The sequence below is a fragment of the Streptomyces luomodiensis genome, from assembly GCF_031679605.1.
Lineage (GTDB): Bacteria > Actinomycetota > Actinomycetes > Streptomycetales > Streptomycetaceae > Streptomyces > Streptomyces luomodiensis.
In genome coordinates, this window is record NZ_CP117522.1 from 3,320,289 (window position 1) to 3,376,949 (window position 56,661).

At 71.4% G+C, this 56,661-nt stretch carries 48 protein-coding genes and 1 pseudogene (1 of these 49 cut by a window edge); 24 read left to right on the forward strand and 25 right to left on the reverse strand.

Annotated features, from left to right (window positions below; translation table 11 throughout):
• The 4 genes from pcaDC to PS467_RS14395 all read left to right on the forward strand — a co-directional run.
• Window positions 1-122, forward strand: partial view of a bifunctional 3-oxoadipate enol-lactonase/4-carboxymuconolactone decarboxylase PcaDC gene (pcaDC, locus tag PS467_RS14380; RefSeq protein ID WP_311035617.1) — the 3' portion only. Its footprint begins 1,108 nt before the window's first position; the window shows 122 of its 1,230 coding nt (coding positions 1,109-1,230); the start codon falls outside the window, past its left edge; its stop codon occupies window positions 120-122.
• An 87-nt stretch (window positions 123-209) separates the two neighbouring features.
• Window positions 210-1,478: an ABC transporter substrate-binding protein gene (locus PS467_RS14385; RefSeq protein WP_311035618.1), complete on the forward strand. Its 1,269-nt coding sequence runs from the start codon at window positions 210-212 to the stop codon at window positions 1,476-1,478.
• The gene (locus tag PS467_RS14390) at window positions 1,478-2,404 is read left to right on the forward strand and encodes a carbohydrate ABC transporter permease (protein WP_311035619.1); all 927 of its coding nucleotides are present in this window, start codon (window positions 1,478-1,480) and stop codon (window positions 2,402-2,404) included. Before PS467_RS14385 ends, PS467_RS14390 begins: the two co-directional genes overlap by 1 nt.
• 50 nt (window positions 2,405-2,454) lie before the next feature.
• Window positions 2,455-3,291: a carbohydrate ABC transporter permease gene (locus tag PS467_RS14395; RefSeq protein ID WP_268976950.1), complete on the forward strand. Its 837-nt coding sequence runs from the start codon at window positions 2,455-2,457 to the stop codon at window positions 3,289-3,291.
• A 6-nt stretch (window positions 3,292-3,297) separates the two neighbouring features.
• On the opposite strand, the gene PS467_RS14400 is transcribed toward PS467_RS14395, so the two are convergent.
• On the reverse strand, window positions 3,298-4,017 hold the full coding sequence (locus PS467_RS14400) for a FadR/GntR family transcriptional regulator (protein WP_311035620.1): 720 nt from the start codon (window positions 4,015-4,017) through the stop codon (window positions 3,298-3,300).
• A 203-nt stretch (window positions 4,018-4,220) separates the two neighbouring features.
• Between PS467_RS14400 and PS467_RS14405 the strand changes: the two genes are divergently transcribed.
• Together PS467_RS14405 and PS467_RS14410 are read left to right on the forward strand one after the other, a co-directional pair.
• Window positions 4,221-5,363, forward strand: a complete 1,143-nt coding sequence (locus tag PS467_RS14405; protein ID WP_311035621.1) for an aminotransferase class V-fold PLP-dependent enzyme — start codon at window positions 4,221-4,223, stop codon at window positions 5,361-5,363.
• A 5-nt stretch (window positions 5,364-5,368) separates the two neighbouring features.
• Window positions 5,369-6,916, forward strand: coding sequence for an APC family permease (locus tag PS467_RS14410; RefSeq protein ID WP_311035622.1), 1,548 nt, complete (start codon window positions 5,369-5,371; stop codon window positions 6,914-6,916).
• Here the strand turns inward: PS467_RS14410 and PS467_RS14415 are convergent.
• Window positions 6,902-7,969, reverse strand: a complete 1,068-nt coding sequence (locus tag PS467_RS14415) for an ArsR/SmtB family transcription factor (RefSeq protein ID WP_311039852.1) — start codon at window positions 7,967-7,969, stop codon at window positions 6,902-6,904. The two genes, PS467_RS14410 and PS467_RS14415, sit on opposite strands and share 15 nt — an antisense overlap.
• 414 nt (window positions 7,970-8,383) lie before the next feature.
• Window positions 8,384-11,110 (reverse strand): pyruvate, phosphate dikinase, encoded by a 2,727-nt coding sequence (gene ppdK, locus PS467_RS14420; protein ID WP_311035623.1) that lies wholly within the window; start codon window positions 11,108-11,110, stop codon window positions 8,384-8,386.
• A gap of 493 nt (window positions 11,111-11,603) precedes the next feature.
• On the opposite strand from ppdK, the gene PS467_RS14425 reads away from it, so the two are divergent.
• On the forward strand, window positions 11,604-12,944 hold the full coding sequence (locus tag PS467_RS14425) for an MGH1-like glycoside hydrolase domain-containing protein (protein ID WP_311035624.1): 1,341 nt from the start codon (window positions 11,604-11,606) through the stop codon (window positions 12,942-12,944).
• On the opposite strand, the gene PS467_RS14430 is transcribed toward PS467_RS14425, so the two are convergent.
• From PS467_RS14430 to dusB, 5 genes are all read right to left on the reverse strand, one after another.
• Entirely contained in the window at window positions 12,932-16,918 is a 3,987-nt protein-coding gene (locus tag PS467_RS14430; RefSeq protein WP_311035625.1) for an SAV_2336 N-terminal domain-related protein, read from the reverse strand. The genes PS467_RS14425 and PS467_RS14430 overlap by 13 nt on opposite strands.
• Window positions 16,918-17,877 carry an AAA family ATPase gene (locus PS467_RS14435; RefSeq protein WP_268971900.1) on the reverse strand — a complete coding sequence of 320 codons (960 nt, stop codon included), beginning with the start codon at window positions 17,875-17,877 and terminating at the stop codon, window positions 16,918-16,920. The genes PS467_RS14430 and PS467_RS14435 overlap by 1 nt, the downstream gene beginning before the upstream one ends.
• Before the next feature lie 28 nt (window positions 17,878-17,905).
• Entirely contained in the window at window positions 17,906-20,128 is a 2,223-nt protein-coding gene (locus PS467_RS14440) for a VMAP-C domain-containing protein (RefSeq protein WP_311035626.1), read from the reverse strand.
• Window positions 20,125-21,372: an RBBP9/YdeN family alpha/beta hydrolase gene (locus tag PS467_RS14445; protein WP_311035627.1), complete on the reverse strand. Its 1,248-nt coding sequence runs from the start codon at window positions 21,370-21,372 to the stop codon at window positions 20,125-20,127. Before PS467_RS14445 ends, PS467_RS14440 begins: the two co-directional genes overlap by 4 nt.
• Window positions 21,373-21,483: 111 nt before the next feature.
• Window positions 21,484-22,635 carry a tRNA dihydrouridine synthase DusB gene (gene dusB / locus PS467_RS14450; protein WP_311035628.1) on the reverse strand — a complete coding sequence of 384 codons (1,152 nt, stop codon included), beginning with the start codon at window positions 22,633-22,635 and terminating at the stop codon, window positions 21,484-21,486.
• 153 nt (window positions 22,636-22,788) lie between these two features.
• Here dusB and PS467_RS14455 point away from each other — a divergent pair, with 153 nt between their 5' ends.
• Window positions 22,789-24,279 (forward strand): MFS transporter, encoded by a 1,491-nt coding sequence (locus tag PS467_RS14455; protein ID WP_311035629.1) that lies wholly within the window; start codon window positions 22,789-22,791, stop codon window positions 24,277-24,279.
• 58 nt (window positions 24,280-24,337) lie between these two features.
• Here PS467_RS14455 and PS467_RS14460 read toward each other — a convergent pair whose 3' ends face one another.
• Window positions 24,338-25,267, reverse strand: a complete 930-nt coding sequence (locus PS467_RS14460; RefSeq protein WP_311035630.1) for a helix-turn-helix transcriptional regulator — start codon at window positions 25,265-25,267, stop codon at window positions 24,338-24,340.
• Window positions 25,268-25,408: 141 nt separating this feature from the next.
• Between PS467_RS14460 and PS467_RS14465 the strand changes: the two genes are divergently transcribed.
• Window positions 25,409-26,839, forward strand: a complete 1,431-nt coding sequence (locus tag PS467_RS14465) for an MFS transporter (protein ID WP_311035631.1) — start codon at window positions 25,409-25,411, stop codon at window positions 26,837-26,839.
• A gap of 490 nt (window positions 26,840-27,329) precedes the next feature.
• Here PS467_RS14465 and PS467_RS14470 read toward each other — a convergent pair whose 3' ends face one another.
• Window positions 27,330-27,623, reverse strand: coding sequence for a hypothetical protein (locus PS467_RS14470; protein WP_268971910.1), 294 nt, complete (start codon window positions 27,621-27,623; stop codon window positions 27,330-27,332).
• 137 nt (window positions 27,624-27,760) lie between these two features.
• A complete protein-coding gene (locus PS467_RS14475) occupies window positions 27,761-29,143 on the reverse strand; it encodes a glycine--tRNA ligase (RefSeq protein ID WP_268971911.1) in 1,383 nt (460 codons plus the stop codon).
• A 150-nt stretch (window positions 29,144-29,293) separates the two neighbouring features.
• Between PS467_RS14475 and PS467_RS14480 the strand changes: the two genes are divergently transcribed.
• From PS467_RS14480 to PS467_RS14495, 4 genes are all read left to right on the forward strand, one after another.
• A complete protein-coding gene (locus PS467_RS14480; protein WP_311035632.1) occupies window positions 29,294-30,262 on the forward strand; it encodes a metal ABC transporter substrate-binding protein in 969 nt (322 codons plus the stop codon).
• 11 nt (window positions 30,263-30,273) lie between these two features.
• Entirely contained in the window at window positions 30,274-31,179 is a 906-nt protein-coding gene (locus tag PS467_RS14485; RefSeq protein WP_311035633.1) for a metal ABC transporter ATP-binding protein, read from the forward strand.
• Window position 31,180: 1 nt separating this feature from the next.
• Window positions 31,181-32,053: a metal ABC transporter permease gene (locus PS467_RS14490; RefSeq protein ID WP_311035634.1), complete on the forward strand. Its 873-nt coding sequence runs from the start codon at window positions 31,181-31,183 to the stop codon at window positions 32,051-32,053.
• Between the two features lie 128 nt (window positions 32,054-32,181).
• A complete protein-coding gene (locus tag PS467_RS14495; RefSeq protein WP_268971915.1) occupies window positions 32,182-32,604 on the forward strand; it encodes a Fur family transcriptional regulator in 423 nt (140 codons plus the stop codon).
• 154 nt (window positions 32,605-32,758) lie between these two features.
• Here PS467_RS14495 and PS467_RS14500 read toward each other — a convergent pair whose 3' ends face one another.
• Complete coding sequence (locus tag PS467_RS14500; RefSeq protein WP_311035635.1) at window positions 32,759-33,826, reverse strand: LLM class flavin-dependent oxidoreductase; 1,068 nt, start codon at window positions 33,824-33,826, stop codon at window positions 32,759-32,761.
• Window positions 33,827-34,225: 399 nt separating this feature from the next.
• On the opposite strand from PS467_RS14500, the gene PS467_RS14505 reads away from it, so the two are divergent.
• Genes PS467_RS14505 through PS467_RS14520 form a run of 4 tightly spaced genes read left to right on the forward strand, consistent with a single transcriptional unit; the run spans window position 34,226 to window position 37,989 of the window.
• Window positions 34,226-34,564, forward strand: a complete 339-nt coding sequence (locus PS467_RS14505; RefSeq protein ID WP_268971917.1) for a hypothetical protein — start codon at window positions 34,226-34,228, stop codon at window positions 34,562-34,564.
• Entirely contained in the window at window positions 34,564-36,009 is a 1,446-nt protein-coding gene (locus PS467_RS14510; protein WP_311035636.1) for a hypothetical protein, read from the forward strand. The genes PS467_RS14505 and PS467_RS14510 overlap by 1 nt, the downstream gene beginning before the upstream one ends.
• 12 nt (window positions 36,010-36,021) lie before the next feature.
• Window positions 36,022-36,852 carry a hypothetical protein gene (locus tag PS467_RS14515; protein WP_311035637.1) on the forward strand — a complete coding sequence of 277 codons (831 nt, stop codon included), beginning with the start codon at window positions 36,022-36,024 and terminating at the stop codon, window positions 36,850-36,852.
• Between the two features lie 6 nt (window positions 36,853-36,858).
• Window positions 36,859-37,989: a glycoside hydrolase family 18 protein gene (locus PS467_RS14520; protein ID WP_311035638.1), complete on the forward strand. Its 1,131-nt coding sequence runs from the start codon at window positions 36,859-36,861 to the stop codon at window positions 37,987-37,989.
• A 21-nt stretch (window positions 37,990-38,010) separates the two neighbouring features.
• On the opposite strand, the gene PS467_RS14525 is transcribed toward PS467_RS14520, so the two are convergent.
• The 8 genes from PS467_RS14525 to PS467_RS14560 form a co-directional block, all read right to left on the reverse strand.
• Window positions 38,011-38,355 (reverse strand): hypothetical protein, encoded by a 345-nt coding sequence (locus tag PS467_RS14525; RefSeq protein WP_311035639.1) that lies wholly within the window; start codon window positions 38,353-38,355, stop codon window positions 38,011-38,013.
• 111 nt (window positions 38,356-38,466) lie between these two features.
• Window positions 38,467-42,729, reverse strand: coding sequence for a DUF6531 domain-containing protein (locus tag PS467_RS14530; protein WP_498076481.1), 4,263 nt, complete (start codon window positions 42,727-42,729; stop codon window positions 38,467-38,469).
• A complete protein-coding gene (locus PS467_RS14535; RefSeq protein WP_311035640.1) occupies window positions 42,726-43,109 on the reverse strand; it encodes a hypothetical protein in 384 nt (127 codons plus the stop codon). The genes PS467_RS14530 and PS467_RS14535 overlap by 4 nt, the downstream gene beginning before the upstream one ends.
• 102 nt (window positions 43,110-43,211) lie before the next feature.
• Window positions 43,212-43,556, reverse strand: coding sequence for a MerR family transcriptional regulator (locus PS467_RS14540; protein ID WP_311035641.1), 345 nt, complete (start codon window positions 43,554-43,556; stop codon window positions 43,212-43,214).
• Window positions 43,557-43,803: 247 nt separating this feature from the next.
• On the reverse strand, window positions 43,804-44,643 hold the full coding sequence (locus PS467_RS14545; protein WP_311035642.1) for an isoprenyl transferase: 840 nt from the start codon (window positions 44,641-44,643) through the stop codon (window positions 43,804-43,806).
• A gap of 45 nt (window positions 44,644-44,688) precedes the next feature.
• Window positions 44,689-45,435, reverse strand: a complete 747-nt coding sequence (gene recO, locus PS467_RS14550) for a DNA repair protein RecO (protein ID WP_311035643.1) — start codon at window positions 45,433-45,435, stop codon at window positions 44,689-44,691.
• A 15-nt stretch (window positions 45,436-45,450) separates the two neighbouring features.
• On the reverse strand, window positions 45,451-45,651 hold the full coding sequence (locus tag PS467_RS14555; RefSeq protein ID WP_311035644.1) for a DUF397 domain-containing protein: 201 nt from the start codon (window positions 45,649-45,651) through the stop codon (window positions 45,451-45,453).
• A 10-nt stretch (window positions 45,652-45,661) separates the two neighbouring features.
• Window positions 45,662-46,510, reverse strand: a complete 849-nt coding sequence (locus PS467_RS14560) for a Scr1 family TA system antitoxin-like transcriptional regulator (RefSeq protein WP_311035645.1) — start codon at window positions 46,508-46,510, stop codon at window positions 45,662-45,664.
• Between the two features lie 162 nt (window positions 46,511-46,672).
• On the opposite strand from PS467_RS14560, the gene PS467_RS14565 reads away from it, so the two are divergent.
• The 3 genes from PS467_RS14565 to PS467_RS14575 all read left to right on the forward strand — a co-directional run bounded on the left by PS467_RS14565 (window position 46,673) and on the right by PS467_RS14575 (window position 48,194).
• Window positions 46,673-47,101 carry an ATP-binding protein gene (locus PS467_RS14565; protein ID WP_311035646.1) on the forward strand — a complete coding sequence of 143 codons (429 nt, stop codon included), beginning with the start codon at window positions 46,673-46,675 and terminating at the stop codon, window positions 47,099-47,101.
• A gap of 29 nt (window positions 47,102-47,130) precedes the next feature.
• Window positions 47,131-47,799 (forward strand): class I SAM-dependent methyltransferase, encoded by a 669-nt coding sequence (locus PS467_RS14570; protein WP_311035647.1) that lies wholly within the window; start codon window positions 47,131-47,133, stop codon window positions 47,797-47,799.
• A 191-nt stretch (window positions 47,800-47,990) separates the two neighbouring features.
• Entirely contained in the window at window positions 47,991-48,194 is a 204-nt protein-coding gene (locus tag PS467_RS14575; RefSeq protein ID WP_311035648.1) for a hypothetical protein, read from the forward strand.
• Window positions 48,195-48,305: 111 nt separating this feature from the next.
• Here PS467_RS14575 and PS467_RS42125 read toward each other — a convergent pair.
• Window positions 48,306-48,433 (reverse strand): annotated as a pseudogene (locus PS467_RS42125) (IS701 family transposase); the annotation flags it as partial.
• A 297-nt stretch (window positions 48,434-48,730) separates the two neighbouring features.
• Between PS467_RS42125 and PS467_RS14590 the strand changes: the two are divergent.
• Both PS467_RS14590 and PS467_RS14595 read left to right on the forward strand, forming a co-directional pair.
• Window positions 48,731-49,318 (forward strand): RNA polymerase sigma factor, encoded by a 588-nt coding sequence (locus tag PS467_RS14590; protein WP_311035649.1) that lies wholly within the window; start codon window positions 48,731-48,733, stop codon window positions 49,316-49,318.
• Window positions 49,315-49,914: a hypothetical protein gene (locus PS467_RS14595; protein ID WP_311035650.1), complete on the forward strand. Its 600-nt coding sequence runs from the start codon at window positions 49,315-49,317 to the stop codon at window positions 49,912-49,914. Before PS467_RS14590 ends, PS467_RS14595 begins: the two co-directional genes overlap by 4 nt.
• Before the next feature lie 382 nt (window positions 49,915-50,296).
• Here PS467_RS14595 and PS467_RS14600 read toward each other — a convergent pair whose 3' ends face one another.
• Window positions 50,297-50,866: a TetR/AcrR family transcriptional regulator gene (locus tag PS467_RS14600; RefSeq protein WP_311035651.1), complete on the reverse strand. Its 570-nt coding sequence runs from the start codon at window positions 50,864-50,866 to the stop codon at window positions 50,297-50,299.
• Between the two features lie 83 nt (window positions 50,867-50,949).
• Here PS467_RS14600 and PS467_RS14605 point away from each other — a divergent pair, with 83 nt between their 5' ends.
• Together PS467_RS14605 and PS467_RS14610 are read left to right on the forward strand one after the other, a co-directional pair.
• Complete coding sequence (locus tag PS467_RS14605) at window positions 50,950-51,870, forward strand: NADP-dependent oxidoreductase (RefSeq protein ID WP_311035652.1); 921 nt, start codon at window positions 50,950-50,952, stop codon at window positions 51,868-51,870.
• Between the two features lie 207 nt (window positions 51,871-52,077).
• Window positions 52,078-52,929 carry a phosphotransferase enzyme family protein gene (locus tag PS467_RS14610; RefSeq protein WP_311035653.1) on the forward strand — a complete coding sequence of 284 codons (852 nt, stop codon included), beginning with the start codon at window positions 52,078-52,080 and terminating at the stop codon, window positions 52,927-52,929.
• Between the two features lie 196 nt (window positions 52,930-53,125).
• Here the strand turns inward: PS467_RS14610 and PS467_RS14615 are convergent, their stop codons facing one another.
• Genes PS467_RS14615 through PS467_RS14625 form a run of 3 tightly spaced genes read right to left on the reverse strand, consistent with a single transcriptional unit; the run spans window position 53,126 to window position 56,516 of the window.
• On the reverse strand, window positions 53,126-54,787 hold the full coding sequence (locus PS467_RS14615) for a DUF4189 domain-containing protein (RefSeq protein WP_311035654.1): 1,662 nt from the start codon (window positions 54,785-54,787) through the stop codon (window positions 53,126-53,128).
• The gene (locus tag PS467_RS14620; RefSeq protein ID WP_311035655.1) at window positions 54,784-55,809 is read right to left on the reverse strand and encodes a protein phosphatase 2C domain-containing protein; all 1,026 of its coding nucleotides are present in this window, start codon (window positions 55,807-55,809) and stop codon (window positions 54,784-54,786) included. The genes PS467_RS14615 and PS467_RS14620 overlap by 4 nt, the downstream gene beginning before the upstream one ends.
• Window positions 55,810-55,835: 26 nt before the next feature.
• Window positions 55,836-56,516 carry a vWA domain-containing protein gene (locus PS467_RS14625; RefSeq protein ID WP_311035656.1) on the reverse strand — a complete coding sequence of 227 codons (681 nt, stop codon included), beginning with the start codon at window positions 56,514-56,516 and terminating at the stop codon, window positions 55,836-55,838.
• Between the last annotated feature and the right edge of the window lie 145 nt (window positions 56,517-56,661).

The following is a 56,661-nucleotide window of genomic DNA, read 5'->3' on the forward strand; positions in this document are numbered from 1 at the left end:
TGCCGGCGGCCAACTCGGCGTTCGCCACCGCCCAGCGGGTCTTCGACGAGATCGACGCCGCGTCACCCGCCGACCCGGCGGAAGGTGTCGACTCAGCGTCACATTCCGATACCGACAAGTGACATACCTCCGCAACACCTCTGTCGTAATCCGCCTCCATCGTTGATCGTTGGGTCGTAGGGAGACCGGGAGACGAGGGGGCGTACACGATGTCCATGAGCCGCCGCAGGCTGCTGGGTGCGGGCGGAGGGCTGGCCCTGACCGGGGCGCTGGCCTCCGCCTGCGGAACGAACACCGGACGGGGCGGCGACGACCACGCCGGCCAGCCGGTGATCGAGCAGTGGTACCACCAGTACGGCGAGGCCGGCACCGAACAGGCCGTCCGGCGGTACGCCGACGCGTTCGACGGGGCCAATGTCCAGGTGCAGTGGCGGCCGGGCAACTACGACCAGCAGACCGCCGCCGCGCTGCTGACCGACTCCGGCCCGGACGTCTTCGAAGCCAGCGGGCCGTCCCTGGACCAGATCCAGGGCGGCCAGGTGGTCGACCTCACCGATCTGCTCAGCGAGGCGAAGGACGACTTCAACCCGACCGTGCTGGAGCAGAAGACGTACCAGGGCAAGGTCTGGGGCATTCCGCAGGTCATCGACATGCAGTTGCTCTACTACCGCAAGAGCCTGCTGGCGGACGCCGGGGTGGAGCCCCCGGACACCCTCGACGCGCTCATCGATGCGGCGAAGAAGCTCACCACCAAGAACGTCAAGGGGCTCTTCCTGGGCAATGACGGCGGCCCCGGCGTCCTCGCCGGCACCCCCCTCAACGCCGCCGGGCTCGAACTGATCACCAAGGACGGCGAGATCGGCTTCGACGACCCGGCCGCCGCCCGCACCCTCGGCAAGCTGCACCAGCTCTACGCCGAGAAGTCGCTGCTGCTCGGGGCGCCCTCCGACTGGTCGGACCCGGCCGCCCTCACCCAGGGGCTCACGGCCATGCAGTGGTCCGGGCTGTGGGCGCTGCCGCAGGTGCAGAAGGCGCTGGGGGAGGACTTCGGGGTGCTGCCGTTCCCCAAGGACGGGGCGGACGGCGCACCCGCGGTGCCGGTCGGCGCGTACGGGGCGGCGGTGAGCGCGAAGACCAAGCACAAGGCGGAGGCGAAGGCGTATGTGAAGTGGCTGTGGGTGGACCGGACCGAATACCAGGAGGACTTCGCCCTCCGCTACGGCTTCCACATCCCCGCCCGGATCTCGCTCGCCAAGAAGGCCGCCAAACTGCGGACGGGCGCGGCCGGTGAGGCGGCGCGCTACGCCTTCGACCACGGCCATGTCTCCGAACCGCTGCTGTGGACCGCCGCGGCCAGGACCGCCTACCAGGACGCGCTGAGCCGGATCATCAAGGGCGGCGCCAACCCGGACGGCGAGCTGCGGTCGGTGATCCGCAAGGCCCAGGCCGAGCTGCGGCGCGTGAAGAAGAAGAACTGATGCGGGGCACGTATCGACGCAGGCTCCTGGGCCCGCAGAACCGCCACCTCTGGTTCTGGATCTTCGTCGGCCCGTTCGTGCTGGGCCTGACCCTCTTCACCTATGTGCCGCTGGCCTGGAGCGCGTACCTCAGCTTCTTCGACGCGCACAACACCGTGTCGCCGACGGACTTCGTCGGTCTGGACAACTACACGGCGATGCTGGGCGACGACGCGTTCACCGACAGCCTGGTGACCTTCCTGGTCTTCACGGCGTTGATCGTCCCGGCCACCTATGTGCTCTCGCTCGGGCTCGCGCTGATGGTCAACCGGCTGCGCTGGGCGCAGGCGTTCTTCCGGTCGGTGTTCTTCCTGCCGGTGGCGTGCTCGTATGTGGTGGCGGCGCTGATCTGGAAGATATCGATCTTCAACGGGGTGCGCTTCGGGCTGGCCAACACCGTACTGGACTGGTTCGGCGCCGATCAGATCGCCTGGCTGTCGACCACCGAGCCGCCCTGGTACTGGCTGGTCATCGTGACCGTACGGCTGTGGCTCCAGGCCGGGTTCTACATGGTGCTGTTCCTGGCCGGGCTACAGCGCATCTCGCCGCGGCTGTACGAGGCGGCGGCGGTGGACGGGGCGCGGCCGGGGTGGCAGGTGTTCCGGCACATCACCTTTCCGCAGCTGCGGGCGACCTCGGTCGCGGTGGTGCTGCTGCTGGTGATCAACGCCTTCCAGGCGTTCGACGAGTTCTACAACCTGCTGTCGGATGCGCGCGGCTATCCGCCCTACGCCCGTCCGCCGCTGGTCTACCTCTACTACACGGCGCTGGGGCAGGGGCAGAACCTGGGTCTGGGCAGCGCGGGCGCGGTCATCCTGGCGCTGATCATCGCCGTGGTGACGGTGGTGCAGGCCCGCTGGTTCGGCCTGGGCCGGAAGGAGGACTGATGCGCACGCCCCGGAACCCGCGCACGCGCACCCCTCACCCCTCGCGGGATGTGCGGGACGCCCTGGTCGGGGTGGGGCGCGCGGTGCGACTGGTGCTGCTGATCGCGCTCGCGCTGCTCTTCCTGATCCCGTTCTATCTGCTGGTGCGCAACGGCCTGTCCAGCGAGGCGGACATCACCTCGCCCGGCTGGACGTTCTTCCCGAGCGAGCTGCACTGGTCCAACGTCCGCGAGGTGTTCGACGACCCCAATGTGCCGATGGCGCACGCGCTGCTCAACTCCTCGCTGATCGCGGTCCTCACCACCGTCGGCACCCTGCTGCCGGCCTCGCTCGCCGGATACGGTCTGGCCCGTATCCCGTACGCCTACGCCGATGTGGTCTTCTACTGGATCCTGGGCGCCCTGATGGTCCCGGCGGCGGTGACCTTCGTGCCGAGCTTCGTCCTGGTCTCCACCCTGGGCTGGGTGTCCACCCTGCGCGGTCTGGTGGTGCCCACGCTGTTCAGCGCGGTCGCGGCGTTCATCTTCCGCCAGTACTTCCTGGGCTTCCCCAGGGAGCTGGAGGACGCGGCGCGGGTGGACGGGCTGGGCTACTGGCGCACCTACTGGCGGGTGGTGGTGCCCAACTCCCGGCCGGTGTTCGCGGCGGTGGGCACGATCGTCTTCATCGGCGCCTGGAACTCCTTCCTGTGGCCGCTGGTCATCGGCCAGGACCGGGACGCGTGGACGGTGCAGGTGGCGCTGTCCACGTTCACCACCGCCCAGACCGTCAACATCCATGAGCTGTTCGTGGCGGCGGCGGTGTCGATCCTGCCGCTGCTGGTGGTCTTCCTCGTCCTCCAGCGGTATATCGTCGCGGGCGTCGAGCGCACCGGTATCGACGACTGAGGCGGCTCATCCGGCGGCCGGCCCGCCGTCCGCGGCCGGGCCGCCGTCCGGCAGCGGGTGGTACCGCCGCAGCCAGACCTCGGTCTGGGACAGATGCGCGGTGGCGGCCGCGGCGGCGGCCGCCGGATCGCGTGCGGCGAGTGCGTTGATCAGCGCCTCGTGGCCGAGGTCGCTGACCAGCCGGATGGTGTCGGCCTCGGGGGCGCCGTAGATGCTGTAGTGGCTGCCCCGGGCACGCAGCACATCGGCGAGGGCGGCCAGCGCCTCATTGCCGCTCGCCCGGCACAGGGTGGCGTGGAACTCCCGGTCCAGCGCATGCCGTTCCGCCTCGTCCTCGGACCGGGCCAGCCGCTTCTGCACCTCGCGGAGCCGGGCGACGACCTGCTCGTCGGCGCGGGCCGCGGCCAGCGCGGCGGCCTGGGCCTCCAGCGGGCGGCGGACGTCGAACAGCTCCAGCAGCCCGTCCAGCGGCAGGACGTCCACGGTGGCGGCGAACCCGGCCAGCATCTGCCCGGGGCGCAGCGCCGAGACGAAGGTGCCCGCGCCATGGCGGGACTCCAGCATCCCGAGGGCGGCGAGCGTGCGCACCGCCTCGCGCAGCGATCCGCGTGACACGCCGAGCCGTGCGCAGAGTTCGGGCTCGGCCGGGAGCTGCTGACCGGGGGTCAGCTCACCCTTGGCGATCATGGCGCGCAGCCCGTCCGCCGCCACATCGGTCGCGGCCATCCCGCCACCCCTTCCTCATGGACCGACCGAGTCGTGAGAACCAAGTCGTGAGAACCAAGTCGTTAGACGACTTCAACGCCAACGATCGACTTCGTTACTGCCATTTTACGTCGAGACCCTGTTCAGAACGGTGCCACCCCTCTACGGTTCCCCGAAAGCTCATCGAAGTCATCGGACATCATCGGACAACTCGGGAAGGGCTTATGACCGCCCTGTCACACTGGACGCTCGACCCCTCGGTCGTCCACCTCAACCATGGCTCGTTCGGCGCCGTGCCACGCCCCGTCCAGGAGGACCAGCGGACGCTGCGCGAGGAGATGGAGACCAACCCGGACGCGTGGTTCCGGGAGCTGCCCGAGTGGGTGGGCCGGGCGCGGGCCGCCGTGGCGCGGTTCCTGCGGGTCCCGGCGGACCACACCGCCCTGGTGGCCAACGCCAGCGCCGGAGTGAGCACCGTGCTGGGCTGCCTGGCGCTGCCGCCCGGCGGCGAGGTGCTGCTGACCGACCACGCCTACGGCGCGGTGGCGATGGGCACGGCACGGGCCGCCGCGCGGGCCGGCGCCCGGGTGCGGACGCTGCACATCCCGCTGGAGGCGACCGCCGAGGAGATCGCGGCCGTCTTCGCGGGGGCGCTGAGCGAGGCCACCGCGCTGGTGGTGGTCGACCAGATCACCTCGGCCACCGCCCGGCTCTTCCCGGTCGCGGAGATCACCCGGCTCGCCCACGCCGCCGGGGCGAAGGTCCTGGTCGACGGCGCGCACGCGCCCGGCATGCTGGCCGATCCGGTCGGCCTGGCCGGGGCGGCGGACTTCTGGGTCGGCAATCTGCACAAGTGGTGCTGCGCGCCGCGCGGTACGGCGGCGCTGGTCGCACGCGGGCCCGAGGCCCAGGACCTGTGGCCGCTCACCGACTCCTGGGGCGCCCCGCACCCCTTCCCGCGCCGCTTCGACGAACTGGGCACGACGGACCTCACCGCCTGGCTCGCGGCGCCGCGCTCGCTGGAGTTCATCGAGGAGACGTACGGCTGGGACACCGCCCGCGCGCACATGGCCAAGCTGGCCGAGGTGGCCCAGGGGCTGCTGGCCGACGCCCTGGGCGCGGACCTGACCGCCGTCGGCGGCAGCGAGGCCCCGGCGATGCGGCTGGTCCCGCTGCCCGCCGGGCTCGCCACCGACCACGCCGCCGCCCATGTGCTCCAGCGCCGGATCGCGGCCGACACCGGCTGCGAGACCGCGATCACCTCCTGGGACGGGCGGGGCTTCCTGCGGCTCTCGGCCCATCTCTACAACACCGTCACCGACTACGAGCGACTGGCCGAGCGCCTTCCGGGCTGTCTCGAGGAGTAAGATCCATGCGCACCAAATCCATCGAAGCGACCATCGAGGACGCCGCGAGCCCCGAGACCCGGCTGTCCCGCGCCCTGGGCCCGCTCCAGCTGACCCTCATGGGCATCGGCGTCACCATCGGCGCGGGCATCTTCGTGCTGACCGGCACCGCCGCCGCGAACTACGCGGGGCCGAGCATCGCCGTCTCGTACGCCATCGGCGCGCTCGCCTCGGCCCTGGTGGCGCTGTGCTACATGGAGTTCGCCAGCACCGTCCCGGTGGCGGGCAGCGCCTACACGTTCGCCTACGTCTCGCTGGGGGAGCTGGTGGCCTGGCTCATCGGCTGGGACCTCATCCTGGACATGACGATGGGCGCGGGCGCGGTGGCCAGTGGCTGGTCGCAGTACGTCACCGACTTCCTGGCCACGTTCGGTATCCACATCCCGGCCTCCGTCTCCGGCCCGGACGCGGCCGTCAACGTCCCGGCCGTGCTCGTCATCCTGGTGCTCACCGCCGTCCTGGCCTCCGGGGTGCGCACCACCTCGCGGATCAACACGGCGATGACGGTGGTGAAGCTCGCGGCCATCGTCGTCTTCCTGGCGATCGGGGTGACGCATGTCGACACGGCCAACTGGTCGCCGTTCATCCCGGCGTCCCAGCCGGTGGGCGATGACGGCGACATGTGGCAGCAGCCGCTGCTGGGGTGGGCCGGGCTGGGCGCGGACGCGACGTTCGGCATGGCCGGGATATTGACCGGCGGCGCGATCGTCTTCGGCGCGTACTCCGGCTTCGACATCATGGCCAGCAACGCCGAGGAGGCCAAGCGGCCGCAGCGCACCCTGCCCATCGCGCTGCTGTCCACCGTCGCCGTCTGCGCCGTGCTGTACGTCGCCGTCGCCCTGACCGTGACCGGGATGCAGCACTACACCAAGCTGGACAACGCCGCCCCCATCACCGGTGCCCTCAAGGCGGCGGGCGCGGACTGGGCGGTGCGGATCGTGGGCATCGGCGCGATCTGCGGGCTGACCACGGTGGTGATGATCATGCTGCTGGGGCAGAGCCGGGTGTTCCTCGCGATGAGCCGTGACCGGCTGCTGCCCGAGTGGTTCTCCCATGTCCACCCGGTCACCCGCAGCCCGCGCCGAATCACCTGGACCCTCGGGCTGCTGGTCGCGTTCATGACGGCGGTGCTGCCCATCGGGGACCTCGCCGAACTGGGCAACATCGGCATGCTGACCTCCTTCATCGTCGTCTGCGCCGGCGTGGTCCACCTGCGCCGGTCCCGCCCCGATCTGCGGCGCGGCTTCCGCACCCCGTGGGTGCCGGTCGTCCCGGCCGTCGCGGTGCTGCTGTGTCTGCTGCTGGTGGGCAATCTGCCGCTGATCACCTGGGCCCGGTTCCTGGTCTGGATGGCCGCCGGACTGCTGATCTACCTGTGCTGGGGCCGTCGGCACAGCAAGGTGGCCACCGGCGAACTGGCCTCCGGCGCCACGCCCCGCGAGGCCGGGGAACGGGCAAAAGAGGAGGCCGGGGAGCGGGAAGCCGGGGGCCGGGCGCCCTCATCCGCGTCCTGACAGCCCCCGCCCGCTCGTGGCGACCGCCGGGAGCGGGGCCGGTGCGCCGAAGACGCGCTCCCCCGGCACCCCGCCGCGCAGCAGGGCCGCCCCCAGCGGGGTCAGGGTGTGCAGGACGGCGCCGCCCTGGCGCAGGGTGTGCACCAGGCCCGCCTCGCGCAGCACGCTCGCGTGCTGACTGGCCGAGGCCAGCGATACGCCCACTCTGCGGGCGAGTTCACTGGTCGTACAGCCGCCGCCGACCTCCAGCAGCACCGCCGAGCGGGTCTGTCCGACGAGCTTGCCGAGGGTGCGCGCGGAGCCCGGCGCGACGGCGGGCCGCTGCTCGGGGCGGGGCGCCGGGCCGCGCCGGGTGTGTTCGACGGGGTAGACCAGTACCGGCGTCAGCTCCGGGTTCCGCAAGGTCACCGGCGTGCCCCGGCAGAAGAACGACGGCAGCAGCAGCAACCCGCGCCCGTTCAGCCACAGATCGCGGTCGACCGGATAGTCGACCTCCAGAACGGGCGCCCGCCACCGCATCGTCGGCGGCAGCGAGGCCAGCAGCCCGTCGGCGCCACCGTCCAGCAGGGCGCGGCCCCGGGCCGCCCGGTCGGCCTCGATCCGGGCCTGGATATGCGGCCAGTACGGGGCGACGACGGCCTGGTAGTAGGCGCGCAGCGTGGCGATCAGCCGGTCCAGCGGCTGTCTCTCGCCCTGCGCCAGGTCCCGTATCCACCCCGGGAGCGCACGGGCGCCCGGGAGTCCGGCGAGTTCCGCGTGCAGCCGCTCCCCCGGGACGGCGCGCAGCGCGGACATCGCGGCGTCGCAGCCGAATATCCCTTCGGCGGGGGTCAGGAAGTCCGGGAAATAGCCGCGCGAGGGAATGAGCGGCGCGAGGAGCCGGGCTTCGCCGTTCAGTCGGTTACGCGCCTCCGAACGCCATTTTCCGTATACGCTCTCGGCCCGGTTCTCCCGTAGCCGATGGAAACTCAAAGCGGTTTCCCAGAGCGCGTCCGGGCGGACCGCCATCCGCAGCCGGGCCAGATCGAGTTCACTGAAATGAACACGGAGCACCCAGACCCCCACACGTGACATGCCGACCGCCCCCCGATCACCGTTGAGTATGCACGGTGGCACGGTCAGTGACCACGCCCTTTTGGCCAGATGTGAAACGGGGAGCGGTGCGGTGGCCGGCGGCGGAAAACTGTTCTCCGGGAAAACCGGGGGCCGCCGGTAAACACTTACCGGGGCCGTCCGGAATTCAACAGGCGGTGCTCGGCGCCAGTTTGCTCGTTCCCGTGGGGGGTGACGAGTACGTTACGGCGGCTGGGCACTTGTGTTGCCGCACGTAGCCGATGCGCGCGGCAACGGCTCCCGTGGGGGGAGTGAGAGGGGGCGGCACCTCCGCACAAGGTGCCGCCCCCTTTGAGGTCCGGAGCCGCTGCCGGGGGTTGAGGGTGGGTGGTTCCCGGCGCGGGCTCCGGTGGTCTACCGGCTGTTCACCGCCGCCCGGCCGGCCTCCAGGCGGGCGACGGGGATGCGGAACGGGGAGCAGGAGACGTAGTCCAGGCCCACCTCGTGGAAGAAGTGGACGGACTCCGGGTCGCCGCCGTGCTCACCGCAGACGCCGAGCTTGAGGTCGGGGCGGGTGGCGCGGCCGGCCTGGGCGGCGTCGCGGACCAGGGAGCCGACGCCGTCCTTGTCGATGGTCTCGAACGGGCTGACGCCGAAGATGCCCTTCTCCAGGTAGGCGGTGAAGAAGCTGGCCTCGACGTCGTCGCGGGAGAAGCCCCAGACGGTCTGGGTGAGGTCGTTGGTGCCGAAGGAGAAGAAGTCGGCGGACTCGGCGATCTGGGCGGCGGTCAGCGCGGCGCGCGGCAGCTCGATCATGGTGCCGAGGGTGAGCTTGAGGTCCACCCCGTGGGCCTGCTCGACCTCCGCGATGACCCGCTCGGCCTCCTCGCGGACGATCTCCAGCTCCTGGACCGTGCCGACCAGCGGAATCATGATCTCGGCCCGTGGGTCGCCCTTGGCGCCCCGGCGCTCGGCCGCGGCCTCGGCGATCGCCCGTACCTGCATGGCGAACAGCCCGGGGATGACCAGACCCAGGCGCACCCCGCGCAGGCCCAGCATCGGGTTCTGCTCATGGAGCCGGTGCACGGCCTGGAGCAGCCGCAGATCGTTCTCGTTGTGGTCCTTGCGGGACTCGGCGAGCGCGACGCGCACCGACAGTTCGGTGATGTCGGGCAGGAACTCGTGCAGCGGCGGGTCCAGCAGCCGGACGGTGACCGGCAGTCCGTCCATCGCCTCGAAGAGCTCGACGAAGTCGTCCTTCTGGAGCGGCAGCAGCTCGCCCAGCGCCGTCTCCCGCTCCTCGTCGGTGTGGGCGAGGATCAGCTTCTCGACCATCTCCCGGCGCTCGCCGAGGAACATGTGCTCGGTGCGGCACAGCCCGATGCCCTGGGCACCGAACCGCCGGGCGCGGGAGGCGTCCTCGGCGTTGTCCGCGTTGGCCCGCACCCGCAGCCGGCGCACCCGGTCCGCGTACGCCATGATCCGGTGCACCGCGCCCACCAGCTCGTCGGCGTCGTCGGCGCCCGCGTGCATCCGGCCCTCGAAGTACTCCACGACCGGCGAGGGCACCACCGGGACCTCGCCGAGGTAGACCTTGCCGGAGGAGCCGTCGATCGAGACGACGTCGCCCTCCTCGATCACCAGCTCGTCCTTGCCGTCCCGGCCGGGCGCCGTCATCCGGCGCCGCTTGGTGTCGACTTCGAGCTCCTCGGCGCCGCACACACAGGTCTTGCCCATGCCGCGGGCGACGACGGCGGCGTGTGAGGTCTTGCCGCCGCGCGAGGTCAGGATGCCCTCCGCGGCGATCATGCCGTCGAGGTCGTCGGGGTTGGTCTCCCGGCGGATGAGGATGACCTTCTCACCCGAGCGCGACCACTTGACGGCGGTGTACGAGTCGAAGACGGCCTTGCCGACGGCCGCGCCCGGGGACGCGGCGATGCCCCGGCCGATCTTCCGTACGTCGTCGCCCGCCGCCGCCTCCGTGTCGAAGCGCGGGAACATCAGCTGCGCCAGCTGCGCCCCGTTGACCCGGCGCAGCGCCTCGGCCTCGTCGATCAGCCCCTGGTCGACCAGCTGGGTGGCGATCCGGAAGGCGGCCCCGGCGGTGCGCTTGCCGACCCGGGTCTGGAGCATCCACAGCTTGCCGCGCTCGATGGTGAACTCGATGTCGCACAGGTCCTTGTAGTGCGTCTCGAGGGTTTCCATGATCTGCATCAGCTGGTCGTACGAGCGCTGGTCGATCTGCTCGAGGTCGGCCAGCGGCACCGTGTTGCGGATGCCCGCGACCACGTCCTCGCCCTGGGCGTTCTGGAGGTAGTCGCCGTAGACGCCCTGGTGGCCGCTGGCCGGGTCGCGGGTGAAGGCGACGCCGGTGCCGGAGTCGGGGCCGAGGTTGCCGAAGACCATGGAGCAGATGTTGACCGCGGTGCCGAGGTCGTGCGGGATGCGCTCCTGGCGGCGGTAGAGCTTGGCGCGGTCGCCGTTCCAGGAGTCGAAGACGGCCCGTACGGCGAGGTCCATCTGCTCCCGCGGCTCCTGCGGGAAGCCCCGGCCGGTCTCCTTGGCGACGATGTCCTTGAACTCGCCGACCAGCTTCTTGAGGTCGGCGGCGTCGAGGTCCACGTCGACGACGACGCCCTTGGCGCGCTTGGCGTCGTCGATGGCCTCCTCGAAGAGGTCGCCGTCCACGCCGAGCACGGTCTTGCCGAACATCTGGATGAGGCGCCGGTAGGAGTCCCAGGCGAACCGGTCGTCGCCCGCCTGCGCGGCGAGCCCCGCCACGGACTGGTCCGAGAGGCCGATGTTGAGGACGGTGTCCATCATCCCGGGCATGGAGAACTTGGCGCCGGAACGTACGGAGACGAGGAGGGGATCGTCCGCCTGGCCGAGCTTCTTGCCCATCTTCGCTTCGAGGGCTTCGAGGTGCGCACTCACCTCGTCGCGCAGGGCCGCGGGTTCCGCGCCGCTGTCCAGGTAGACCTTGCAGGCCTCGGTGGTGATGGTGAAGCCCGGTGGCACGGGGAGACCGAGATTGGTCATCTCGGCGAGATTGGCCCCCTTCCCGCCGAGCAGGTCCTTGAGATCCTTGTTGCCCTCGGTGAAGTCGTAAACGAACTTCTGCTGATCTTGTTTTTCCGGCACGGGACTCGATCTCCTCGGCTCGGCTGCCCTGACGGCGGGGAGCGTACCCAGATCGAAGGCTCCTTAGGAGGTCCACTCCACCGTCATACGGCTGTAACCACCCGCCTGCCACGTGTTCGAAAGTGCGGTGCCCGATCACGACCCTGTCGACTCGCCTTCAACTCTCGAACAGACACCCACCCTCCGCCCGCAGTGGACGCATGGAATTTCACTGTACGTAACCGATGGTTCGACGTGTCGAACATCAAGTGGATGGCACTGAGTGCCACGCATTGGAGAGGTGAGCACAGCGGAGAACCGCCGGACCACCCCTTCGCGACCGCTCATATGAGCGAGGCCCTGATCAGAGTGGCGAGAATCACGCCTTACCAGCCCCCATTGTCTCGCCTTTTGGATACAACGAGAGGGGTCCCGCTCAGATGAGCACCGCCCGGCGGAGCGTCCGTGGCGGGTATGTTGACGTCGGACCGCACCAGGGGGCTGAGGAGGGCTTGTGACCAGTGCACGGCCCGCGCCGCCCGGACTGGCCGACGGTGCGCGGCGGGTGCTCCTGGCGAACTGGACCGGCTCCTCCACGGTCCCCTCGCCCGGCCTCTATCCGCACCAGTGGAGCTGGGACTCGGCGTTCATCGCGATCGGATCGCGCCATATTTCGCCCCGGCGCGCCCAGCGGGAACTGGAAACCCTGCTCGCCGCCCAATGGAGTGACGGCCGTATCCCGCACATCGTCTTCAACCCGGCGGTGCCGCCCACCGCGTACTTCCCCGGCCCCGGCTTCTGGCGCTCCACCACCGCCGGCGCGGCCGCCGGCGCCCCGCGCCACGTCGAGACCTCCGGCATCGTCCAGCCCCCGGTGCACGCGCTCGCCTGTCTGCTGGTGCACCGGGCCGACCCGCGCTCATCGGCGCGCCATGGCTTCCTCGCCCGCGTCCACCCCCGGCTCGCCGCCTGGCACCGCTATCTGGGCCGGGCCCGCGACCTGGGCGGCGGCGGGCTGGTGTCCGTGGTCCACCCCTGGGAGCCCGGGATGGACAACAGCCCCTGCTGGGACGCCCCGCTGGCCCGCGTCGAACCGGTGCCCCCGGGCACGTTCCACCGCGCCGACCTCGACCACGGCGCGGCCTCCGACCGGCCGACCGACCTGGACTACGGGCGCTACGTACGGCTCGCGGCGGACTACCGGGACGGCGGCTACGCGGACTACCGGGACGGCGGCGCCGGTTCGGCGTTCCTGGTCGAGGACCCCGGCGTCAACGCGCTGCTGATCGCCTCCGAACACGCCCTGGCCGAGATCGCCGCCCTGGTGGGCGCCGACGCCTCGGTCCATCGGAGGCGGGCCGCATATCTGACGGCCGCCCTGGTGGACCGGCTGTGGGACCCGGCCGCGGGGCTGTTCCGCTGCCGCGATCTGCGCGGCGGTGGCCTGATCCCCGAACTCAGCGCGGCGGGCCTGCTGCCGCTGCTGGTCCCCGGCCTGCCCCGCGAGATCGCGGCCGCGCTGGTCCGCACGGCCTGCGGCCCGCACTTCGGGCTGGGCCATACGGTGCGCCTGGTGCCCAGCTACGACCTGCGGGGCCGCGCCTTCGACCCCGCCCGCTACTGGCGCGGCCCCACCTGGTTCAACGTCAACTGGCTGCTGGAGCGGGGCCTGCGGCTGCACGGCGAGCCGGAGCGCGCCGACGCGCTGCGGGCCGCCGCCCTGGAGACGGCGGTCGCGTCCGGCTTCGCCGAGTACGTCGACCCGTACACGGGCGAGGCACGCGGTACGCGCGACTTCGGCTGGACGGCCGCGCTGGCACTGGACCTGGCGGTGGCGGCGGATCAGACGCCCTGATCGCCACCGGCCCCCCGCGACCCGTCCCCGGCCCCCCGCGACCCGTCACCGGTCCGCGGCCCGCCGCCCGTCCCACGCGACCCGGCCTCGGTGCCCTGCACCCCACCGCCGGTCCCCCGCGGCTCGTCCCCCGTCCCCCGCGCCCCGCCGCCGGCCCCGCGCGGCTCGTCCCCGGCCCCGCGCGACCCGTCACCGGTCCGCGGCCCGCCGCCCGTCCCACGCGACCCGGCCTCGGTGCCCTGCACCCCACCGCCGGTCCCCCGCGACCCGTCACCGGCCTCGCGCGGCTCGTCCCCGGCCCCCCGCGACCCGTCACCGGTCCCCCGCGATCCGTCCTCGGTCCCGCGCACCCCACCGCCGGTCCCCCGCGACCCGTCACCGGCCTCGCGCGGCTCGTCCCCGGCCCCGCGCGCCTCGTCCCCGGCCCCCCGCGCCCCACCGCCGGTCCCCCGCGCCTCGTCCCCCGTCCCGCGCACCCCGCCGCCGGTCCCCCGTAGCCCGGCCAGGGCCTCGCGGGTTCTGACGGTGCAGTTGTGCTCCTCGCCCAGGACACGTTCGCTGATCTCCAGGACCGCGCGCCACTCCGCCTCGGCCTCCTCGAACCGGCCGAGGCCCTTGAGGGCGGTGCCGAGGTTGTGGCGGGTCCAGAGGGTGCTGACGTGTTCCGTGCCCAGGACGCGCTGCCGGGCGGAGAGCGTCTCCCGGATCTCCGTCTCGGCGTCCGTGAACCGGCCGAGCTTGTTGAGCACATTGCCCAGGCTGTGCCGGGCCGCCAGCGTGGCCTCGGCCTCGGCCCCCAGGGACCGCGTGCGCCCCTCGACCACCCGGCGGTACAAGGGCTCGGACTCCTCGTAGCGCTTCTGGTCGCGCAGCAGGGCGGCCAGCTGGACATACGTCAGCAGGGCGCTCGGGTCGTCCGGGTCCAGCACCCGGGCCTCCCCCTCCATGGTCACCCGGTACTCCTGCTCGGCCTCCGCCACCCGGCCGAGGCGCGCCAGCGCCCCGGCCCGGCTGTACCGCGTCACCAGAGTCGACTGGGCGTCCGGTCCGGAGATCCGGACCCGGTCCTGGAGCAGTTGGGTGAACTGCTCCAGCGCCTCCTCCTGCTGCCCGGCCATTCCCGTGCTGCTCGCCAGGTGGTGCCGGGTGGTGAGGGTGTTGCCGTGCTCGGCCCCGAGGACGGCGGTCTGCCGCTCCAGGAGGTCGCGGTAGGCCGTCTGCGCCTCGTCGTACCGCCGCTGGTCGTCCAGGACCATCGCGCGCAGCCGCAGCGCGGTCAGCGACTCGTCGTGCCGCTCCCCGAGGGCGGCGAACGACTCCGCCACCAGCGCCTCGGCCTCGGACTCCGCCTCGTCGTACCGCCGCAGGGCGCGCAGCCGCTCGACGCGGTTGCGACGCGCCCGGCGCACCCGCCAGTGGGTGGGGCCGAGCCCGGCCGACGTCCGGTCGACCATGTCGTGCCACAGCGCCTCGGCCTCTTCGTCGCGCCGCCTGAGGTTGAGGATGTCGCCGAGCGTGAAGAGCGCCGTCAGCAGGGCCGAGTCCACCTCCGACTCGGCCGGCTCGCACTCCTCGGCCGCCGACCGCATATCGGCCTCCGCCTCGTCGTAACGCCCCAGCCGCCGCAGCGCGGTGGACAGCCAGGCCCGTGCGTTGACGGTGTCGTACCGCGCGGGTCCGTACAGCTCCCGCGCGCCGGAGACGGCGATCCGGAATTCCTCCTCGGCCTCCTCCACCCGGTCGAGATCCAGCAGCAGGCGCCCGCGCCGCTGGTGCTTGCCCTGAGCCGCCCTCCGGGCGCCGTCGCCCTCCCGCCGCTCCCATGCCTCGATCAGCGTGCGGCACTCCTCCTCCGCCGCCTCCGTCCGCCCGGCGTCGCTCAGCAGGTCGACCAGGTAGCCGCGGGCGAAGAGCGTGTAGTCGTGTTCCGCGCCGTGCACCCGCCCCGAGATCGCGACCACCGCGCGCAGCTCGCGCTCCGCCTCCTCGTGCTCCCCGAGTTTGTTCAGGGTGAGCGCCAGATGCCCGCGGAGGTTGCGGGATTCGAGGTCGTCCGCCGCTCTGAGCCCCTCGATCTGCTCCCGCGCCACCTCCCGCAGGTCGGCCACGTGCTCCCGCCACCCGGCGTCGACGAGCTGCTCGGCCACGTCGGGCAGGGTCCGCACCGCCCACCAGCCGGTCTCCTCGTCCCGCTCGTCGGCCTCGGTCAGCATCTTCTCGACGTAGTCGCGCACCGACTTCGGCAGCCCGTCGTCCGCCGCGATCCGCCGCACCACCGCCATCACCTCCGGCTGGACCCGCTCCGAGGCGTAGGACCGGGGCGGGTACGCGGGGGCCGGTTCGCCCCGCCGCGGTACGGGCTCCGCCCGCTCCGGCGACGGTTCCTCGTCCCGGTCCTCGTCCAGCAGCCCCAGCCGTTGCAGCAGTTCCGGGGAGGCCGCCGCGAACGGGCGGGCCTCCTCGGCGACGCGGGAGTCCCCGTGGCCGCCGGAGAGCCGGGCGCGGAACTCCGGGCCGCTGCCCTGGCGGTGCAGCAGGAACTCGGTGACCCGCGCCGCCGTCTCCAGCGCGTCCGACGTGCGGACCGCGTCCAGCAGCAGATCCGCCACCCCGGGGTGGAACTCGTACTCCTCCGCGCTCCCCGCCCGCCGGCGCAGCAGCCCGCCCAGGAAGACCTCGGCCAGCTGTGCCGGGTGGAAGCGCTCCGGGCCGCCCGCGCCCGCCTGGTGGATCAGCCGCATCACCGGCAGGGTCAGCGGGTGGACGGTGGCCAGCGCCCCGGCCAGCCGCTGGCCCTCGGGCGAGGCCGCGCCCCGGAAGCGGCGCAGCCGCTCCTCGGCCGTCGGCTCGGGGACCTGGGCCGTGGCTCGTGCGGCCACCGGCTTCTCCGCCCCGTCCAGCAGCATCACCGGCAGCGGCCCGCCGCTGCCGCCCGTCCCGGTGAGCGCCGCCCACGCGCTCAGCTCGCCCTCGGCCAGCTCCAGCACCGGCACCGGTGTGCCCTCGTACGTGACCAGACCGCGCGGCAGCACCGGATGGCGCACGGACAGCGCCCGGCCCGGCGCGCCCTCCCGGCCGCCGGCGTCGACCAGCAGCCGCTGGGTGGGCATGCCGCGCTCCGGCCACATCCGCGCGGGCAGCGGCTGGAGGACCGCCACCGGCGCGTGGCGGGCCCAGCGGCGCAGCAGCCGCGGGATCGCGCCGCCGCGCCACCCCGGGCCCACCCCGTCCGAGAGGACCAGCATCACGGTGCGGCCGGAGGTGTCGGTCAGCTGGCGCGCGGTGCGGCGCGGGGCGCCGGGGGCGTAGGGGCGCGCCCTGAGCACCGGTTCGTCCTTCTCCGTCGCCACGCTGTCCAGGCCGTAGGTGCGCACCGAGCGGAAGGTGCCCTGCCGCTCCAGCAGTCCGCGCAGTTCGGCGGCGAGCTGCTGCCACAGCACCATGGACGGGCCGTCGTCCACGACCAGCGCGACGCTCAGCCAGCGCTCGGGCCGGGGGCGCAGCACGACGTCCGGCAGACCGGTTTCGGCGATCCACTCGGCGGTGGCGGTCTCGTCCACGCGGAAGGAGGTGCGGGACGGCACGCTGCGCCGCAGGGGGCGCAGCGCGCGGGAGAGTCCGCGCGTCGCCGGGAGCGCCCGTACGCCCCTGACGCCGACGGCCCGCGCCGGGCGGGCCACGGCGGTGCGGGCGACGCCGGGGGCGTAGAGCCCGGCGTCGGCGGTGGGGCCGGGCTCGGGTTCGCCGTCGGCGGGCGCCTCGGCGGGGTGCCGCCGGGCGCCCTTGCCCTCGTCGTCGCCGTCGGCCGTGCCGGAGGCGGGGCCGGCGGCCCCCTGGGGCGGCGTCGGCTCCCCGCCGGGCTCCTCCCGCGGCGACCGGGCGGTGGTCGCGGCGAACCACAGGACGTCGCGCAGCTCCTCCTCGGAGAGCTCGACCCCCGCGTCCTCCAGCAGGGCGCACAGCCGCTCGATCATTACGCGTCGGCTTCGTTCAGCGAGCGGAACAGCTTGTCGAGGACGTCCTGGTCCACCCGCACCCCGGAGGACCGCAGCCGGACCGCGTTGAGCAGCTGGTCGGTGGCCAGCTCGCGCTCGGTGCGCAGGGTCAGGAAGTGCGCGATCAGGTCCTGGGCCCGCGCACCGGTCTCCTCGCCCAGATGCATGGTGACGATCCGCTGGAGCTGCTGCTCATCGGGCTGCTTGAGGTCGAGCCGGACACAGCGGCGCAGGAACGCCGGGGGGAACTCGCGCTCGCCGTTGCTGGTGATGACCACGACGGGGAAGACGCGGCAGCCGACCCAGCCGCTGGTGATCCCGGCCTTGTCCCGGGAGCCCGAGACCCGCACCTGCACGGTCCGCCCCTCCCCCAGGCGGGCCAGTTCGGGGATCTCGAACTCGCCCTCCTCGAAGACCGTGAGGAGGTCGTTGGGCAGGTCGACATCGCCCTTGTCGAGCTCGTCGACGAGCAGCACCCGCGGCCTGTCGGCCGGCAGCAGCGCGGTGCCGAGCGCGCCCAGCCGCAGATAGTCGCCGATGTCCGGCTCGGTGCCGGCCGGTTCGTCGGCGCGCTGCCGCAAGGAGGCTTCACGCAGCCGGCCCACCGCGTCGTACGAGTAGAGGCCCTCGGCGAGCGTGGAGCGGCTGTTGACCGGCCAGTGCAGCACCTCGCCGAGCTTGAGCTCCCGGGCGATGGCACGGGCCAGGGTCGACTTGCCGGTGCCGGGCCGTCCGGTGACCAGCAGCGGGCGGTGCAGGTGCAGCGCCATGTTGACCACGTCGCGGTCCTCGTCGGAGATCAGATACGGCAGCGCCCGGTCCTCGGCCCGCTGCCGGGCGTCGTCGCCGAAGCGCCGCCACGGCGGGGCGGTGGGCCAGGTCTCCACGTCGTGGGGCTCGGTGTCGCCGCCCTGGAAGAGCCTCCAGTCCTGTGCCATCGTCTTCGTCTCTCCTCAGGGTGCGGACTCAGGGTGCCGACAGGTCGAGTCGGTCGGGAAGCGGTCGGTGCGGGTCGTCCCACAGCAGGGCCAGCTGCCGGCCCGGATGGCTTTCGTCGGCGTCGCTCTCCAGCCGGAGCTTGCGGAGCCGCTGGGGCAGGTGCTCCAGCGGCCCGGTGCCCAGCAGGGACCTCAGCTGCTGCTCGGTGAGGGCCGGTTTGGTGCCGGTGTCCCAGACGAGCACGGGCACGCCGTCGAAGAGACACGCGGTGAAGATCTTCGAGCGGGTCCACGCCGGACTGGCCGTCATCGCGCCCGGGGCGGTCTCCTGCCGCTCCATGGCGGCCCGGACCTGCGCGAAGCTGTGGGTGTGGCCGGGCAGCCAGTGCAGGTCCCCCGGGGTGGCCCCGGCGACCCGGGACCAGCGCCGCTCCCACAGATGGCGCCGCTCGGGCTGGCGCAGCTCGGCGCAGCGCAGGACGACCGGGAAGTCGGTGCCGAGCGAGCGCTCCTGCGGCTTGCCCGCGTCCAGCGGCCAGCGGTGCACGTCGAGTTCCAGGTCGGTGGACGGGACGAAGAACTCCACGACGGTCTCCGTGGCGCGGGCGTGCGCGGCCAGCAGGGCGTCGATCCCCCGCTGCATCTCCTCCGGGGAGGCGGGGGTGTCGATCTTCGCCAGCGCGTCGACCTCGTCGCCGCGTCGCGCCCACACCTCGTAGGCCCGCCGCTGGCCGGGGCCGTGCGGCGGGTGGAGCCTTATCTGGATGCGCCGGCGCTCGGCGGGGCCGGCCGTCCGGGCCCGTTCGGCCTCGGCCGTGGCGCGGGCGCGGTGGTCCAGCAGGACGTCCTTCATGCCGAGCCGGACCGCACAGGCGCCCGCCCAGACGCGCAGCTCGGCGGCGACGGCGCCGTCGGAGTACGCGGCGAAGTGCTCCACGGTGCTCAGCAGCTGCGGCAGCTGGTGCGGCCTGGGCACCAGCTCCTCGAGGGCGTCGGCCAGGGCGACCGGATCGTGCGCGGGGAGCCGGGCGGGGCCGAACTGCTGGTGCGCCGCCGCGACGACGTCGGCGCGGCCCCGCTCGTCCAGCCGGCCCAGGAGTGCGACCAGCTCGGTGTACTCGGCGCAGGTGAGCCACTGCTTCTGGAGCCTGCGGCACGCCTCGCGGGCCTCCGCGCCGATCCGCTGGTCCGGGGCCTGTTCGGCGAGCGCGTGGAAGAGGGTGGCGAGTCCGTGCTCATGGGCGAGCGCCCAGTCGACCAGCTCCTGCGCCAGCAGGGCGCCCGTCGCGGGCGGCGCGTCGGTGAACTCCATGCGCAGCCGGGCGGCGACCCGCGCCGCCGATCCGGCCGGATCGGCCCCGAGCAGCCCCGACGCCTCCAGGACCAGGGTCTCCCGGAACCGGCTCAGCAGCGGATCGAGCGGTGGGCCGGGCGGCGGGTCGGGCGGGCCGAGCCGGACCACCCGCACGCTCTCGTTCCAGCGGCTGACGTACACCGTCGGGCGCTGCCGACCGGTGTCGTCCGCCTGCTCGAACTCCTCCACCACGCCCTGCCAGACCCGGTCCAGATCCAGGTCCGCGCCGTCGGCCACGGCCGCGTGGAGCTGCCGCAGCAGTGCGGCGGTGAACCGGCCGGTGCCCTGCTGCTGCTTGGCCACCGCCCCGGCCTGGCACGCCCGCATCCAGTAGATCGGGCGCTCCACGTCGACCTGGGGGGTCTGTGCGAGGTCGTCCGGCTCGTCGGCCAGCTCTTGGACGCCGGGGTCGAGTGCCTGGCGGCAGGCGTCGATGATCACGGTGACCCGGTCCACGCCGTCCCACGGCAGATGCTCGGTGTGCATCAGATGGATCAGGCCGTCGGCGTCCGCGCCCTGGAGGTCGGTGTCCCGGGTCTCCGGGTAGAGCAGGCTCCACCGGCCGCGCTGGGTCTGCACGCCGTGCCCGGCCCAGTAGACCCACAGCCAGTCGGCGTCGATGGACCGCAGCTCGTCCTGGAAGACCTGGCGCACATCGGCGCGCTCCGCCGGGCGGTAACCGGGGTGCGCCGCCTCCAGGGCCGCCCGGTTGTGCTCCAGGGGCGAGGCGAGCAGCTGGATGTTCGCCGCCGGTACGCCCTGCCCGGTCAGCCACTCCCGCATGGCGAGGGCGTCGTGCACCGGGCCGTCGAGGTTGAGGCCGTCGCTGCCGTTGTACCGCTCGACCGCCACGAGCACGGCGTGGGTGCGGCGCCAGTCGTGTTCCACCGCTGTCACGCCGGCAGCTCCGGGGCCAGCAGGTCGTACAGCCTCTGGTGGGCGAAGTAGGAGGTGTGGGCGCGCGGGAAGGGCTGGCGGGTGTCGACGCGCACATCGGTGACCCGGCCGGGGAAGACCTTCGCCCCGACGAAACCCAGCAGGTCCTGCTCGTCGTAGACGTTGATCCAGCGGGGGAAGGCGGCGGGCAGCGGGTCGCCCCGGCGCAGCGCGGTGAGCGCGTCCAGCTCGTAGAGGAACGGCGCCTGTGAGCCGACCGTCACCAGCAGCTCCACCCCGGCGGGCGGATCGGGCTCGGCGAGCAGATCGGCGCAGGCGATCCCGCCGAGGCTGTGGGCGAGCAGCACCACCGGCCCGTCCCCCGCGGCGACCGCCTCGTCCACCGCCGTACGGATCGCGGCGCGCACCCCGGCGCCGCGCACCTGGTAGCGGAGGATGTCGCCACTGGCCGGGACGGAGCCCTTGGTGATCCCGCCGCGGAAGGTGTGGGCCAGCGAGGACAGCGGTGAGAGGTAGGAGTTGAGGGCCCGTACGGCGACGCCCTTGGCGGCGCGGGCGACGAATCCGCCCCGGTCGGTGCCGCCGAGCCGGTCGGTGAGCGCGCCGACGACGGTGTCCCGGTCGGCGCCGTCCACCGCGAGCGGTTCATCGGCGCCCTGCGGGCCCTCGGCCCGCTGGACGGCCAGGGCGTACACGGCGCGGGCCGCGATCGCCTCGATACCGTCGGCGGGCGGAGTGCCGCCGAGGCTGCGGGAGATCTCCTGGGCGACGCGGCCGCCGGCCGGGCCGAGGTGCGGCGCGAGGTCACGGACCAGCTCGTCCAGGCTCTCCCCGCCGCCGGCCACCCCCTCCAGGCTCAGCCCGCGCACCGTGTCGGCGATGGCCCGCCAGGGGTCCTGACGGCCCGGGGCGAAGCCGGGCCGCGCGCCCGCGCCGCGCCGCGCCCGCGCCGCCTCCGCGAACTCCCGCAGCTCGGCGAGCGGGTCCACCTCCAGCAGCGCCCATACGGCCAGCGGGTCGTCCTCGTCCAGCGGGCCGTCATCGCCGAGCCCGCGGTTCCTCGTCCGCACCGGGACCGACGCCCCGTCAAGTCCCAGCGAGGCGCCGTGCTCCTCGCCCCAGAAGCAGCGGACGACCCTGACCTCGGCTCTCACCCGCCCCAGGCCGCTCACGACCCGCGCGAAGCTCTTCTCGTACGACTTGGCCCGGACCCCCGTGCCGTGGACGAAGACGACGCTTGTCACCGATCCCCCCAGATCGCCTTGATCCCCACCGTGACCACGAGCCCATCACTCTAGCCCGTGCTGGGCTCGCCCTCACCCGTGATGCCCCCGCACGCCCCAGGACGAACCGGTTCAGCCGCCCGAGGTGTCCAGCTCCGCGTCCGCGCCGACCCCCGCGCGGTCGTACGGGTCGTCCAGCCAGCCGTCGGGCAGCACCACGCGGTTGCGGCCCGAGGTGCGGCCGCGCGGACCGTCGGCGCCGGGGGGCCACTCCTGGTCCAGGTCCAGCTCGGCCAGCAGGGCGTCCAGCTCGGCCAGGGACGAGGTGACCGCCAGCCGCTTGCGCATCTCCGAGCCGACCGAGAACCCCTTGGTGTACCAGGCGACGTGCTTACGGAAATCGATCACGCCGCGCTCCTCGTCCGCCAGCCACTCGGCGAGCAGTTCGGCGTGGCGGCGCATCACGGCCGCGACCTCCTTCAGCGTCGGCCGCGCGGACACCGGCGGCTCGGGGCCGGGCTCGAACGCGGCCACCAGATCGCCGAAGAGCCAGGGCCGCCCCAGGCAGCCGCGCCCCACGACCACGCCGTCGCAGCCGGTCTCGCGCATCATCCGGACCGCGTCGTCGGCGCACCAGATGTCGCCGTTGCCCAGCACCGGGATCTCGGGGACGGCCTCCTTCAGGCGGGCGATCGCCTCCCAGTCGGCGGTGCCGCCGTAGTGCTGGGCGGCGGTGCGGCCGTGCAGGGCGATCGCGGTCACGCCCTCCTCGACCGCGATCCGGCCCGCGTCGAGGTAGGTGATGTGGTCGTCGTCGATGCCCTTGCGCATCTTCATGGTCACCGGCAGCGGGCCCGCGGCGGCCACCGCCTCGCGCAGGATGGAGCGCAGCAGGTGCCGCTTGTACGGGAGCGCCGAGCCGCCGCCCTTACGGGTCACCTTGGGCACCGGGCAGCCGAAGTTGAGGTCGATGTGGTCGGCGAGGTCCTCGTCCACGATCATCCGGACGGCCTTGCCGACGGTCACCGGGTCCACCCCGTACAGCTGGATGGAGCGCGGCTTCTCGGTCCCGTCGAAGTGGATCAGCCGCATCGTCTTGGCGTCGCGCTCCACCAGCGCCCGGGTGGTGATCATCTCGCTGACGAACAGCCCCCTCCCGCCGGAGAACTCCCGGCACAGGGTGCGGAACGGCGCGTTGGTGATCCCGGCCATCGGTGCGAGCACGACCGGCGGCTGGACCGTATGCGGTCCGATCTCCAGCTGTGCGTGCGGCGTCGGCGTCATGGAGTGGGCTTCCTCGTGGGTACTACGGTGGGAGGGCGGGTCGATCGGCGGGCCGCCCGGTGCGGGCCGGTCTCTCATTGTCCCGCACCCAGGAGGAGGACCGACAGGGCGGTCATGGCCGCCGTACGGACACTATCGATGTAGCGTTCAACCATGCGTGAGCTCAGCCATCGGCGGCGCATGCTTGTGCTGGCGATCTGCTGCATGAGCCTGCTGCTCGTCAGCCTCGACAACACCGTCCTCAATGTCGCCCTGCCGGTGATGCGGAACGACCTGCACGCCTCCGTCTCCGGAATGCAGTGGACGATCGACGCGTACACCCTCGTCCTCGCCGCGCTGTTGATGCTCTCGGGCTCGACGGCCGACCGGGTCGGGCGCAAGCGCACCTTCCAGACCGGGCTGGTGATCTTCACCATCGGGTCGGCGCTGTGCAGCGTCGCACCCAATCTGGAAGCGCTGGTCGGCTTCCGCGGGGTGCAGGCGATCGGCGGTTCGATGCTCAACCCCGTCGCCATGTCGATCATCACCAACGTCTTCACCGAGCCCAGGGAGCGGGCCCGCGCCATCGGGATCTGGGGCGGGGTCGTCGGCATCAGCATGGCGGCCGGACCGATCGTGGGCGGACTGCTGGTCGAATCGGTCGGCTGGCGCTCGATCTTCTGGATAAACCTTCCGATCGGGATCGCGGCGCTGGCCCTCACCGCCCGCTTCGTCCCCGAGTCGCGCGCCCCCAGGCCACGCCGGGCCGACCCCATCGGCCAGCTGCTGGTCATCGCGGTGCTGGGGACCCTCACCTACGCGATCATCGAGGCGCCGGACCGCGGCTGGGACTCGCCGCTGATCGCGACCTGCTGGGCGGTCGCCGTCGTGGGGCTGCTCGCGCTGGTCCGGTACGAGGGGCGGCGCGAGGAACCGCTGATCGACGTGCGGTTCTTCCACAGCGCGCCGTTCAGCGGGGCGACGGTGGTCGCGGTGTGCGCCTTCGCGGCGCTCGGCGGCTACCTCTTCATGAACACCCTCTACCTCCAGGACGTGCGCGGGCTCGACGCGCTGCACGCCGGGCTGTGGATGCTGCCCATGGCGTTCATGTGCTTCGTCTGCGCACCGCTGTCCGGGCGGCTGGTGGGCGCCCGCGGCCCCCGGCCGTCGATGCTGGCGGCCGGCGTCGCCATAACGGCCAGCGGGGTGATGTTCGCGGTCTTCGACGCCCAGGCGACCGATGCCGGGCTGCTGGTCGGCTATGTGCTGTTCGGCCTCGGCTTCGGCATGGTCAACGCGCCCATCACCAATACGGCGGTCTCCGGGATGCCCCGCTCCCAGGCGGGAGTCGCCGCGGCCGTCGCCTCCACCAGCCGCCAGGTGGGCCAGTCGCTCGGCGTCGCGGTGATCGGCGCGGTGCTGGCGGCGGGCGCCGCGTCGGCGGCGGCGGCCGGAACGGGACACGCGGCCTCGCCGGCGGCCGCGGCGGCGTTCGTGGACGCCGCCCGCCCCGCCTGGTGGATCATCGCCGGATGCGGCGCCGTCATCCTGCTGCTGGGACTGGTGACCACCGGCCGCTGGGCCCAGGCGACGACCCGGCACGCGGCCGCGCTCTTCGAGGAGGGCGCGCCGACGGCGCAGACATCGGCCGGCGCCAAGGCGTGAGGCGTGCGCCCTACGCCCTACGCCACGTGATGCGTAAGGAGGCCGCCCCGGCGGCGGGTCAGGTTCCCGCCGGTTCCGGGGCGGCCTCCTCCGCGAGCGCCATGGCGTGCAGCCGCAGCAGGCGCTCATGGGTCTCGGCGTCCGCCGGGGTGTAGGTGAGCAGCTTGGGACCCTGCTGGGGGCCGGTCCACAGGCTGGTGGAGGCCAGCCGGACGATGCCCACCCGCGACTGGCGGTAGACCTTGATCTTGTCGCCGGGCCGGACCACCTCATGCCGCGCCCAGATCTCCCGGAACTCAGGGGAGGCGTCCTCCAGCCGCTTCACCATCGCCTTCCAGGCGGGCTCGGCGACATGCTCGGCCATCACGGCCCGGAACTTGGCCGCCATCAGCCGGATCGTCTCGTCCCGGTCCACCAGACTGGAGCGCCACTCGTCATGGGTGAAGGCCAGCCACAGGCAGTTGCGGTCCTCCGGCGGCACCCGGTCCAGGTCGCACATCAGCAGCCGGTAGGTGCGGTTGTAGGCCAGCAGGTCGAAGCGGCTGTTCTGGACGCAGGCGGGGAACGGCTCCAGCTGCTCCAGCACGCGTTGCAGCGTCTCCGGAACGCCCGTGCACTCACTGGCCGGAGTCGGGTCGACGGTCCCGGCCAGCGCGAAGAGATGGGCGCGCTCGCTGCGGTCCAGGAGCAGCGCGCGGGCGATGGCGTCGAGGACCTGCGCCGAGACATGGATGTCGCGGGCCTGCTCCAGCCACGTGTACCAGGTCACTCCGACGGCCGAGAGCTGCGCGACCTCCTCACGGCGCAGACCGGGCGTCCGCCGGCGGCGGCCCCGGGGCAGACCCACCTGCTCGGGCGTGATCCGCTCCCGCCGGCTGCGCAGAAACGCCGCCAGCTCGCCTCGTCTCGGATCGCCGCGTGTCTCGGCCCCCGCGCCCCTGCTCCCGGCCGTCGCACCGGCCGCGGTCTCCTGCACCATCGTGGTCATGCCTCCAGGATGCCGGAGAGCCTCAGCCGGTTGCCAGGTACTTCCGGTACCAGGATAAAGACACTCTGGTACCAGTCTGAGCGGCGCGGCATCGTCGTCAGCGTGACCGAGACGCAGACACGAACGATCCGAACGACACCCATGACATCTACGACACCCACGACACGGGCGACACGGGCGAGACCCACCGGCCCCGCCCTCAGCCCCCTCGGGCTGTTCACCGTGCTGCTGGGCGCGGCGCTGCCCCTGATCGACTTCTTCATCGTCAACGTGGCCCTGCCCACCATGGACCGCGATCTCCACGCCGGCCCCGCCGTGCTGGAGCTCGTCGTCGCCGGATACGGCGTGGCGTACGCGGTGCTGCTGGTCCTCGGCGGCCGGCTGGGCGACACCTTCGGACGGCGCAGGCTCTTCCTCGCCGGGATGGCGGCCTTCGGCGTGACCTCGCTGGCCTGCGGGCTCGCGCCGGACGCCTGGAGCCTGGTGGGCGCCCGGGTGGCGCAGGGCGCCGCGGCCGCGCTGATGCTGCCCCAGGTGCTCGCCACGATCCACGCCTCGACCAGCGGTTCGCGCCGCGCCCGCGCGCTCAGCCTGTACGGCGCGACGGCCGGTCTGTCGATGGTGGCGGGGCAGATCCTGGGCGGTGTGCTGGTGGCCGCGGACATCGCGGGCACCGGGTGGCGCGCGGTCTTCCTGGTCAATGTGCCGGTCGCGCTGATCGGCCTGGTCCTCGCGGTCCGCACGGTCCCCGAGACCCGCTCGGAGCGGCCCGCGCCGGTGGACGTCCCCGGCACCGTGCTGCTGGCGCTGTCACTGATCACGCTGATGGTGCCGCTGACCGAGGGCCGGGCGGCGGGCTGGCCGCTGTGGACCTGGCTGGTGCTGGGCGCGTTCCCGTTCGTGGCCGCCGCGTTCTACGTCGTGGAGCGGCGCGCCGACCGGGCCGGACTCGTGCCGCTGCTGCCGCCGAGCCTGTTCGCGGAGCGCGGGCTGCGGCGCGGGCTGCCGATCGTGGTGCCGTTCTCGATCGGCTTCGGCGGCTTCATGTTCGTCATCGCGGTCGCGCTCCAGCAGGGCCTGCGGTACGGGCCGGTCGAGGCCGGGCTGGCGCTGGTGCCGATGGCGACGGCGTTCTTCGTGGCCTCGCTGCTGGGGCCGCGCCTGGTGGGCCGCTACGGGAGCCGGGTGGTGACCGCGGGCGGGCTGATCCAGGCGGTGGGCATCGGCACGCTGATGCTGGCCGTATGGCGGGACTGGCCGGATCTGTCGCTGGCCGGGCTGCTGCCGGGCGTGGCGCTGGCCGGGTTCGGGCAGGGGTTGCAGCTTCCGGTGCTGATCCGGATCGTGCTGGCCGATGTGCCGAGCGAGCGGGCCGGGGTGGGGAGCGGTGTGATGGTCACCACCCAGCAGTCGGCGCTGGCGCTGGGCGTGGCGACGCTCGGCACGCTCTTCCTGGCCCTGGAGCCGTCGGCGGGCATGGGCGACGCGCTGGTCAGTACGCTCGCGGCCCAGCTGGGGGCGATCGTGGTGACCCTGCTGCTGAGCCTGCGGCTGCCGCGCGCGGTGTCGTAGGCGGAATGCCCCGTCGCCCGGGACCGGTCACGCCTGGGACGCCGGTCACGCGTGGGACGCCGGTCACGCCCGGGAGGCGGTCCGCCTGGGAGGCCGGTCACGCCCGGGACGCCGGTCACGCCTGGGAGGGGGCCACGCCCGGGACGCCGGTCACGCCCGGGACGCCCGTCACGCTGGGAGGGGGCCACGCCCGGGAGGCCGGTCACGCCCGGGACGCCCGTCACGCTGGGAGGGGGCCACGCCCGGGAGGCCGGTCACGCCCGGGACGCCCGTCACGCTGGGAGGGGGCCACGCCCGGGAGGCCGGTCACGCCCGGGACGCCCGTCACGCTGGGAGGGGGCCACGCCCGGGAGGCCGGTCACGCCCGGGACGCCCGTCACGCCTGGGAGGGGGCCACGCCCGGGAGGCCGGTCACGCCCGGGACGCCCGTCACGCCTGGGAGGGGGCCGCCCCTGGGACGCCGGGACACCGGTCACGCCCGGGACGCCGGTCACGCCTGGGAGGCGGCCCACCACAGGATGAGCGCGGCCACCGCGAAACAGGCCAGCATGATCAGGACGACCTGCCGCCGCGCCGCCGCGTCGGCGGTCATCCGCGGCGAGCCGAGGGCCCCGTGTGCCTGGGCCAGGTGATCGAGCCCCTTGTGCCGGGCGCCGCCGTAGGTGATCCGCTCCTGCCAGTCGCAGTGGAGGCAGCCGAGCAGCCGCCGCTGCCCCGGACCGTAGCCGTAGCTCACCTCGAAGACCGTGCCGTCCTCGCGGATGGCGGTGATGTGATGCGTCACGCCTCGCACGATGGGTGAACCCCCGTTCTGCCGAGCCGACGACGGGCTCCGGTGCCACGGACGTCGCGTCCGCGGCGCCGGAGCCCGTCGTCGGGTATGGTCCGGTGCCGTGCTCCGGGCCGTCGGCCCGGACCGGGTCAGCAGCCGATCAGGCGGCCGCCCAGGTAGGACTGGATCTGGTCGAGGGAGACCCGCTCCTGCTTCATCGTGTCGCGCTCACGCACGGTGACGGCGTTGTCGTCCAGCGTGTCGAAGTCCACGGTGACGCAGAACGGGGTGCCGATCTCGTCCTGGCGGCGGTAGCGGCGGCCGATCGCGCCGGCGTCGTCGAACTCGATGTTCCAGTGCTTGCGCAGGTCCGCCGCGAGCCCCTTGGCCTTCGGCGAGAGCTGCGCGTTGCGGGACAGCGGCAGCACCGCGACCTTGACCGGCGCCAGCCGCGGGTCGAGCCGCATCACGGCGCGCTTCTCCATCTTGCCCTTGGCGTTGGGCGCCTCGTCCTCGACGTACGCGTCGAGCAGGAAGGCCAGCATGGCGCGGCCCACGCCCGCCGCCGGCTCGATCACATAGGGGGTCCAGCGCTCGCCGGCGTCCTGGTCGAAGTACGACAGGTCCTGGCCGGAGGCGGCGGAGTGCGCCTTCAGGTCGTAGTCGGTGCGGTTGGCCACACCCTCCAGCTCGCCCCACTCCGAGCCGCCGAACTGGAAGCGGTACTCGATGTCAGCGGTGCGCTTGGAGTAGTGGGAGAGCTTCTCCTTGGGGTGCTCGTACCACCGGATGTTCGCCTCCTGGAGACCGAGGTCCCGGTACCAGTTCCAGCGCTGCTCCATCCAGTACTCGTGCCACTTCTCGTCCTCGCCCGGCTTGACGAAGAACTCCATCTCCATCTGCTCGAACTCACGGGTGCGGAAGATGAAGTTGCCCGGCGTGATCTCGTTGCGGAACGACTTGCCGAGCTGCGCGATACCGAACGGCGGCTTCTTGCGCGAGGTCTGCTGGACGGCGAGGAAGTTGGTGAAGATGCCCTGGGCGGTCTCGGGGCGCAGATACGCGACCGAGCCGGAGTCCTGGGTGGGGCCGAGGTGGGTGGAGAGCAGCCCGGAGAACTGCTTGGGCTCGGTGAAGCTGCCCTTGTTGCCGCAGTGCGGGCAGTTGACGTCGGCCAGGCCGTTCTCGGGCAGCCGGCCGTGCTTGGCCTCGTACGCCTCCTCCAGGTGGTCCGCGCGGAACCGCTTGTGGCAGGAGGTGCACTCGGTGAGCGGGTCCGTGAAGGTGGCGACGTGGCCGGACGCCTCCCACACCTCACGGGCCAGGATCACGGACGAGTCGATACCGACGACGTCGTCACGCGAGGTGACCATGGCACGCCACCACTGCCGCTTGATGTTCTCCTTCAGCTCCACACCGAGCGGTCCGTAGTCCCAGGCGGCGCGCTGGCCGCCGTAGATCTCGCTGCACGGGTAGACGAAGCCACGGCGCTTGCTGAGGCTGACGATGGTGTCGATCTTGTCGGCGGCCACGGTGCTCTCTTCATTGATGACGACATTGACGACGAAGCGAATGCTTCAGGTTACCGGCGGCGGCACCCCCCGGATCAAATCGATGCGCGAAGCGATCACCAAGAGGGCACTTGTTGACAATCGTTTCCATTTTTGTTGAAAATGAGAGTCATGAACATACGCCGCCTCAGGCCCACGACCGCTCTCGTCGGAGCCGCCGCACTGGGTCTGACCACCCTGACAGCCTGCTCCTCCGACGCCGGAGACGGAAGGACGGACGGCAAGCTCGACGTGGTGGCGTCGTTCTATCCGATGCAGTTCCTCGCCGAGCGGATCGGCGGGTCCGCCATCCATGTGTCCACGCTGACCAAGCCTGGTGTCGAGCCGCACGACCTGGAGATCAGCCCCCGGCAGACCGCCGACCTCAGCAAGGCGGGCCTGGTGGTCTACCTCAAGGGACTCCAGCCCTCCGTCGACCGCGCCATCGCCCAGGCCCATCCCGAGCACGTCGCCGACGCCGCCTCGTACACCACCCTGGAGGACCACGGCACCGAGGTGGAGGGCGACGAGCACGAGGGCGAGGAAGGACACGACGACCACGCCCACTCCGGCGACGCCGCCGCCGACCCCCACATCTGGCTGGATCCGGTGCGCTACGCCCAGGTCGCCAAGGGTGTCGGCAAGGCGCTGGAGAAGGCCGACCCCGATCACGCCGAGACATACAAGAAGAACACCACCGCCCTGGTCAAGCAGCTGAACACGCTCGACCAGGACTTCCGGAACGGTTTGAAGGACCGTTCCTCGGACACGTTCATCACGACCCACGCCGCCTTCGGCTACCTCTCCGAGCGCTACGGTCTGCGGCAGGAGGCGATCTCCGGGCTCGACCCCGAATCCGAGCCCAGCCCGGCCCGGATCAAGGAGCTGCATACCATCGCCAAGAAGGACAAGGTCAACACCGTCTTCTTCGAAACCCTGGTGAGCGACCGCACGGCCAAGACGCTGGCGGGCGATCTGGACCTGCGCACCGATGTGCTCGATCCGATCGAGGGCATCGGGACCACGTCCAAGGGCGACGACTACATCCAGGTCATGCGGTCCAACCTCAAGGCCCTGCAGACGGCACTGGGCGCCAAGTAACGGAGGAACCCATGGAAACCGAGGAGACCAGGGAGACCAGGGAGACCGGGGAAGCCCGGGACCCCGGGGACACCGAGGAGCCTGACATATCCCAGCCGGCGGAGCGCGGCGCGGCCACCGGGGAGCGCGGCGCGGCCGCCGGCCGCGACCCGGCCCTCGACCCGATATCCCTGCGTGGCGCCACCGCCACCCTGGGCGGCCGCACCGTGCTGCGCGGCGTCGACCTGACCGTCCGCCGCGGCGAGGTCGTGGCGCTGCTCGGCGCCAACGGCTCGGGCAAGTCCACCGCCGTACGGTCCATCGTCGGCCAGGTGCCGCTCACCGGCGGTGAGCTGGCCCTCTTCGGCACCCCGCGCCGCCGCTTCCGCGACTGGGCCCGGATCGGTTACGTACCGCAGCGCACCACCGCGGCCAGTGGCGTCCCCGCGACCGTCCGCGAGGTCGTCTCGGCGGGCCGGCTGGCCCGCCGCCGGTTCGGCCCGCCGCGCAAGGCCGACCGGGCGGCCGTTCAGCGCGCCCTGGAGCTCGTCGGCATGGCCGACCGCGTCCGGGACCCGGTGAGCGCCCTCTCCGGCGGTCAGCACCAGCGCGTCCTGATCGCCCGCGCCCTCGCGGGCGAACCGGAACTGCTGATCATGGACGAGCCGATGGCCGGCGTCGACCTCGCCAGCCAGGAGATCCTCGCGGACACCCTCCGCGAGCAGGTCGCCGCGGGCGCCACGGTCCTCCTCGTCCTCCATGAGCTGGGCCCGCTGGAGCCGCTGATCGACCGCGCGGTGGTGCTCCGGGACGGCTGCGTCGTGCACGACGGCCCGCCGCCCCAGGCCGTGGGCCAGCACGCCCTGCCCGGCCATGATCACGTCCACCCCCACGCGGCGCCCGACGCCGAACCGATCCGGACAGGGTTGCTGACCTGAGATGCTCGAGATCCTCGACTACGCCTTCATGCAGCGGGCCCTGCTCGCCGCCGTCATGGTCGGCATCACCGCGCCCGCCGTCGGTATCTACCTCGTCCAGCGCCGTCAGGCGATCATGGGCGACGGTATCGGCCACGTCGCGCTCACCGGCGTCGCCCTCGGCTTCCTGACCGGCGCCAACCCGGTGTGGACCGCCGTTCTCGTCTCCGCCCTCGGCGCGATCCTCATGGAGCTGATCCGCTGGTACGGCAAGACCCGTGGCGATCTCGCACTCGCGATGCTCTTCTACGGCGGTATGGCGGGCGGTGTGCTGCTGATCAACCTCTCGCCGACCGGCTCCAACGCCAACCTCACCACCTATCTCTTCGGCTCGATCACCACGGTCTCCCCCGACGACGTGGTCGCGATCTCCCTCCTGGCCGCCTTCGTCGTCCTGATCACCCTGGGGCTGCGCCGCCAGCTGTTCGCGGTGTGCCAGGACGAGGAGTTCGCCCGGGTGACCGGCCTCCCGGTGCGCACGCTCAACCTGCTGCTGGCCATCACCGCCGCCGTCACCGTCACCGTCGCCATGCGCGTCGTGGGCCTGCTCCTGGTCAGCGCCCTGATGGTGGTCCCGGTCGCCGCCGCCCAGCAGGCCACCCGGGGCTTCGCGATGACGCTCGCCCTGGCGATCACCATCGGCATCGTGGTCACCCTGTCCGGCACGGTGTACTCGTTCTACGAGAACGTCCCGCCCGGCGCGAGCATCGTCGTCCTGGCCATCGGCGTCTTCGCGGTGATCACGGCCCTGGCCGCACCCCTGGCGAAACGACGCGCACAACGGGTCGCCACCGCCGAGGAGCGCTGCACCCTGAGGGACGATGTACTCGTATAGTCCTTCGCTCAGGTTCTCGCTCTCGCCCGTCGTCACAGCGTTAACTGGCACAATGGCCGGGCAGCAAGCGCAGCGGGCGCGGAGAGAGCGCCGAGGGCGACGGAGCATGCGAGGTTGAGGAGGCAGCTGTGGCGACCGCGGGTCCCCCAGTACGCGGCCGGTCCACCAGGCAGCGCGCCGCGGTGGCGGCGGCACTGGACGAGGTGGACGAGTTCCGCAGTGCGCAGGAGCTCCACGACATGCTCAAGCACCGCGGCGACTCGGTGGGCCTGACCACCGTCTACCGCACGCTCCAGTCCCTCGCCGACGCCGGCGAGGTCGACGTCCTCCGCACCACGGACGGCGAGGCGGTCTACCGCCGCTGTAGCAGCGAGGAGCACCACCACCACCTGGTCTGCCGCGCCTGCGGCAAGGCGGTCGAGGTGGAGGGCCCCGCCGTCGAGAAGTGGGCCGACGCGATCGCCGCCGAGCACGGCTTCGTGGACGTGGCCCATACGATCGAGATCTTCGGCACCTGCGGCGACTGCGCCACGAAGCCCTCCCAGGACTGACCCGGCCGGGCCTCCGCCCTACGGGGCGGGCGCCGCGGCCGAGCCCGACCTCCTGAGCAGCCGGATCAGGACGCCCGCCGCCACCCCGACGATGGCCGCACCCATCACCCCTCCGCCCACCTGGCCGCCCTCGCCACGGACCTCGGCGGTCCGCTCAGGTGAGGAGTGCCGCGAGCTGGGCCATCTCGGTGGGCGGATCGATCACCGGCTGGATGAGGAGTTCGTCGATGCCGGCCTGTTCCAGGGTGGCGATGCGGGCGAGGAGATCGTCGCGGGTGCCGACCAGGGCCAGGGTGTTCATCAGCGAGGGCAGAACCAGGTCCCGGTCCTGCGGTGCGATGCGTCCGAGGTAGTTGGGGTAGAGCTTGGTGTGGCGGTCCGGCGCGGTGGCGGTGGTGCCGCGCCGGTCGAGGAGCCGCCGCACCGCCTCGCGTTCCTCAAGGCTGAGTTGCTCGGCGAAGGCGGGGTTTTCGGCGGCTGTGTCGGCGGCGAAGGCCAGCAGCGACAGGACGAGGTGGCCGGTCGCGTCCCGGGCCGCGTCGCCATGGGGGTCCTCGTCCTCGTTCAGCATGTGGAGCGAGGTGACCACGTAGGAGTCCGTGTGGGAGTCGGGGTCGCGGGGTGTGTCTTGGGCGGCGTGGCGGCGGGCGTCGTGCAGCGCGTGCCAGGCGGTGGGGTCCAGCAGGCCGAAGGAGATGAGGCCAGTGCCGCGGCGGCCGGCGACGGCGGCGGCCTTCGGTCCGAGCAGCGCGGCCACGACGAACTCGATCGGGTCGGCGGTGTTCACGTGCGCTCCGGTGTGCAGGAACCGGATGTCGCGGACCCGGTCACCTTCGCGGTACTCGGTCGAGCGTCCGGCGCACAGGTCCTGCAGTGCGGCGGTGAAGTTCTCCAGCCTGGCCGCCGTGGTCGGCCGCATCCCCAGGGTGCGCCGGGCGGTGTTTCCGGTGCCGACGCCGCAGATGATCCGGCCCGGTGCCAGGGCGTTGAGGCTGGCGAGCCCGCTCGCGGCGGCCGGAGCCGAGCGCAGCGCCGGTGAGGTCACGCCGATGCCGAGCCTGATGCGGCTGGTGGCCTTCGCGCACAGGCTCAAGGCGACGAAGGGATCGCCGTGGACCATCGGGGTGTCGTTGACCCAGAAGCTGTGCAAGCCCAACTCCTCGGCCCGCACGGCGAGGTCCTCCACTCCAGGGTGCGCGCTGACCACGACGCCTGCACGCATCACACCTCCAAGGTATGCGGATGGAATCGCTCGCTCAGCATGACAGGTCCCGGCGTAGAGCCGGCTGGACGTATGCGTATGCCGGCCTCGCGGAAAAGGTCGAGGTGGACCCCGAATCGTTCGCGCGGACGAACACATCTTGGTCAGCGCGGTCGCCGTCAACCGCCGCTTTCCGAGCACGGGGCGCGGGGGCGGGCGTCGAACAAGCGGATATCCTCACCCCTCATCAGCTCCGCCCACGGTCCTCGTCCCGCTCCTCCCCAGGGTTGTCGCCGTCCGGTACGGGAAAGACGGACGTACGCGCGTCGTCCCGTCCGCGGCGGGGCGACGGACCCGTGCCATGTGCATGAACATGCATGAACAGGCACGAACATTACGGCTGACTTGGGGGGAAGCCTGATGTCCTTGTTTCCGGACCTGCCGGCGTTGCCGGGCCTCTTCGTCGATCCGCCCTCTCCGAAGAAGACCGCCGGCGCCTTCCACACCACCAGCGCGACGGGCAAGAACAAGACCAAACTGGACGACCCGGAGGCAGCCGGGAAGGCCCACTCGGGATGGGCGGTCGCGAGACCCAATCAGGAGTGCGTGACGGCGTGGCGCAACCGTCTGCACGATCTCGGCGAGTCGGCCAGGGAAGCCGCCACCGCCATCACCGACGCCATGGACGACTACATGGACACCGACCTGTCCATCGCGGCGGAGCTGCGCAAGGACGCCCGCTGGCTGGAGGGTGCCTGATGGTCTCCGTCCCCGACCTCCGGTCCGCGAGCCCGCAGGCATGGCGCGACGCCGCCACCGACGCGCTCACCGCGGCCAAGCACTGCGAGGAGATCGGCACCGCCGCCCGCGACGACGTGGCCCGCACGCTGGAGAAACAGTGGGTGTCCGACGCGGGCCTCGCCGCCCGCCGCACCTTCGTCAAGCACGCCGAGGACTACGAGGCGGCGAACCTGGCGCTGCGTGAGCTCTGCCGCGTCTACGACGACCTGGCCGACGAGATCGAGGCCGCCCAGCGCGATCTGAGCAGCGCGCTCACGTACGCCGACGACCATGAGCTGACCGTCGACGACAGCGGTCGCGTCTCCCGCGCCGCACCGGCGGCCTCCGCCCCCGGTGACGACAGCCAATCCGATCCGGTCCAGCACGCCCAGGGCATCATCGAGGGCGCCCTGTCCCGCGCGACCAAGGCCGACACCACGGCGGCGGCCGCGCTGCGGACCATCAGCGGCCTCACCGAGATCTCCGATCCGAAGCTGGTCAAGGAGGCGCTGACGAAGAACAGCCCGCTGGCCATCGCGCTGCGCCTGACGGGGGCGCCCAACGGTACGCATCCGATCAACGTCTCCCCCTCGCAGCTGGCCGCCGTGGAGCGGGCCGCGAGGGAGACCGGGGTGAGCAAGACGCTGCTGCTGTCGATCCTCTGGCAGGAGCAGCAGTGGTACCAGAACTACGACCAGGACGGCCACGGTCTCCTGCCGACCATCGGCAGGATCTTCAACTGGACCCTCCAGCAGACGATCAAGCCGGACAAGTCGCTCGGCATCACCCACATAAAGCTACAGACGGCCCGTAACGTCATAGAGCAACACCGGCAGGCGTTCACCACGCAGGACGGTACGTATCTGGGAGACCTCAGCGACGCCCAGCTCACCAAGTACATCGAGGAGTACCCCAACGAGGACATCCGCCTGAGCGCGTACTACCTCCAGGAGTTACGGAAGAATCCGTACGGTGCGGACACGGACAAGCAGTTGTTCATGCTCTACGCCGCCGACACCCCCGACGTCCGTGAGAAGAACGAGCAGTACGGGGACGATTCGGACCCCCGCGGGGGCGCCATCAAATCCCGCGCCGAGAACTGGGACGAGCTCCAGCCGTATATCGAGGATGCCCAGGCGTGGGAGGCTCTGAGCGACGAGGAACGCCAGAAGGCCCTGGAGCAATTGGAGAGCGACACCCCCAAGGGGCACTCCATCACCATCGACCCGATCTACGGCAGCGAGTCGCACGGCACCGGCACCGACGAACCGGAGCCCGGCACACCGTCGCCCGAGCCCGGACCGTCCCCCACCCCACCCTCCTCGGGCGGTAAGAACGACGACGGGGACGGAGGCGACAAGAGACCGAGCGAGCCCAGTTCCGGCCCCACACCGCGCCCCTCGGCGACGGGCCAGGCCCCTTGAAGAAGTGAGTCCATGAAGCGAGTGATCAGCGTGTTCGCGGCGGGGACGGCCACGGCCGTCCTCGCCGCGTGCGGCACCACGTCGGGCGGCGGCGCCGGCTCGTCACCCAGCCCGAGTGCCACGATGCCGGGCAATGTGCCCACCAAGCCCGAGTACGCGGACGCGGACGCGGTGGTGGAAGCCCTCGAAGCGGGGGGTGTCCCGTGTGAGATCACCCGCCGTTCGCAGGGCGGCAGCGCTGGAGGAAGCGGCCTCGGATGCGCCTCCGTCATCGACGGCACGAAGTTCGAGAACGACATCCAAGTGCTGAACCCGAAGAAGTTCAGCCGCGACGAGATCGGCGAGTCCATCGCCTCCCACAGAGAGCCTCCCACCAGTCACACCATCGTGGCCGCCGGTCACTGGTTCGTATGGGTCACCGAACCGCGCTTCGCGAACCGGATCGCCGCCGCCCTCGGCGGTGTCGTACTGCCGCCCGAGAAGGCCAAGATCCCCGAGTACCCGCTCCCGGACATTCCCCGCACCCCCCGCTACCGGTCGGTCGGCGCCCTCGCCGACGACCTCGCCGCGGCGGTCGGCTGCGACGACCGGAAGCAGCGGTCGGACACGGTGCTGACCTGCACCACCGGCGCGGACACCGGCTCGTCCAACTGCGCCACCCTGGCCCTGCACGCCTCGGACGCCGACCGTGACGCGGTACTGCGCGAGGCCATCGCCTACAAAGGGGTGCCCGCGACCCTGGTCACGGCCGGCAACTGGACCGTCAACCTCTGCGACTACGACCTGGGTTCACGCGCCGCCGACGCCCTGCACGGCACGGTCGTGTCCTACGACGGGGGCTGACCGCCGATGCCCCGAGAACACAGCCGGTCGGCCTTCGTACGGCCCTGGTCGCATCCGCGCCCGAAGCGCCCCCAACGCATCGCGGCGGGCACCACCGCGCTCCTGGCCGCGCCCCTCCTCACCGCCGGGGTGTCGCTGCGGCTGCGGTACGCGGGAGCCCCCGCGCCCGGAACGCGCACCCGAGGGCGGGACGCGGTGTGGCTCGGGCACGCCTGGGTGGACGGGCGCAACGGCGAGATCCAGCTCGCCGAGTTGGGCCGGCGGATGCGCGGCACCGGCATCCGGGACCTGTACGTCCACGCGGGCCCGCTGGAGCACGACGGCAGCCTGCCCGCGTCGCGCTACCCGAAGGCCCGCCGACTGGTGGACGCGGTGCGGCGCGAACTGCCTGGTGTGCGCGTCCAGGCGTGGCTGGGCGACGTCCTGTCCACCGAAGGCCCACCCGGGATGGACCTCGGCGAACGGGCGACGCGCGAGCGGGTCGTGCGCTCGGCCCAACAGGTGCTGGAGGCGGGGTTCGAGGGCGTCCACTTCGACCTGGAGCCCCTGCACTCCGGCGACCGGGACTTCTTGACCCTGCTGGACGACGCGCACGCGGTCACCCACGCCCACCGCGCACCGCTGTCGGTGGCCGCACACCAGATCGACCCGCTCCCCGCCCTCCACTCCGTGGCGGGTTTCCTCGCCGGTCACCCCAAGTGGTGGTCACCGTCGTACTTCGGCGCGGTCGCCCGCCGGGTCGACCAGATCGCGGTGATGTCCTACGACACGGCGCTGCCGCTGGAGAGCCTGTACGGGGGCTACGTCGCCCAGCAGACCCGGCTGGCCCTGAAAGCGACCCCGCCCGGCACCCACCTCTTGATGGGCCTCCCGGCCTTCCACACCGACGACATCGGCCACCACGAGTCGGCCGAAACGGTCACAGCGGCCATCCGGGGCGTCCGCCTCGGCCTGAGCCGCGAGGACCCACGCCGCGAGCGGTTCGGCGTCGCCCTGTACGTGGACTTCGCGGCAACACCGGGGGACTGGGCCGCGTACCAGCGGGGCTGGGGCGCGCCGGCATCCGATTGGAAGCCGGATGTCACAACGATCGAGTGCGCGTCAGGGACGCCCGGCAGAGATTTTTGGCGGACCTGACGTCTCACTCGATGCCGCTGCTCAGCCGCCCACCTGATGGAAAACGATCGTCGGCCCGTCATCGGTGGAAAGGACATCAACCTCGAAAGTTCGATCGGGAAAGGTACGGGTCAGGGCGTGTTCCCAGGATCCAGCAAGAGCAGCGGCGATATCTGCGAGCGCGCTATCGTTCTCGGGAGTCTCCTCGCATGGAACGGCATCGGCCACGACAAACCGGTTCAGAATATTTTCGAGCGCATAGACATCACCTTCAAGTTGATGGCTCCACTCCTCAAACCTTTCCTGATTGTACTTACGCTCCCAGAGAATGCATCCATCGACCTCGATGAATTCAGGATGAACGAGGTGCGCGAAGGCGAGCCACATACCTACACTGCAATTATGCGTAAGGAAGTCCACATAATCAGGGGCCCCTGTCAGGCTCCCAACCCAGGACCGAATCTCCGGGTACTCTTCGGGCTTCACAGCACTCCACATTCACTCGGGCAGCGGAATTTCATCCGGCCTGGCCGGCCGCGTCGAGTTCTTGTCCCAGTTGTAATACACCTCGCCCGTTTTCGGGTTCACATGCTTCTTCATCTCGACTACATGTGGAGGCGGTACGCCGTTGTGGGGCTTTGAGTCTGGTGAGATGTCAACGCGTTTCACCGGCCTGCCGTCAGAGTCATAGACAGCATATGCGGTTACGCTTCCGTCCTCCTTGCGGCGAACCAGGACCTCGTCAGGTTTCGCAGTCTGCGGGAACCGTCCTTGGTGCGGAGTCGCCTGTGACAGGTCGATGCCGCACTTCAAACCAAGCGCATCAAGCCACACGAAGGGATTGGTGACATACGCATGGTGGTTCGGGGCGGGCTCGAGGCCGAGGGGGTCCGGGGTGACGTAGCGGGCCGTTTCGGGGTCGTAGTGGCGGAAGTAGTTGTAGTGCAGGCCCGTTTCGGGGTCGGCGTATTGGCCCGGGAAGCGGAGGGGGCAGGTGGTGGTGGCCGGGCTGCTTACCGGGGAGGGGAAATCCGCGCCCCAGAGGGTTGTGCGGTGTTGCCAGGCCAGGTCACCGGCTGGGGTGACCAACTCCGTGGGGGTGCCCACCAGGTCCGTGATGATGGCGTGGAAGCGGGGTTCCATCTCACCTGCGGCGCCTGTGAACTTTGCGATCAGGGATTCGCCGGGCTCGCGGACCAGCGGGGTGTGGTCGGTCTGGGTGAGGGGGCGGTGGGTGTCTGGGGCGTAGTCCCAGGTGGTGTGCCTGCCGTCTTGGGTGGATTGTTCGGCCAGGCGGGTGTCTTCCCAGGTGAAGTCCACCGATTCGGCGACCGTGCCGTCCTCGGCCAGGCGTTGTTTGGACAGGCGGCGGCCGAGGGGGTCGTAGGTGTAGTGCCAGTGGTCGCCCTCGGGGGTGGTCGCGTCCGTCAGGCGGTCTTCGGGGCTCCAGGTGTAGGTCCAGGTGCGGGTCTGGCCGTTGAGGAGTTTGCGGGTGCGGCGGGTGAGGCGGCCCTGGGCGTCGTGTTCGTAGGTGGTGCGGCCCGCTCGGTGGATGAGCGTGCCGGTGAATTCGCGGGCGCCGGACGCCGTTTCGTGGGCGGGGGCCGTTGCGTGGGTGAGGTTGCCCGCCGGGTCGTAGGCGTAGGTTTCGGTCCAGCCGTGGGCGTGGACCGCCGTCACGCGGCCTACCGGGTCCAGGTCGAAGCGGCGGGTGCCCGAGGTGAGTTCGCGGATCTCGGTGACGTAGCCGTCCGGGCGGTAGGCGTAGGAGCGGTGCTGGAGGATGCGGTTCGCTTCGTTGTGGCGGCCCCCGGCGATGGTCTGGGTGGTGAGGCGGTCTCCCCTGTCCCAGGTCTGCGTCAGGGTCACGGCCTCGCCCACGCGGCGTTCCGTCTCGCGGCCCGCCGCGTCGTAGGTGAAGGTCAGGGTGTCGGCCGTACCGGTACGCAACGTGGTGGGGCGGCCTGCTTCGTCGTAGGTCCAGGTGGTCGTCAGGCCGGAGGGGGTCGTGCGGGCGGTGCGGCGGCCCACGGCGTCGTACGCGTACGTCGTCGTCCGGCCGTTGACCGTTTCTGACAGGACTCGGCCCATCGCGTCCCGTTCGAGGGTCAGTTCGGCGTCCGGGTTCGTCGCTCGGGTCAGGGCGCCCTGTGCGTCGTAGGTGTACGTCGTCCGTGCGCCCGCCTCGTCGCGTTGTTCCGTCGTGCGGCCCAGCGCGTCCCGGGTGAAGTGGAGCGTTTCGCCCGCGCCGCCCGTGCGGGTCAGCAGGTCGCCCGCCGGGTCGTGGGTGTAGGTGAGGGTGCGGCCGTTGAAGTCGGTCTCGGAGGTGAGCCGGCCCGCCGGGTCGTAGGTGTAGGTCCAGGTCAGGCCCTGGGGGTTGGTGACCTCGGTCAGGCGTAGTTCGGTGTCGTAGGCGAACGCGTACGTGGCGCCGTCCGGCTCGGTGCGGGTGGCGGGGACGTCGAAGTGGGTGGGCGTCTGGCGGGTGGTGTGGCCCGCCGCGTCGGTGTGGGTGCGGAGGTTGCCCTCGCCGTCCCAGGTCCAGCTCTCCCGGGCGCCGTCCGGCTCCTCCCGCCACGCCGGTTTGCCCTCGGTGGTCCAGCCCATACGGGTGGTGTGGCCCAGCGGGTCCGTCACCTCGACCACCCGGCCGAAGGGGTCCCGGCGGACGGTCGTGGTGTGGCCCAGCGGGTCCGTTACGGCGACGGGGAGTCCGGCCCCGTCCGGGGTCAGGCGCGTGGTGTGGCCCAGCGCGTCCGTCACCTGCGCCAGGTGGCCCCGGTCGGTGTAGGCGTAGGTGGTGGTGGCACCGGTCGGGTCGGTCGTGGTGAGGAGGTTCCCGGTGTCGTCGTAGGTGTGGTGCCACGTCCCGCCGCCCGGCTCGGTGACCTCCACCGGCAGGCACAGCTCGTTGTACGTGGCCTCCGCCCGCGCCCCGTCCGGGAGGGTGACGCCGGTCAGGTTGCCGGCCTCGTCGTACGCGTAGCGGGTGGTCCGGCCCAGGGGATCCGTCACCGAGAGCTTGCGGTCGCCGCGTGCGTCCCATTCCGTGGCCGTGGTGTGGCCCAGCGGGTCGGTCTCCTCGATCAGCTGCCCGTCGGCGTTGTAGCGATACCGCGTCGCGTGGCCGAGCGAGTCCGTGTAGACCGTGGTGCGCGCCTCGTCGTCGTACGTCAGCGTGCCGTTGTAGACGCCGTCGCTGCCCTCGGTGCGCACCACTTTCCCGTCCGGCCCGTACACGTACCGGAACGAGGTGCCGTTGCGGTCGGTCCAGGACGTCACCCGGCCCTGGTCGTCGTACGCCAGACGCAGCGGCGTGCCGCTGGAGTTGGTGACCTCGGTGAGGTTGCCCGCCGCGTCGTAGCCGTAGCGCATCACCACCGTGCCGCCCTCACGGCTCCGCTCGGGCGCGTAGCCGGACGGCGGTTCGTCCAGCAGCCGCAGAGCGGTGACCCGCTGGCCCTCGGTGTCGATGGCCAGGTAGGAGCCCCCGGAGTGGCGGATGGCCAGGGGGGCGCCGCTCAGGGCGCGTTCGATGTCGACGCGGGCGCCGTTGCGGTCGTGCAGGCTCTCCAGGGCCAGGTAGACCGCTCCCGGCTGTTCCGTGGCGGCGGGGCGGGTGAAGGTGCGCACCACACCCGTCTCCGGGTCGGTGACCGTCATGACGCCGTCCGGTTTGCCGTCCCACTCCAGCGGCCATCGCGCGCCCTTCGCGGGCAGCGTGGGCACCCCCGGCTCCGGTACCGGGTACACCAGCCGCATCCCGTCCGCGGCGGCGAACACCACGCCCTCCGCGTCCAGTTGGATTCGTTCGTCCAGCAGGCTGGTCCAGGTCGGGCCGAACCACACCCCGCCCCGGTACGAGGACACATGGGTGCGCTCGAAGACCAGCGGCAGCGCACCGGGCAGGGTCAGGTCCGTGTGCTCCATGAGCATCGCGCCGGTCGCGATGTCGATCGGCTCGCCCGTGCACGGGCACTTCTTGGCCGGGCGGGCGGCCGGGCCCTCCTCGATGAGGTTCGGGCGCGACGAGGGCACTTTCGGCGGTTTGAGCAGGTCCGGGACGCCGGTGAGTTTCGGGACCACACCGGGCTTGAGCACTCCCAGACCGGCGCCGAAGAGCCCGCCGTCGATCATGCCGTCCTTGGCGGCCTGGTTGACCTCGTCCAGGCTGAAGCCGTGCTGCTGCCCCAGGGCGATCTTGATGGGCTGGGCCACGGCGGCGTCGATGGTCACCGACAGCACGCTGGTGAAGACGGCGCCGGTCAGCATCTCCGCGGCGATGACCGCGACCGCTTCCTCCACGGCGACGCCCAGGCTGGCGGCCATGGCGATGATCTCGGCCGCCACCCCGTCGGAGGCGCCCCCGGTGACGATGGTCAGCAGCCCACCGCCGACGAGTGCGAGCGCGTCGATGGTGATCTGCGTCCACAGCTTCTCGATGGCGTCGTCGACCGTGTCGGCGAACTTGTCGAGTGCCTTGGCCATGTTCCGGGCGGACTTGGAAAGATTGCTCAGCCAGCCCTCGTCCTTGCCCTTGGCGTAACGCCCCCAGAAGATCTCGAAGGCGTCGATCGCCTCGCCCTTGTTGTTGTGGATGAGGTTCGTGGCCGCCTTGTTGGTCGCGACCCGCACATCGTCCACGCTGTCGGCGAACGTCCGCCAGGCGTCGGCGGCGTGGCGCAGGGTGCCGGAGTTGGCGTCCGGCCACCACATGCCCAGCTTCATCAGCAGGGCTTTGGCCTTGTCCTCGATGCTCACCGGCCGCCGCCGTGGCCGCCCGGCCCGTCTCCCCCGGCCTTCTTGGCCTTGGTGAACATGCCCTCGATGAGCTTGTCGTTGTCGACATGGCCGTCGGCCATGTCGTTCATCGCCTCATGGATGCTGGTCAGCCCGAGGACGAGGATGCCGGCCGCCGATTCGATGTGCTTCTGGTTCGGCTTGTACTGCTTGCCGAAGTCCTTGCCGGGCTTGTCGTCCCCCCACGGCTCCCCATAGCCGTCCAGCGCGGTGATCAGCGTGGTCAGCGCCTCGCTCAGCTTCACGGCCTGGTGGTGGAAGGTGGGCGCGACGGATTTGATGTCCGCCACCTTGATGTCCAGGACCTTGTTCCCGCCGCCGTGCCCGCTGCCACTGCCCATGCGACGCCTCCCCCGCTGAGCGTTTGTCGTACAAAACTCTCAGACTAGGGCGGCAACAATCATGAACTGTTCAATACGGGCCACACAATGAGTAAAGTCCGCTCAGGACTGCGTCAGGTAGTCCACGAGGGCCTCGCGGCTTCGCTGAAGGTCCGCGATGCGCTGGTCCGTGGCCGCCAATTCCCGGTCCAGGATGGCCCGTACGTCCACACACATGTCGATCGCCGGCCGCTCGCCCCGCATGCACGGCAGGACCGAACGGATCACCTCGGTGGACAGGCCCGCGTTCAGCAGGGCGCGCACCTGCCGCACGGTGATCACCGACTCCTCGTCATAGACGCGGTAACCGTTCGCGCCACGCCGGACCTCGAGCAGACCCTGCGCCTCGTAGTACCGCAGCGACCGCGAGCTGACACCGGTACGCCGGGACAACTCCCCGATCAGCATGTACTCCGCCCCATCCGACCTTGACCTTCCCACCGGTGTGAAGCCTTAACGTCGCCCCGTCAGCGAAACATTCCGTACCGGTGGAGCACGATCGGTTCCGTGGCCCTCCCCGAGGCGCCGTCCTTCGTGGAGTTGCTCCACGACGCCTACCGGGCGGAGCCGCTCACCTCGCCGTGAGGGCGGCGCCAGGAGGCGCCGCCCTCCCGGCCCACGGCTCCGCCGGCCACCGGCCCGCGTGCCGGCCCGCCTACTGGCCCGTCTGCGGGGACTCCTTCTTCAGCTGCTCCTCGTTCGGGATCGCCCCGCCGAAGCGGCGGTCCCGGGAGGCGTACTCCACGCAGGCCCGCCACAGGTCGCGACGGTCGAAGTCCGGCCACAGCACGTCCTGGTACACCATCTCGGCGTAGGCGCTCTGCCAGATCAGGTAGTTCGAGGTCCGCTGCTCGCCCGAGGGGCGCAGGAAGAGGTCCACGTCCGGCATGTCCGGGTAGTAGAGGTACTTCGCGAACGTCTTCTCGTTCACCTTCGCCGGGTCGAGCCGGCCCGCCCGGACGTCCTCCGCCAGCGCCTTCGCGGCGTCCGCGATCTCCGCCCGGCCGCCGTAGTTCATGCAGAAGTACATGGTCATGGCGTCGTTGTCCTTGGTCTGCTCCTGGGCGACCTGGAGTTCCTGCGCGACCGACTTCCACAGCTTCGGCATCCGGCCCGCCCAGCGGATGCGGACGCCCATCTCGTCCATCTCGTCGCGGCGGCGGCGGATGACATCGCGGTTGAAGTTCATCAGGAAGCGCACCTCGTCGGGCGAGCGCTTCCAGTTCTCGGTGGAGAAGGCGTAAAGGGAGAGGTTCTTGATCCCCATCTCGAGGCAGCCCTTGAGCACGTCCAGCACGACACCCTCGCCGACCTTGTGCCCCTCGGTGCGCGGCAGCCCGCGCTCCTTGGCCCAGCGACCGTTCCCGTCCATCACCACGGCCACGTGCTGCGGCACCAGCTCACCGGGGATCTTCGGCGGCCGGGCGCCGGACGGGTGCGGGTCCGGCGCCCGGTATTCGCGCCGCTGTCGGCCCAGAAACCCGCGTCCTGCCATGCCTGCCACGTCTCCCTCTTGCCTTCGCTCTCTGTGCTGCTACTGCTATTTCTCTACGTACCGCAGCGACCGGAGTCCCCGCTCCAGGTGCCAGTGCAAATACGCCGCCACGAGCCCGCTGCCCTCCCGGGCATGGCGCAGCTCACACGCGTCCGCCGTCTGCCAGTCCCCCGTCAGCAGCGCGCCCAGCAGCGTCAGCGACTCCGCCGAGGGTACGACGCTTCCGGGCACCCGGCACTCCCCGCAGATGACGCCGCCCGCGCCGACCGAGAAGAACCGGTTCGGACCGGGCATCCCGCACTTGGCGCAGTCATCGAAACTCGGTGCGTAACCGTTGACGGCGAGGGAGCGCAGCAGGAACGCGTCCAGGACGAGATGCGGCTCGTGCTCCCCGGCGGCGAGGGTGCGCAGGGCGCCGACGAGGAGCAGATACTGCTGCACGGCGGGCTCGCCCTCGTGGTCGGTGAACCGCTCGGCCGTCTCCAGCATCGCCGTACCGGCGGTGTAGCGGGCGTAGTCGGTGACGATCGCCCCACCGTACGGAGCGATCGTCTCACTCTGCGTGCAGAGCGGAAGCCCGCGCCCGATCAGCTCGCCGCCGCGTGCGAAGAACTGCACGTCGACGTGGGAGAACGGCTCCAGCCGCGCCCCGAACTTCGACTTCGTCCGCCGCACCCCCCGCGCCACGGCGCGGACGCGGCCGTTGTTGCGGGTCAGGAGGGTGATGATCCGGTCCGCCTCGCCCAGCTTCTGGGTGCGCAGCACGATGCCGTCGTCGCGGAACAGACTCATGCGGCTTATTGTCCCTCAGCGGAACAGGTGGTCGAGCCGCCCAGCCTTCACGGCGCGCGTGAGGGCGCGGAGGGCGAGGGGGGTGGTGGCGATCACGGTGTGCGGTTCGTCGCTCTCGCGCAGCAGGACCGTGTTCGGGGTTCGGGCGAGCTCCACGCAGTTGTTGGCCGCGTCACCTGAGTACGAGGACTTCCGCCAGTGTTGTATGTCCGACATCTCCATGCCTTCAGAGCTGGTGCACGATGGCGCGAACGAAGTCGCGCGTGTCCTCAGGGCTGAGTGACAGCCCCTGGGTCCGGTCCAGGACTTCCCGGTAGTTGGCAACGAGCGTTTCCGCATCCACCAAGGCGACTCCGGTCGCCACGTCGAGCTGAACGGTGTCCAGCTGCGGCACCGGTCCAGCCGCATAGAGTACGGAAGCCCCCGCGCCGGGAAAACCTCCGGCCGCGAATGGGATCACGCGAACGGTCACGTTGTCCCGCTCGGACGCCTCCAACAGATACTCCAACTGGCCACGGGCCACCTTGGTGCCACCGAACTGCATGCGCAACGCGGCCTCATGGACCAGGAAGGTGCACTGCGGCGGACGGTCCCTATCCAGCACATCCCGGCGCTTCAGCCGGTGAGACAGCCTGCGACGGTGCTCAACCGCGGTGAGATCCGGTACCGCCGTAGCGAACACGGCCTTCGCATAGTCCTCCGTCTGCAACAGCCCCGGGATATGCATCGGCTGCATCGACCTCAGGTTCACCGCATGGTGTTCCAGTTCGGCCAGATCGAGCGCGCCTGCGGGCAGTTTGCCCCGGTACTCCTCCCACCAGCCCTGGACGCGTTCGACAGCCATGTCCACCAGGGCGTCGATATACGCCGTATCGCCACAGGAGTAGATCGCCGCGAGCGAGCGGACGCGCTCCTCACTCACGCCGAACCGACCGGCCTCCGTGTTGCTGATCCGAGTGCGATCCACGCCCAGATGCTGAGCGGCCTGCGCCACGCTCATCCCGGCGTGCTCACGCATCTTGCGCAACTCCGCGCCCAGGCGTCGTTGCCTCGCGGTCGGCGCCGTCCTCGGCATGCGCCCTCCCCTTCACTTGCGGCCAGTCTCGCGTCGAACGCTCCCACACGTCCAACCAGAGCACCAATTCTAACGAGTGATAGCACTCGTGCTCACCAATGCTCTATGGTCCTGATAGCGCAGCGCATCGAACCAACCACGCACCGCGTTGGGAGAACCGCCATGCCCGAAGTCGCCGGACCCACCGAGCCCGCGCACGCCTACCGCCTCAGCGCACCCAACTCCCCCAAGAGCCCCAGGGTGTGCCGCGACGCGATCGCCGCCCTCCTCCACGCCAACGACCTGCACGACCTCGCGGACACGGCGCGACTGCTGGTCTCCGAGGCGGTCACCAACGTCAACCAGCACACCAACACCCAACTGATCCACATCGACACCCTCGTCCGCGACCGCATCGCGACCATCGCCGTACGCGACGGCTCCCCGGAACGCCACCCATACCCTCGGGACGCGGCGCCCGACGAGGAGGGCGGGCGGGGGTTGTTCCTGATGCGGGAGCTGGCCTACGCATGGGGTGTGACCTGGGAGAACGGACTGCGCCCCACCGGTAAGCACATCTGGTTCGAGCTGCGCGAACCCTTCACCGAGTGAAAATAAGTACGAGTGACCGGAGGACACCCATGCCGCGCGCATCCGCCACCCTGCCCGAGTACTGGGACAGCTACAAGCCTCACCGCGAGGAAGGTGAGCAGCCCGCACCGAGCGTGGACGCGTTCGAGTGGACGCAGTACCAAGGACACGGACCGGGTGCGGAGTTTCTGGGGAGTCCCCGCACCGCGCTGGAGCTGGGTTCCGCCGAGGGCAAGGAAGCCGTGTACCTCGCTCGTACGGGCGTCGAGGTGACCGCCGTGGACTTTTCCGCCGTCCAGGTCGCCCGTGCCCGCCGTTGGTGGGAGGGCACGTCCCGGCTGACCTTCGTGCACGCCGAAGCCTGCGACTACCTTGCCCGCACCGACGCCATGTACGACGCGGTGTTCTCCATCTGGGGAGCCGTCTGGTTCACCGACCCCAACGCCTTGATCCCGCTGATCCTCGAACGCATCAATCCCGGCGGCACCCTGGCCTTCTCGCAGGCCGAGCCCATCGAGGACCACTACGGAGCGCAGGCGATGTACGGAAACGGACTCGCGGGCCGCAAGCTCACCCTTCTGCGTTGGTCATACGCGCCCGAGTGGTGGGCCGACCTGCTGAAGCGCACGGGCTTCGTCGACATCGACGCGCGGGTGCTACCCGCGCCGGACCCGGCAGACGTCGGCACCCTCATGGTGCGCGCGAGCGCTCCGAGGTGAACCGACGCCTGTCGTCTCCGTCTTTCATCACCCCACTCGTCGCGATGTCACAGCCGTGTGCTGGTCGCGATGTGTCCCGGTCACAACCCCGCGCGGGTACGGCAGTTGGCGGCCGAACCGCGCCTCCCCTTCCGCACACTGGTTCTACAGAGCAGGTCAGCGCGGACAAGACGACGGATGAGGGATGCGCCATGGCGGCCGGTTGCCGGGACTGTGAGACGTGTACGAGGTCGTGGCTGGGGCGGCTGTTCCAGAACCTGGCGGTGGGGCTGATGCACATCTGCACGATCGGCATCAGCTATCTGATCAAGAAGGGGTTCAGGCGGCACTGCCCGCAGTGCAAGCACCTGCTGTCGCGGCACGCGCGCAGGGCGGACGGTTCGTTCCGGGACTAGTAGTGCTTGGTCAGGTTGGTGTGCGGGTGGGTATGTCACGGTTGCAGGTGGGGCAGGCGCCGGTCCAGGTTGCGAGGAGTGTCTGCAGTTCGCGGACGACTTGGTAGAGGCTCAGGCCGACGCCGTGTCTTTTGGGCACGGGCCAGTCGCTGCAGGGTGCAGAAGGCATGCGCGACGGAGACGAGGGTGACGTGGTGGTGCCAGTCGCCCCAGGTCCCGCCCTCGAAGTGGGCCAGGCCGCCGGCGACCACGAGGCGCGCACCGTGATCGCCGTCTCCTTCGCCTGCATGGACGTCGCGACGGCCAGCCTGATCGCCCTCGACGGCGCGGGTGACGTCATGGTGCCGTTGGCTTCGGCGAAGCGAACGCCGCCCTCATGTCCAACGCCGTAGCAGGACGGCTCGACCACCTCGGCACGCGTAACGCCCAGTCGGCCAAGTGCCGGTGAAACGGTTGGGGGCCGTGCGGCCAAGTACCGGGTGAAGGGATCACCGAGCACCTTGGAGGCATGGGTGCCCCTCATACCCGAACGACCCATGAGCCGGGGCGCGCCGCCGCGGCCGGACGCCGCGGGGTTCGCGGCGTTCTACGAGGAGAACTTCGACGCCGTCCTCGGCTTCGTGACCCGGCGCACCACCTGCCCGCAGGTGGCCGCGGACCTCACCGCCGACATCTTCGTCGCGGCGCTGGAGGCAGCCGACCGGTACGACCCCGGGCGCGGGTCGCCCTCCGCCTGGTTGTACGGCATCGCCCGCAACGTCCTGTCCTCCCACTACCGGGGCAACGTCCGCGAGCGTCACGCGGTGGCGCGGCTGAACGGGCGCCGGCTGCTGGACGAGGAGGACATCGCCGCGCTGGAGGAGCGGATCGACGCGGAACGGGCGGCACGGGCGCTGGCCGAGCGGCACAGCGCGCTGAGCGAGCCGCTGCGCGAAGTCCTCGATCTGGTGGCCGTCGACGGCCTCACCCCGCGCGAGGCCGCTCAGGCCCTCGGGCTCAACCAGGCGACGGTGCGGGTCCGTCTGCACCGCGCGAAGCGGGCGCTGCGCGCCGCATACCCGGCCGTCACCGAACGCACCGATCGCACCGAACCAGTCGATCGCACTTTGGAGGTTGTCTCATGAGTACGCCCACCGGATTCAAGCGGCGCCTGGCGTCGGAGCTGTCGGCCATGGCCACGGCACCGGCCCCCGTCGGTGCCACCCGGGCCCCGGCCCGTCGCCTCCGCGTCCGGTTCGCGGTCGCGGCGGTGGCGACGGCCGCCGGTGCGGCGGTGGTCGTGCCCACACTGAGCGGCTCGGGCGCCGCGCCCGCGTATGCCGTGACCAAGCAGGGCGACGGCTCGCTGGTCCTTCACCTGGACCGCCCCGAGGGCCTGCCCGGTCTGCAGAAGCAGCTGAAGGAGATGGGCGTGCGGGCGGCCGTCCTGGAGGGGGACGAGAACTGCCCCACGGGTGCCCCGCCCGAAGCCCCCTGGGCCACGATGGACTATGCGATGACGGTCTCGTCCCAGCCGTGGAGCGCCATCATCCGCCCGGACATGATCCCGGACGACACCGTCCTGCCGGACGGCAGCCGGGCCAAGGGCGCGACGCTGCTCATCGTGGCGGAGTTCGGCAAGGACCACAGGACCAAGGGGGTGTCGTTCCGGCTGGTGGAGAAGGTTCCGAAGTGCAGCGTGCCGGGGATCGGCGCCGGCGGCCCGGACGCGCACCTCTGACGCGAGGGCACGAGCCGCGGGCCACTCCCCCGGCTCCGCCCCCCATGGCTCAGCCGTCGTGACTCAGCCGCCACGGCTCGGTCCCCCCGAGGAAGCGGACCGTTTCGGCAAGCGGGGTCCGATCCGTGCGGCGTGCGGCCCGTGCGGATCCTCGCAGTGGCGGAGAGCACCCGCTCAGGCGCGGGGATGTCGTGGGTGGCGCCGGTCACCGGGCCCTGTGGAACGAGGCCCGGTGACCGGCGCGGTGGGTCGTCAGGCGCTCGGTCAGAGGTAGCGGAAGCCGACGGGGACGCCATCGGCTCGATGGACCAGGGTCCCGGGAGCGGATCTTGCAGACCATCCCGTTGACGACCCGCCGGTCGATGGTCTTTGCGGCCGGACCTTAGCGCACGGCTCCGGCCGCGCGTACTTCGGCGAGCGCTTGCCGTGCCAGCGGGCCGAAGCCCTCGCTGTTGTCGGTGTCGATCCACTGATCGTAGGCGATCTCCCAGGCGAGCGTGCCCAGTTTCGCGGCCACGCGCGCGGTCAGGGTCGGGACTCCGCGGCGTGTGAGGGCCTCGATCATCGAGGCGGCGAGGTCGAGCCTTTTCAGGGCTTCGCGTTCACGCAGTTCCGTATTGGCGTTCAGCACGGCCTGGCGCCGGGCGCTGAACTCGCGGCGGTCGGCGGTGAAGAACGTCCGGCCGAGCGCGTCGAGGGCGTCCGCCACCGCGTCGAGCGGCCCGGCCGCCGGCGGCGCCGAGGCGATCCCTTCGACGAGCAGACCGGTCACCGTGCCCCCGCCGAAGAGCACCTCGCGCTTGTCCGGGAAGTACCGGAAGAACGTGCTCTTGGTGAGCCCCGCGCGCTCCGCGATCTCGATCACGGTCGTGTTCTCGTAGCCGTGCTCCTCGAAGAGGTCGAGGGCGGCGGCGGCGAGTCGTCCTGGTGCGTCGGGTTGCCAGCGAGCCATGGGAGCAGTGTACGGGACTTGGTCCCGTCACTGGTGTAGGGTCGATAAGACCAAGTCCCATCACTGGCCAGGAGAGGTCACCGATGAGTAAAGCTGTCCGTTATCAGCGATTTGGCGGTCCCGAAGTACTCGAACTGCAGGAGATACCCGAGCCGCACGCCGCACCGGACGAGGTTCGCGTCCGGGTCACGGCCGCCGGGCTGAATCCGATGGACTGGCAAATCACCACACAGCCCGAAATGGCGGCGCGGTTCGGCATCACCTTGCCGGCCGGGTTCGGCAGCGACTTCGCCGGAGTGGTGGACGAGGTGGGCGCCGAAGCCACGGGATTCGCGACCGGCGACCGGGTGTACGGGGCTGCGATTGGGCGGTCCGTCGCCGATTTCGTGCTGGTCAAGACACCCACGGCAACGCTCTGGCCCATCCCGGAGGGCATCGGCGACGAGGTGGCGGGCGTGCTTCCGGTGTCCGGTCTGACAGCCGCCGCCGCGCTCGCCGCGATCGGACTCCGCGCCGGGGACACCGTCCTGATCGGTGGGGCGGCCGGTGGCGTGGGCATCTTCGCCGTGCAGTTGGCGAAGCTCGCGGGTGCCCGGGTGCTCGGCACCTCCTCCGAGGGCACGTTCGGATTCCTGCGCGGGCTCGGCGCCGAACCCGTGGCGTACGGCCCTGGCCTGGCGGACCGGGTGCGGGCCTTGGCGCCCGAGGGGATCACCGCCGCAGCCGACCTGTTCGGAAGGGAGGCGGCCGAGACCGCGCTCAAGCTCGGCGTGGCACCCGAGCGGATCTCCGTCGTAGCCGACGGCCCCGCCCCGCCGCCCGGTGTGCACAAGGCGGGCGCCCTGGATGCGGGTCCGGGCGCCCTGGAACGGATCACCGACGCGATCACTTCTGGCGCGATCACGGTGCCGATCGCGGCGACCTTCCCGGTCGAGCGGATCCGCGAAGCCGTGACGATGCAGGCCGACAGGCACGTTCACGGCAAAATCGTGATCGCACTGTGAACCGGCACAAGGTGGACTCAGCGTGTTCCCCGCACCGGGCCTGGCCGGCCGCGTCACAGGCCCGGCCAGGTCGTCGCGGACCATGGTCGGTTGCGGCTGAGCAGCCGAAGGGGCAGATCGCCCATTCCGTCAGGCCCCCTTGGTATGGTGCGCGGGTTGCACCGCTGGGAGAGTTACGGCAGCGCTCAGGGGAGAGGCCAGGCGACGATGCAGGCGTCAGAGGTCCCGCATGCGGTGTCCGCGGCCATGTCGATCGCCTCATCACGTGGCCTGACAGTCGACGACGCGATCGTTCTTCACGACTCGAACAAGCTCACTCTGCGTCTGCTGCCGTGTGATGTCCTGGCCCGGGTGGCACCTGCAGCGCATCAGGTCGCACAGTTCGAGATCGAGCTCGCTCAACGGCTCGCCGCATCCGGGTGCCCCGTGGCTGCTCTCGAGCCCCGGGTGGAGCCACGCGTTCATGAGCGTGATGGCTTCGTGGTCACGCTATGGACCCACTACGAACCCGTGACACCTCAAGAGATCTCTCCGGCCGACTACGCCCATGCGCTCCAACGGCTGCATATCGGCATGCGCGAGGTCGATGTCCCGACGCCGCGATTCACGGATCGAGTCGAGCAGGCTCAACGACTCGTGGCGAACCGCGACCACACTCCGGCGCTCACCGACGCGGACCGGGAGCTGCTCGGCAGCACGTTACGAAGCCTGAGAAGAGTGATCGACGAGCGCGGTGGCGCCGAGCAGCTGCTGCACGGCGAGCCGCACCCGGGCAACGTGCTCACCACGAAGAACGGGCTGGTGTTCATCGACCTCGAGACGTGTTGCCGTGGGCCCGTCGAATTCGACCTCGCCCATGCGCCCGAAGAAGTCGGCGAGCACTATCCGGGTGTCGATCAAGACGTGCTGCGCGCGTGCCGGCTGCTCGTACTGGCGATGATCACAGCGTGGCGCTGGGATCGAGGCGACCAACTCCCCAACGGGCGCCGGCTGGGCACGGAGTGGCTCAGCCAGATCCGAGCTGCACTCCATCGCAACGGCTTGGATACCCATGGCTGATCGCGGACCTTTGAGGTCGTGGCCGACCGGCTGTTGATGTCGGCACCTGGCGCGGCCCTGGCCCCGGCCACCTGGCGCGGGGCCAGGGGCACGCGCTCGGGGGCGGACAGATTTCGGCGACGCGGCGCGTCGCCGGGGCCGCGGTCGGCCTGCCGAGGGGGCGCGGGGAATAGCCGCCGCGCCCCCTTCGGTCGGCTCAGTACCGCGTGGTGCACACGTAGGTGAGCCAGCGCCCGCCGCCCGCGTGGGAGATGGCGCTGTTCTCGGCTTCGGTCGCGGTGGCGCCCTGACCGCCCCAATACTGGTTGGTGCTGTCGTTGTAGGCGATGGCGCCGCAGCTGTTGACGAAGGTCACCAGGACCTTGCAGCCGCTGCCGGAGCACCTGGACAGGGCGGCCGACTGGGCGGCGCTCTGGGATGAGTAGTCCCAGGCCTTGCCCATGCTGCCGTCGTGCGCCACCGCGATGGCGCCGTAGTAGTCCGGCCGCGGCGGGGGCTCGGGGGCCTCCGTCACCGGGTCGGGGGCCTCGGTCGTCGGGTCGGGGTCGGGGGCCTCGGTCGTGGGATCGGGCTCGGGGGTGTCGTCGTAGTCCGAGTCGTAACTGTCGTCGTCCGCGGTGGTCTCGTCCGGATCCGGGGTGTAGTAGTCCGTCTCGGTGTCCGTCGGGTCCGAGGTGTAGTCCGGGTAGGAGGGGCTGGACGAGGAGGTCAGGGGCGCGCCGGCGGAGCTGTCGTCGTCCGACGAGCCGTGCGTGTTCGCGAGGACCAGCACCAGGATCACCGCGACGGCGGCGGCGATGGTGCCGGCCATGGCGGACGGCTTGGCCCTCGGGCCGGTGGTGCCCGCGCCCGTGGTGAAGGGGTTCCCCGCCGGGCCCCCGCCGCCCGATCCGCCGCCGCCTCCCGCGCCGGGGCGGACGAGCCGTGACACCAGGGGGGTCGGTCCGCCCGGCGCGGTGGCCTGGGCAGGGGTGGTCGACGTCTTGTGGCGGGCCGCCGCGAGGCGTTCGGCCCATTGGGCGGGCGTCGGCCGACGGGCCGGGTCGGGGTCGAGGCTGGCGCGGGCCAGGTCGCCGAGCGCCGGGTCGATCGCGGCCAGCGCGGCGGGGTCGGTGGTGGTCTGGTCGCGGGCGAAGATCCGGATCGCGAGCAGGGCGAGCTTGTAGACGTCGCTCGCGCGGGTCGCCTTCACCTCGCCCGCCGGGACCTGCCAGTCGGGCGTCTCGGCCTGCGGCAGCACCGTGCGGCCCCGCAGCCGCGCCGCGTCGCAGTCGATGAGGAAGACCTCCGGCTGCGGATCGGTGGTGAACAGCAGGTTCTTCGGGGACAGGTCGCCGACCGAGACACCGATGCGGTGCAGCCGGTCGAGGACCTGGGCCAGGTCGGCCAGGATCAGCAGCCGGTGCCGGTCGCTGATGGTCAGGCCGATGCCGGCGACGTAGTTGTCGTCGTTGAGCAGGTACTCCAGGTTCGCGAGCCGTTGTGTGCCGCCGTTCGTGCCCGCCAGGCTCCGTAAGGTGAACCAGAAGCGGTCGGGCACCGCGCGCATGAGGAACCCGCGGATCTCCCCCTGGCGCCGGACCACGGCCGCGGGCCACGCGGTCCGTTCGCACAGCCACTGGCCGTCGGCCGCGCTCAGCTCGCCGAGCAGCGCCACGCTCGCCGTCAGCGCGGTGGCGTCGAGGTCGGGCAGCACGGCGGCGCCGTACTCCTTGTACACCACCTCCCAGCCGCCGCCGTCGGCCTCGTTGATCCTCTTGTTGAGGACCTTGTACACCGTGCCCTGGCCGCCCTGCCCGAGCTGGGGGCCCAGGCTGAGCGTGCCGTGCTCGACCACGGAGGCGGACGGCGGCGTCATGACGCGCCTCCCGTCGTACGGGGCCAGACGGCCAACAGGGACCGGTCGTCGTCGAAGGTCTCCCGGGAGAAGTCCAGCAGATGCGCCAGCCACAGCGGGGCGGGCGGGACGGCCAGCTGGCTCGCGAACAGCGCGCCGACCTGTCCGTCGCCGTCGCCGAGCGGATCACCGAAACCGTCGGTGGCCACCAGCAGCACCCGGCCCGGGGTCAGCCGCGCGGTGGTGCGCTCCAACTGGTCGGGCACGCTGGGCAGCGGTGTGACCACGTTCGACACCACCACGGTGTCCGCATCGGACTTCAGGCCGAACAGCGGCTCATAGCGGCCCGTCGAGGTGTCCAGCAGCCACGCACCGGAGTCCCCGATCCGGAAGAGCTCCACGAGCGGACCGGCGGGGTCGGGCAGCACCGTCCCGGCCACGAGCGTCGTCGCGTAGAGCGCCGCCACGTCGCTCACCGTGGGTTCCTGACCGCCGAGCCGCCACTGTGCGAGCTGCCGCAGCCGTTCGGCGGCGTGGCGGGCGACGTCCTGGAAGTCCAGCGGGCCCTGTCGTGCGGGCAGCTGTACGGGCTGTCCGGGCTGTACCTGCTGTCCGGGCTGTCCGGGCTGTCCGGACAGCAGGTACAGCATGCGTTCCAGGACGGCCCGGCACGCTTCGAGGGCACCGAACTCGGAGCTGGTGGCGCTGGAGACACCGTCCGCGACGGCGAACGCGATACCGCCGGTGGACTCGTGCACGGCGGCCCGCGCGGCATCCTGCCGGGGCTGGCGGTAGTAGCGGTGTTTGGCGCCGCGCACCGAGGCGGAACGCAGGGTGAGCCCTGCGGGCCCGGCCGTCGACCAGCCGTCGCACTCGCTGTCCGGGAAGTCGAAGGCGTACTGCCCCGGTGCCTTCGCCTCGAATTCCGGACCGGGCGTACCCACCTCGATCCGCTGCCAGGGCGTCTGCCAGGACGTCTGCCCCGCAGGCGCGGGCCGGACCGGCGCCACCGGGGCGGCGCCCTCCTCGTGTGGTGCGTTCACTTCTCGGCCCCCGTACGGCGCGCTCACTACCCGACCTCGTCGATCGCCATGGTGAACTGGTCCGGCCGGTTCACCACGAGTTGCGGGTTGCCCGAGTTCAGCGCCTGGCCCGAGGCGACCAGGCTCGCGGTCAGCGCGTGGAAGAACTCCGCGACCGCCTGGCCGATGTCGGTCCCGGGCCGGGCGACGAACGCGAACTCCGGGCGGGTCGCCACCTCCACCATGGTGCGGGCCTGGGCGTCCCCGATCCCGCAGGCGACGATGTTGGGCGCGGTCGGCGTCAGCGACCTGTCGGTCAAGGTGGCGTGCGGCTTCCGCCAGCTGTTGCCATCGGTGGGCTGGCCGTCGCTGAGGAAGAACACCACCGGCCGGTGCACCTTGTACCCCTCGCCACGCAGCCACTGCACATCCGCCGGAATCCGGTCCAGCAGATCATCGAAAGCCGCCTGGTAGCTGGTCAGACCCCGGATCGCCACCTGGGGCAGGCTCGTCTCGGTGCGCATGTCGGCGATGGCCAGGCGCACCTGCACGTCATCCGAGAAACCAAGCACCGCCAGCCGCAGCTTGGCCGCGATCATCGGCTCGGCCCGCAGCCCCTCGCACAGCGAGATCAGGCCGTTGGACAACTCCGCCGTGTACGGCCCCATCGAAGCCGACTCATCCGCCAGCACGTACGCCGGCAGCAGTACACCCCTCGTCTCCGCCATACGGATCCGTCTCCCCCGTTTGTATTTGTGTCCTATGCATGACACCGCACCGGTGCCGCGACGGCCGATGTCCGCCCGCCGGCAACCGGCGTCACGGGGTCTCCCGTGCGGACTCCGCCGGCAACCGGAGAGCGTGCTCTCGGTG

What these genes read in the sequence shown, in the direction of transcription:
- PS467_RS14405 (WP_311035621.1), top strand. Translation starts at nt 4,221, where the DNA reads ATGACCGCCCTGTCACACTGGACGCTCGACCCCTCGGTCGTCCACCTC.
- PS467_RS14460 (WP_311035630.1), bottom strand. Translation starts at nt 25,267, where the DNA reads ATGACCACGATGGTGCAGGAGACCGCGGCCGGTGCGACGGCCGGGAGC.
- PS467_RS14560 (WP_311035645.1), bottom strand. Translation starts at nt 46,510, where the DNA reads ATGCCGAGGACGGCGCCGACCGCGAGGCAACGACGCCTGGGCGCGGAG.
- PS467_RS14610 (WP_311035653.1), top strand. Translation starts at nt 52,078, where the DNA reads ATGCAGGCGTCAGAGGTCCCGCATGCGGTGTCCGCGGCCATGTCGATC.
- PS467_RS14510 (WP_311035636.1), top strand. Translation starts at nt 34,564, where the DNA reads ATGGTCTCCGTCCCCGACCTCCGGTCCGCGAGCCCGCAGGCATGGCGC.
- PS467_RS14435 (WP_268971900.1), bottom strand. Translation starts at nt 17,877, where the DNA reads ATGGCACAGGACTGGAGGCTCTTCCAGGGCGGCGACACCGAGCCCCAC.
- PS467_RS14615 (WP_311035654.1), bottom strand. Translation starts at nt 54,787, where the DNA reads ATGACGCCGCCGTCCGCCTCCGTGGTCGAGCACGGCACGCTCAGCCTG.
- PS467_RS14525 (WP_311035639.1), bottom strand. Translation starts at nt 38,355, where the DNA reads ATGTGGCTCGCCTTCGCGCACCTCGTTCATCCTGAATTCATCGAGGTC.
- PS467_RS14565 (WP_311035646.1), top strand. Translation starts at nt 46,673, where the DNA reads ATGCCCGAAGTCGCCGGACCCACCGAGCCCGCGCACGCCTACCGCCTC.
- PS467_RS14595 (WP_311035650.1), top strand. Translation starts at nt 49,315, where the DNA reads ATGAGTACGCCCACCGGATTCAAGCGGCGCCTGGCGTCGGAGCTGTCG.
- PS467_RS14575 (WP_311035648.1), top strand. Translation starts at nt 47,991, where the DNA reads ATGGCGGCCGGTTGCCGGGACTGTGAGACGTGTACGAGGTCGTGGCTG.
- PS467_RS14430 (WP_311035625.1), bottom strand. Translation starts at nt 16,918, where the DNA reads ATGATCGAGCGGCTGTGCGCCCTGCTGGAGGACGCGGGGGTCGAGCTC.
- recO (WP_311035643.1), bottom strand. Translation starts at nt 45,435, where the DNA reads ATGAGTCTGTTCCGCGACGACGGCATCGTGCTGCGCACCCAGAAGCTG.
- PS467_RS14600 (WP_311035651.1), bottom strand. Translation starts at nt 50,866, where the DNA reads ATGGCTCGCTGGCAACCCGACGCACCAGGACGACTCGCCGCCGCCGCC.
- PS467_RS14555 (WP_311035644.1), bottom strand. Translation starts at nt 45,651, where the DNA reads ATGTCGGACATACAACACTGGCGGAAGTCCTCGTACTCAGGTGACGCG.
- PS467_RS14400 (WP_311035620.1), bottom strand. Translation starts at nt 4,017, where the DNA reads ATGGCCGCGACCGATGTGGCGGCGGACGGGCTGCGCGCCATGATCGCC.
- PS467_RS14535 (WP_311035640.1), bottom strand. Translation starts at nt 43,109, where the DNA reads ATGGGCAGTGGCAGCGGGCACGGCGGCGGGAACAAGGTCCTGGACATC.
- PS467_RS14625 (WP_311035656.1), bottom strand. Translation starts at nt 56,516, where the DNA reads ATGGCGGAGACGAGGGGTGTACTGCTGCCGGCGTACGTGCTGGCGGAT.
- PS467_RS14515 (WP_311035637.1), top strand. Translation starts at nt 36,022, where the DNA reads ATGAAGCGAGTGATCAGCGTGTTCGCGGCGGGGACGGCCACGGCCGTC.
- PS467_RS14385 (WP_311035618.1), top strand. Translation starts at nt 210, where the DNA reads ATGTCCATGAGCCGCCGCAGGCTGCTGGGTGCGGGCGGAGGGCTGGCC.
- PS467_RS14390 (WP_311035619.1), top strand. Translation starts at nt 1,478, where the DNA reads ATGCGGGGCACGTATCGACGCAGGCTCCTGGGCCCGCAGAACCGCCAC.
- PS467_RS14490 (WP_311035634.1), top strand. Translation starts at nt 31,181, where the DNA reads ATGCTCGAGATCCTCGACTACGCCTTCATGCAGCGGGCCCTGCTCGCC.
- PS467_RS14410 (WP_311035622.1), top strand. Translation starts at nt 5,369, where the DNA reads ATGCGCACCAAATCCATCGAAGCGACCATCGAGGACGCCGCGAGCCCC.
- PS467_RS14590 (WP_311035649.1), top strand. Translation starts at nt 48,731, where the DNA reads ATGAGCCGGGGCGCGCCGCCGCGGCCGGACGCCGCGGGGTTCGCGGCG.
- PS467_RS14485 (WP_311035633.1), top strand. Translation starts at nt 30,274, where the DNA reads ATGGAAACCGAGGAGACCAGGGAGACCAGGGAGACCGGGGAAGCCCGG.
- PS467_RS14545 (WP_311035642.1), bottom strand. Translation starts at nt 44,643, where the DNA reads ATGGCAGGACGCGGGTTTCTGGGCCGACAGCGGCGCGAATACCGGGCG.
- PS467_RS14505 (WP_268971917.1), top strand. Translation starts at nt 34,226, where the DNA reads ATGTCCTTGTTTCCGGACCTGCCGGCGTTGCCGGGCCTCTTCGTCGAT.
- PS467_RS14500 (WP_311035635.1), bottom strand. Translation starts at nt 33,826, where the DNA reads ATGCGTGCAGGCGTCGTGGTCAGCGCGCACCCTGGAGTGGAGGACCTC.
- PS467_RS14605 (WP_311035652.1), top strand. Translation starts at nt 50,950, where the DNA reads ATGAGTAAAGCTGTCCGTTATCAGCGATTTGGCGGTCCCGAAGTACTC.
- PS467_RS14480 (WP_311035632.1), top strand. Translation starts at nt 29,294, where the DNA reads ATGAACATACGCCGCCTCAGGCCCACGACCGCTCTCGTCGGAGCCGCC.
- PS467_RS14455 (WP_311035629.1), top strand. Translation starts at nt 22,789, where the DNA reads ATGCGTGAGCTCAGCCATCGGCGGCGCATGCTTGTGCTGGCGATCTGC.
- PS467_RS14465 (WP_311035631.1), top strand. Translation starts at nt 25,409, where the DNA reads ATGACATCTACGACACCCACGACACGGGCGACACGGGCGAGACCCACC.
- PS467_RS14540 (WP_311035641.1), bottom strand. Translation starts at nt 43,556, where the DNA reads ATGCTGATCGGGGAGTTGTCCCGGCGTACCGGTGTCAGCTCGCGGTCG.
- PS467_RS14570 (WP_311035647.1), top strand. Translation starts at nt 47,131, where the DNA reads ATGCCGCGCGCATCCGCCACCCTGCCCGAGTACTGGGACAGCTACAAG.
- dusB (WP_311035628.1), bottom strand. Translation starts at nt 22,635, where the DNA reads ATGACGCCGACGCCGCACGCACAGCTGGAGATCGGACCGCATACGGTC.
- PS467_RS14520 (WP_311035638.1), top strand. Translation starts at nt 36,859, where the DNA reads ATGCCCCGAGAACACAGCCGGTCGGCCTTCGTACGGCCCTGGTCGCAT.